This window comes from Pseudomonas gingeri (genome assembly GCF_013385425.1).
Lineage (GTDB): Bacteria > Pseudomonadota > Gammaproteobacteria > Pseudomonadales > Pseudomonadaceae > Aquipseudomonas > Aquipseudomonas gingeri_D.
The window spans coordinates 1-57671 of record NZ_JACAQA010000005.1 but is presented as its reverse complement, the minus strand read 5'-3'; the positions used below and the strand labels follow the sequence as shown (position 1 = coordinate 57671).

The following is a 57671-nucleotide window of genomic DNA, read 5'->3' as shown; positions in this document are numbered from 1 at the left end:
TGCCATGGTCAATGTGGGCGATGATGGAGAAATTGCGGATATGACTCAAATCACTCACGGATCAACACTCAAAAAGGTTGCAGGCAGACTGCCCGCCGAAAAATAGCCGGGAATTGTACCTGATGCGCGACCAAGGCGTCACGTGAACAGGCCGGGCGGCACGGACAAAAAAGCCCCGGTCACGGGACAGGGGCTTTTTCCAGGATCATTTACCGCTCAATCGCTTCATCATCCGGCCCGACGCAACAGCCAGACACCGGCCACCGCGCAGATCGCCGCCGGCACCACCACCGCCAGCAGCGGCGGGAAACCGAAGACCAGGCTCGAAGGCCCGAGCAGGTCCTGGGCGATGCGGAAGGTGAAGCCCACCAGCACGCCGGTGAACACCCGTTGCCCCAGGGTAACCGAACGCAGCGGGCCGAAGATAAAGGAAATCGCCATCAAGACCAGCGCCGCGGTCACCAGCGGTTGCAGGACCTTGACCCAGAACGCCAGCCAGTAACGACCGTTCGCCAGGCCCTGGTCCGCCAGGTAGTGGATGTAGCTCCACAGGCCACTGATCGACAGGGCCTCGGGCACCATCACCACGGTGCTCAGCAGGTTCGGGCTCAAGGCCACGTCCCAGCGCTCTTCCGGCACATTGATCACTTCGGTGCGACCGTCGCGGAAATAGGTGGTGGTGACGTCCGTCAATGTCCAGAGGTCCTTGTCGAAGTGGGCCTTCTTGGCAAAGCTCGACGACAGCATGTGGCGTTCGCTGTCGAAGTGATAACGGGTCACACCGTAAAGCAGACCATTGGGCTGCACGGCGTTGATATGAATGAATTCGTCACCCTGGCGATGCCACAGGCCGTTGCGCGAGCTCTGCGCATCCCCCGAGCCCTGGGCCAGGGCCTTGTCCGCCTGGGCCTTGCTCTCGGTGGCCGGGGCAACGTACTCGCCGACCAGCACGCCGATCAGCATCAACACCAGCATGGGCTTCATTACCGCCCAGACGATACGCCCGACGGAGACACCCGCCGCGCGCATGATGGTCAATTCGCTGTTGCTGGCCAGGCTGCCGAGGCCGATCAGGCAACCGATCAGGCCGGCCATCGGCAACATGTCATAGACCCGGCGCGGCGCCGTGAGCACCACGAAGCTCAGCACATCGCCCAGGGTGTAGGTATCGGAGATGCTGCCCATCTCGTCGATAAAGGCAAACAGCGAGGCCAGCCCGAGGATGATCCCCAGTACGGCAAGGATCGCCATGAACACACTGCTGCCAATGTAGCGATCGAGCTTAACCACGAGCCATCTCCTTCACAGTGCGACGACTCGCCAGTTTCAAACGCAGGGGTTCCCAATACAGCAGCGCCAGGCCGATGGCCAGGAACAGGCCATGCACCCACCACATGCCCAGCACCGGTGACAAGTTGCCTTTCTCCAGCGCGCCACGGGCCGAAATGAGCATGGTCAGGTAGGCCATATAAAGAAGGATCGCCGGCAGCAGCTTGAGGAAACGGCCCTGGCGCGGGTTGACCCGCGACAGTGGCACGGCCATCAACGTCACGATAAACACCAGCAGGGGCAACGAAAGCCGCCATTGCAACTCGGCGACCGCCTTCAGGTCCGGGTTGCCGAACAGGGTCGAGGTCATCATGGCATCGCGGTCGGTGACTTCTTCGCTGATCTCGGGCTTGGGCAGCATGACGCCGTAGGTCTCGTACTTGATCGCCCGGTAATCGGCCATGCCTGGACTGCCGTCATAGCGATAGCCGTTTTCCAGGATCAGGTAGCGATTGCCGTCCTTGCGCACTTCCTGACGGCCTTTTTCGGCCACCAGCACGGAAATGCCGCGGTCCTTCTTGTTCACGCCGAAGCGTTTTTCCGAAATGAACACACCGCCCAGGTTCGCCCGGTCATCGGAGAGTTGCTCGGTATAGGTAACCCGCGAGCCATCGTTGAGCTCCTGGAAGCGGCCGGGCACCAGGGTGTCGAATTCGGTCATGGCGTCCTGCTGGTTGAGCAGCAGCTGGAATTGCAGGGCGCCCTTGGGCGCCAGGCTCAGGCTGATCCAGGCCACCAGCAGGGCCACCAGCAGCGCCGGCGCCATGGTCATGCCGAGCAGGCGCTGCTGGCTCATGCCGGTGGCGGACAGCACGGTCATTTCGCTTTCGAGATAGAGCCGTCCGTAGGCCAGCAGAATCCCGAGGAACAGGCCCAGGGGCAGGATCAGCTGGAGGAAACCGGGCAGGCGAAAGCCCATGATCAGGAACAGCGAGCCCGGGTCCAGTTGACCCGAGGCGGCCTGGGCAAGGAACTTGACGAAGCGTCCGCTCATGGTGATGACCAGCAATACGGCGCTGACCGCACTCAAGGTGATCAAGACTTCGCGGGACAGATAACGAAAAACAATCAAACCAGACACTCCAGGGTTGTCAGGCTAAGGTGGCCGAACAAGCAAACATAGGCACCGACAGAGGGCTCGCCGCGGCGGGCCGTCTAAAAAGAGGCGCATTATCCTGTGATTGCTCCCGGCTGTCACTGCGCACTTGTCCACGGCGCCTACAGAGCCGCAACGGATCAGGATTGGGACTTGCCCCCGGCCAGCGGCGAGGTTCAAACTGCGGCCTTTGCCGAAGGCCACGCCATTGCGTCGCTTCGCCCCGGTGCAGAGCTGTCTCTGCGCCCTTTGACCTTAATATTCAGGGACCCGGACATGGAACTGGTTGTAAAAAGCGTCAGCCCAGAAACGTTGAAAACCGCCACCCTGGTACTCGCCGTCGGCGAAGGCCGCACACTCGGCGCGGTCGCCAGCAAAGTCGATGAACTCAGCGGCGGCGCCCTCAGCGCCATCCTCAAGCGCGGCGACCTGGCCGGCAAGGTCGGCCAGACCCTGCTGCTGCAAAGCCTGCCCAACCTCAAGGCCGAACGCGTACTGCTGGTGGGCGTGGGCAAGGACGCCGAACTCGGCGACCGTCCGTTCCGCAAAGCCGTGGCCTCGATCCTCGCCACCCTCAAGGGCCTGGGCGGCAGCGACGCCGTGCTCGCCCTCGACGAAGTCGTGGTCAAGGGCCGCGACAGCTACGGCAAGACCCGCCTGCTGGCCGAAAGCCTGCTGGACGGTGAATACAGCTTCGACCAGTTCAAGAGCCAGAAAGCCGAACCCCGCGCCCTGAAGAAAATCACCCTGGTGACCATCAAGGCCGCGCAAGCCGAAGTCGAACGTGCCGTCAGCCACGCCCGCGCCATCGCCGGCGGCATGGCCTTCACCCGCGACCTGGGCAACCTGCCACCGAACATCTGCCACCCGAGCTACCTCGCCGAGCAGGCAAAGAACCTTGGCAAGGCCAACAAAGGCCTGAAGGTCGAGATCCTTGACGAGAAGAAGATCAAGGAACTGGGCATGGGCTCGTTCTACGCCGTGGGCCAGGGCAGTGACCAGCCGCCACGCCTGATCGTCATGCAATACAACGGCGGCAAGAAATCCGAGAAACCATTTGCCCTGGTCGGCAAGGGCATCACCTTCGACACCGGCGGCATCAGCCTCAAGCCGGGCCTGGGCATGGATGAAATGAAGTACGACATGGGCGGTGCCGCCAGCGTGTTCGGCACCCTGCACGCCGTGCTTGCCCTGCAACTGCCGATCAACCTGGTGTGCATCCTGGCCTGTGCCGAGAACATGCCGAGCGGCGGCGCGACCCGTCCGGGCGACATTGTCACCACCCTCAGCGGCCAGACCGTGGAAATCCTCAACACCGACGCCGAAGGCCGCCTGGTGCTGTGCGATGCCCTGACCTACGCCGAACGCTTCAAGCCCCAGGCGGTGATCGATATCGCCACCCTGACCGGCGCCTGCGTGGTCGCCCTCGGCGCCCACACCTCCGGCCTGCTGGGCAACAACGACGAACTGATCGAGCAACTGCTCAGCGCCGGCCGTCAAGCCGATGACCGCGCCTGGCAACTGCCGCTGTTCGATGAGTACCAGGAACAGCTGGACAGCCCGTTCGCCGACATCGCCAACATCGGCGGGCCGAAAGCCGGGACCATCACCGCGGCGTGCTTCCTGTCGCGCTTCGCCAAACAGTTCAACTGGGCCCACCTGGACATCGCCGGCACCGCCTGGACCAGCGGCGGCAAGGACAAGGGCGCCACCGGCCGTCCGGTGCCCCTGCTGACCCAGTACCTGCTGGACCGCGCCAAGGCCTGAACCTGAGCCTGCCGGGCGGCGTCGGTCAATGACGTCGCCCGGCATCCGGAACCCCCTATGACCCAAGTCGACTTCTATATCCTTCCCAGCGCGGATCCTTCGGCACGCCTGGACTTTGCCTGCAAGCTGACCGAAAAGGCCTGGCGCCTGGGACACAAGGTCTACCTGCATTGCAGCGACAGCGCCCAGCGCGACGACCTGGATGCCCGCCTGTGGCAGTTCAAGGGCGAGAGTTTCGTGCCCCATGGCCCAGCGGAAAGCGAGCCGGAAGGCACCGTGGTGCTGGGGCTGGGCGAAGACCCCGGCCCCCATCAGGACCTGCTGGTGAACCTTGATATGAAGGTGCCGCCCTTTGCTTCGCGCTTTGCCCGCGTGGCGGAAGTGGTGGTGGAAGACCCGGCAATCCGTCAAGCGGCGCGGGAGAGTTTCCGCTTCTACCGCGAACAGGGCTATCCTCTGCAAGATCACCGTCTACAGCGACTTTGAGCACCCCGATGGACACTCCAAAACAACCGCAAAAAGCCGCGCCCCTGCTGGACGAGCTTGAATCGATCCGCAAGCTGTTGGGCGATGACACCCTGCAACCGCCGCTGCTGACCGAAACAGTCGCCAGCGAAGGGCAGATCCCCCTGCTGTTCGACATGGTGGGTAATAAAACCAAGGTCGAGGTTCAGCCCGAGGTTGTCGCCGCGCCTGTGGCAGAGCCGAAACCGGCACCGGTAGTCGTCGCAGCGGAACCCGCCAAACAGAAGAACCAGGACGCCTTGCTGCACCTGGACAGCGAACTGCGCGCCGCCGCGCAATTGATCATGCAGGACGTGATCGACGACTTCGCCCCACATATCGAAACCGAGATCAAGCGCCGCCTGGACGCCCGTATGGAACGCCTGCTCAGCCAGTATCCTTCCTGACCTGCACGCCCTCCGTGTAGAAGCAGGGCCTGCCCGCTGGCGCCAGCGGGCATTTTTGTGCCATCAGCGCTCACCTCGCTCTACGCCCCGCGTCATATCCCCGTTATACTTGTCGGCTTTCCTGAATTAATGCCTAAGGGTCCCGCCGCGCATGGATAAGACCTACCAGCCGCACGCCATTGAAACTTCCTGGTACCAGACTTGGGAGTCCGAGAATTACTTCGCCCCGCAAGGCACCGGCGACGCCTACACCATCATGATCCCGCCGCCGAACGTCACCGGCAGCCTGCACATGGGCCACGGTTTCAATAACGCGATCATGGACGCCCTGATCCGTTTCCGTCGCATGCAGGGTCGCAACACCCTGTGGCAGCCGGGCACCGACCACGCCGGGATCGCCACGCAAATGCTGGTGGAGCGTCAGCTCGAAGCCCAAGGGCAGAACCGTCACGACCTGGGCCGCGAGAAATTCCTGGAAAAGGTCTGGGAATGGAAGGATCAGTCCGGCGGCAATATCAGCCGGCAGATCCGCCGCCTGGGCTCGTCCGTGGACTGGAGCCGCGAGCGCTTCACCATGGACGACGGCCTCTCGGAAGCGGTGAAGGAAGCTTTTGTGCGCCTGCACGAAGATGGCCTGATCTATCGCGGCAAGCGCCTGGTCAACTGGGACACCAAGCTGCACACGGCGATCTCCGACCTCGAAGTGGAAAACCACGACGAGAAAGGCTCCCTCTGGAACCTGCGTTATCCACTGGCTGACGGCGCCAAGACCGCCGACGGCCTGGATTACCTGATCGTCGCCACTACCCGCCCGGAAACCATGCTCGGCGACTCCGCCGTGGCGGTCAACCCGGAAGACGAGCGCTACAAGGCCCTGATCGGCAAATTTATCGAGCTGCCCCTGGTCGGCCGCCGTATCCCGATCATCGCCGACGATTATTGCGACCCTGAATTCGGCACCGGCTGCGTGAAAATCACCCCGGCCCACGATTTCAACGACTATGAAGTCGGCAAGCGCCACAACCTGCCACTGCTGAATATCTTCGACAAGAACGCCGCCGTCCTGCCAGCCTGCCAGGTGTTCAACCTCGACGGCACGCTGAACGACAGCATCGACGGCAAGATCCCGGCCGAATACGCCGGCCTCGACCGTTTCGAAGCGCGCAAGCAGATCGTTGCCGCCTTCGACGCCGCCGGCCTGCTGGTCAGCGTTGACGACCACGGCCTGAAAGTGCCGAAAGGCGACCGCTCCGGGACCATCATCGAGCCGTGGCTGACCGACCAGTGGTACGTGTCGACCAAGCCCCTGGCCGAGCCGGCCATTGCCGCCGTGGAAGACGGCCGCATCGCCTTCGTGCCCAAGCAATACGAAAACATGTACTTCTCCTGGATGCGCGATATCCAGGACTGGTGCATCAGCCGCCAGCTGTGGTGGGGCCACCGGATTCCGGCCTGGTACGACGAGTCGGGCAAGGTCTATGTCGGTCGCGACGAAGCCGAAGTACGGGCCAAGCACAACCTCGGCCCGGACGTTGCGCTGCAACAGGACAACGACGTTCTCGACACCTGGTTCAGTTCGGGTCTGTGGACGTTCTCCACCCTGGGCTGGCCGGAGCAGACCGACTTCCTCAAGACCTTCCACCCCACCGACGTGCTGGTGACCGGTTTCGACATCATTTTCTTCTGGGTCGCCCGGATGATCATGCTGACCATGCACCTGGTGAAGAACGAGGACGGTACCCCGCAGGTACCGTTCAAGACCGTCTACGTCCATGGCCTGGTGCGTGATGGCCAGGGCCAGAAGATGTCCAAGTCCAAGGGCAACGTCCTCGACCCGCTGGATATCATCGACGGCATCGAACTCGAAGACCTGGTGCAGAAACGCACCACCGGCCTGATGCAGCCCAAGCTGCAGAAAGCCATCGAGAAGCAGACCCGCGCCGAATTCGCCGAAGGCATCGCCAGCTACGGCACCGACGCCCTGCGCTTCACCTTCTGCTCGCTGGCCTCCACCGGTCGTGACATCAAGTTCGACATGGGCCGCGTCGAAGGCTATCGCAACTTCTGCAACAAGATCTGGAACGCCGCGCGCTACGTGCTCGACAAGGGCGAAGACTGCGGCCAGAACGGCGAAGCCTTCGAGCTGTCCCTGGCCGATCGCTGGATCATCTCGCAGTTGCAGCGCACCGAAGCCGAAGTGACCCGCCAGCTCGACCAGTTCCGTTTCGACCTGGCCGCCCAGGCCTTGTACGAGTTCATCTGGAACCAGTATTGCGACTGGTACCTGGAACTGTCCAAGCCGGTGCTGTGGGACGAGAACGCGCCGGTCGAACGCCAGCGCGGCACCCGTCGCACCCTGGTGCGCGTGCTGGAAGTGGCGCTGCGCCTGGCGCATCCGTTCATGCCGTTCATCACCGAGGAAATCTGGCAGCGCCTGGCGCCGCTGGTCGGGGCTGAAGGCAAGACCATCATGCTGCAACCGTGGCCGGTGGCCAACGAAGCACGCATCGACGAGGCGGCCGAAAGCGATATCGAATGGCTCAAGACCCTCATGCTCGGCACGCGCAACATCCGCGCCGAGATGAACATCGGTCCGGGCAAGCCGCTGGCCGTGTTCGTGAAGAACGCCAGTAGCGAGGACCAGCGTCGCCTCACCGAGAACGACGCACTGCTCAAGAAGCTGGCGAAGCTGGAGTCGATCACTGTATTGGCCGCGGGCGCCGAAGCACCGCTGTCCGCTACTGCTCTGGTGGGCGAGATGGAAGTGCTGGTGCCGATGGCCGGGCTGATCGACAAGGGCGCCGAACTGGCGCGCCTGGACAAGGAAATCCAGCGTCTGCAAGGTGAAGTGCAGCGGGTCGGCGGCAAGCTGTCGAATGCCGCGTTCGTCGACAAGGCTCCGGCCGAAGTCATCGAGAAGGAACGCGCCAAGCTGGCCGAGGCCGAACAGGCCCTGGGCAAGCTGGCCGAGCAACATGCGCGGATCGCCAGCTTGTAAGCGTGGCGATTGACTGAACAAGGGAGGCCCTCGGGCCTCCCTTTTTCATGCCCGCCGCAGCCCCGATGAATATGGGACAATGTCCGCCATTCCAAGCCCTGCCCGAATCGACCCAGCCCATGACCGCCCCGAGCAAACCCAAAGCCCCACGCAAGAAACCCAAGCCCGCCACCCCGGCCAAGGCCGTCGAGCCGCGGGAAAAAGCCAGCCTGCACCCGCGCAACCGCCATCAGGGCCGCTACGACTTCCCGCAGCTGATCAAGAGCAGCCCCGAACTGGGCCAGTTCGTGGTCCTCAACCCTTATGGCAAGGAAAGCATCGACTTCGCCGACCCGGCCGCCGTGCGCGTGTTCAACCGTGCCCTGCTCAAGTCCTTCTACGGCATCGCCCACTGGGACATCCCGGCGGACTTCCTCTGCCCGCCGGTACCGGGTCGTGCCGACTATGTGCACTTCCTCGCCGACCTGTTGGGCGAAAACAACGAGGGCAATATCCCTCGTGGAGCGGCCATACGCGTGCTGGATATCGGCGTCGGCGCCAACTGCATCTACCCGCTGATCGGCCACAGCGACTACCGCTGGCAGTTTCTCGGTTCAGACATCGACAAGACCGCGCTGGCCGCGGCCAAGGCCATCGTCCAGTCCAACGGTCTGAACAAGGCCATCAGCCTGCGCCTGCAAGCCAATCCGAAGCACATCCTCAGCGGTCTGCTGGAAAGCACCGAACATTTTGACCTGACCATGTGCAACCCGCCGTTTCACGCCTCCCTGGACGAAGCCCAAAACGGCAGCCGGCGCAAATGGCGCGCCCTGGGCAAGGCCGATCCCAAGCGCAAACTGCCCGTGCTGAACTTCGGCGGCCAGGCGTCGGAATTGTGGTGTGAAGGGGGCGAAGCACGCTTCGTGAGCCAACTGATCGGCGAAAGCCAGCCGTTGTCGAGCCAGGTGCTGTGGTTCAGCACACTGGTATCAAAGGCCTCGAACCTGCCGGCCATCGAAGCGGCCCTGAAGAAAGCCGGCGCCCTGGAGAGCAAGGTGGTGGAGATGTCCCAGGGTCAGAAACAGAGCCGTTTCGTCGCCTGGACCTTCCAGGACAAAGCGCAACAACGCACATGGCGCCAAGAGCGCTGGATAAATCCAAGTTAGCCAAGGAAATGGGCCGTTATTAACGGCCCATCTTATTAACACTTAAAACTCAAGTCCCCTCAGCGTCCATTGCAAATGCCACCACCCGGTAACTCTAGAACAATACCAACAAGCTTTTCTGGAGAAAAATTGGGATTCCCCGCATGCTCCACCTTATAATGAGCAATAGCCGAACCATTTCTGATGGGCGCGATGACCTTATCAAAGGGCCCCACTGTAAACAAAACGGCTCTCCCAAGATCAGCAGCTGCGAGGGTGTGATGAAACTCCGCCTTGGTCTCAGGAATCGGCTCCGTGCCATTGAAACTCCGATACCCTTGCCAATCCAGAGTCACTCTATCTCCTGCCATCGCGCCGTCAATCGGCGGCACCAGCACCCTGATCCCCTCCCAAGGACGGCTTGAACAATCGATAAGACCCAGGTGATTGGCATCAAGAAAGGAGACTGGTTCCAGCTCTCTTGAAGTGATTTTTTTCGACGTAGTAGACATATCTTGGACCTCTCGGTAGTTATATTATTCGCCCAAGAAGGCAACACATAAACACAACCGGCCTCATCCAAAACCACATAAAAAATATATTTGATAGAACCGTTCAACAACGCCTTCCACCCGAATATATAAGCACGGTTGTGCCTCTTGCACACCTGTCAAATATGACAGGTGTGCAAGAGGCTGAAGTCTGATATTTTCCCGTCAGGCCGACGGCATACACGCTGGTTTGGCAAACCCGTAAATTGCGAGCAGAACTCAACAAGAACCCTGGTCATTCCAAAGAGTGATTTCCATTACAAAAATCACGGAAACCAGAATAAAAAACCGTGTCCGGATCGCCCCGAGGCTCGGTTTCAGTGCATCTTACTTGTTTACCACGTCGATCGTGCTCCGCAGTTTCGCCGACAAGCTGTCACCCGATCCGATAGACATCTGGCAAAAAGCACCAGGAAGCCGTCAATTTAGTCGGCTATTCGACCTGTAAACGATCATCGAAGCTGGCCCTGAACATAAACGTCAGGGCTGGGCGAGGGAGAAACCCTCTTCATCATGGCTGGATCAGCCAGCCTACTCTCGCAAGGCCCTGGGAATATTTCTTCTCAATTCCCCAGGAGCAGCACGCCATGTCACCCAAGCCCCCCAAGTCCTCCGGCTCGCCCTCTTCACCCGCCAGCGCTCGACCCCGTGGCGAATCGCCTTCCAGGCAGCCGAGCGACCTGCCCGGCCCCAGTACCAACCTCCGCCTCCCGAGTCACGCCCCTCCCTCCGCAGGTGGCGAAACCGCATCCGGGCCCCTTGCTCCCCGCCCCGCCACCGCCTCGGCCAGCGTGACGGATATTCCGGGGGCGACCAGCCTCGCGCCGGACATTCGGCCACATGCGCTGCAGCGCTACTCAAGAATCGCGCCCAGACAGCTGGCACCGGCCGATGCCAACGGATTGCGCCTTTACAAGCAACAGAAGTTCGTCGAGCTCGAGGGCCACACCGATTGGGTCGTGCAGGTCGAATATGACGCGAGTGTCGGCGCCTTTCGCGCAAAGCTCAGGAGCGATCTGTTGCCGTCCGGCCCCACGCTCTACCGAGTGGCGGGGAGCGCGAAATGGAGCACTGAAAGCGCTACGGCAACACTTGATCGCTATCTGATTCCCGCCATGCACAGGGGCAATATAGAGCTACTCAGAACCAGGAAGCGCGGCTTGTCACGTGGTTTCTCACATGTATGGCAAAACGATGCAGTCTTCGCCTCAAAAAGACTGTTCATAGACAGCCAGGATCTGCTTATCCGCGAAGCGACGGCATTCTTCAGCCAGGTCAGGCTGCCAGTGCGCCCCGCCCTGGACCCCGACCTGATGCTCGCCACCTCGGCCGAGCAGCTCTTCGCCCGGATTTATTCCCATCACCCAGGCCTGGTGCTGGCTGAAACCCACGCAGGGATAGGCTCCAAGCAACTGCTGATCGAGAATATGGGCTCCCTGGTTCGCCACGGCGTGAAAACCCTGTACCTGGAACACCTGAGAACCGATTTCGAACAGTTTGAACTGGATATCTATCAACGCAGCGGAACGATGCCGACATCGCTGAAACGCTACCTTGAAATCCAGGACACCGGGCACGAGACCGACCCCTCGGGCACCTATAGCTTTCTCAATCTGGTGATCACGGCACGGACCCATGGCATCAACATACGGGCCCTCGACTGTGCCGTCAGCTATGAGATGAGCACGGGCGACGGTGCACAGCATCGTATCCCGGCGATGAATTACTACGCCGATCTGGTGATAAAGGCCGACGCCCCCAACCTGGAAGGCGGCAAATGGATCGCGCTGGTTGGCGAGGCTCACATCAATGCACAGCAGGGCTTCCCTGGGCTCGTGGAGCTGGAGGGTGTGCCCGGGATCAGGATCGAGGATATCGAGGACGGCGCCTCGATCAGGGTCGCCGCTGACCCGGGAAGGAGCGGTCGATTGCTCGACAGTGAGCCATACCTTGTCCAATCCGACCTGGCGGTCTATATCGGTGTACCGCCCTACAGCCGCTTGCATAACGAAGGCGACTTCTTCGTATATACCCGCCCCGAAAGCCAGTCCCATCATCTGGTCCATCGGGAGGGCGAGAAAACGCGGCTCACCTCGATTGTCAAAACCCGGGACAATAGCTTCTATCTCGAACGCAGCCAGTGGCAAAACATACACAGGGAACGCTTTGCCAGCCTTGCTGAACTGTCGGCAGCGCTGATCAATCGGCGCGGCATGGTGGCGGTCCTGCCCCTCGACAGACCACTGGTCGGCCCCCCGCGTCACCGGGCCCCAGTGGTAGCCGGGCATTTTTTCATCGACACAACGCCGGACGGCCAACACCAACTGACCCATTGTTCCAGAACGGGCATGCTTATCGAGACGCCCATCACCCACGATGCCAAGGGTTTCACCCTGGTAAGCGATCGATGGCCAGTGATGGCAGGCCGCTCATTCGACACCCTGGACGAGTTGCGCGCGGCGCTGGTCAGCCAGGTCGGCCTCACACCCGGACCGGAGTAGCCGGGCGGCATAACCTACAGGCGAAAAAAAACCGTGCCCGGATAGACTCCGGGGCACGGTTTCAATGCATCTTACTTGTTTACAGCGTCGGTCAGAACCTTGGCCACAACCAGCTTGATCACTTTCTTGGCAGGGATTTCGATGGCAGCGCCAGTCGACGGGTTACGGCCGGTACGGGCAGGACGCTCGGTCACTTTCAGTTTGCCAACGCCTGGCAGAGTGATTTCGCCGCCGTTTTCCAATTGATCAGCAACGATCTGGGCCAGTTGGTCCAGAGCGGCACGCGCGGTGGTTTTCGGCGCGTCGATAGCTTCGGCGATATCGGCGATCAGTTGGTCTTTGGTAATAGCCATTGAGATGTTCCTTCCCTATCAAATTCATTTGGATTGCAGAGTGCAGTGTCAGCCATCGAGCCAGCCTTGTGCCCCCCGCTAGTAACCACGACGGATCGCAGATGTAGATAGCAGAATTGGGGTTTGGTTCGACGTGACACCTGCTGAATGCACGCTTTGCGCCGTTACCGAGCGCAAGACCGGGCAAAACTAGCACAGAGACGGGGAAATATCCGCCTCTACCTAGCCATTTGGTCAGCTTTTGCGCTCGTTTTCGAAAAAAAAGCTGTCTGAAACCGCTCAAACCGCCCGAACGACCGTGCAAAGGCGGATTCAACCCGCGGGTGCGGTACACTGGGCGCTTTTCCGGGGAACCCGCCTTCCCCCTGACAAATCAGCCGAGATACCTATGCCGATCCGTCATTGCATCGTCCACCTGATCGACAAAAAGCCCGACGGCAGCCCTGCGGTCCTGCATGCCCGTGACTCCGAACTGGCCGAATCCCAGGCCATCGAGCACATGCTTGCCGACCTCAACGAAAGCTACAACGCCAAGCAGGGCAAAGCCTGGGGTTTTTTCCATGCCGAGTCCGGCGCGCATCCGTTCAGCGGCTGGCTGAAGGAGTACCTGGACGGCGGCAAGGACTTCACCGCCTTCAGCCGGATTGCCGTCGAACATCTGCAAAAGCTGATGGAGGAGTCCAACCTCTCGGTGGGCGNNTACCAGCAAGGCATGACCGACTACCTGGCGATCGCCCTGCTGCACCACAGTGAAGGCGTGGCGGTGAACGCCGAGCTGGACGTGACCCCGTCGCGCCACCTGGACCTGGGCCAGTTGCATCTGGCGGCGCGGATCAACGTCTCCGAGTGGCAGAACAACAAGCAGTCCAAACAGTACATATCCTTTATCAAAGGCAAGAACGGGAAAAAGGTTTCGGAGTATTTCCGCGACTTTATCGGCTGCCAGGAAGGCGTCGACGGCCCGGGCGAGACCCGCACCCTGCTCAAGGCCTTCAGCGACTTCGTCGAAAGCGAAGACCTGCCCGAGGACGACGCTCGGGAAAAAACCAAGACCCTGGTGGATTACGCCAGCAGCCAGGCCAAAATGGGCGAGCCGATGGGCCTGGAAGAGCTTTCCGGGCTGATTGACGAGGACCGTCCACGGGCGTTCTACGAACATATCCGCAACAAGGACTACGGCCTGTCGCCGGAGATCCCGGCCGACAAACGCACCCTGAACCAGTTCCGCCGCTTCACCGGTCGCGCCGAAGGCCTGTCCATCAGCTTCGAGGCGCACTTGCTGGGCTCGAAGATCGAGTATGACGAAGAGGCCGGGACCCTGATCATCAAGGGGCTGCCGACTCAACTGACCGATCAGCTCAAGCGACGCAAGGACTGAGCCGTGCTCACAGGCATGCTGAAGAAGGTCCTGCTGATCCTGCTGGTGGTGGTGGTCTATCAGAACTGGGGCAAGATCGAGCGGGTGTTCAATCCGGGGCAGATGGTCTCGGAACAGACCCGGGCCAAAGCCCGGGTGGTGCTCTACGCCACCGACTGGTGCGGCTACTGCAAGCAGACCCGGCGTTTCCTCGACCAGAAAGGCATTCCCTACCAGGAATTCGATATCGAGAAAAACGCCGAGGCACGCAAGGCCTACCAGGCCCTGGGCGGCGGCGGGATTCCAATGCTGGACGTAAATGGCACCTTGATCCGTGGGTATGAGCCAGAGGCTATTCTGGCCGCGCTTCGATCCTGAAGCCGAGCCGTGGGAAGTGCACATGCACCCGCCCACCGCGCTCATCTTCACGGCTCACGATCAACTCTTCGCGACCGGCAAACACCAACTCGCCCGCTACCGGATCAACGCCATAATCGGTCGCCGCGACGATCACCGACTGACCGGAGACAAAACCGTTCGGGTCAGTGAACGCCTCATCAGGCAGCGCGGCCGGCGTCGACTCGCGTGCCACCTGCAAGGCCTCCTCCGCCGTCATCTCACTCGGAGCACCATGCCCGAACGCCATGACCCGGGCAAACCAGACGGCCACCGCCGGATAGGCATCCACCAGCGGCGCGGTCACCGGCGTCGCCTTGAGGAACCACAGCGGATGGGCCATGGCGATATCGGCAATCGATGGCTCACCGAACAGGAAGTCGCCCTCCTCGTGCTGCAGTTGCTGCTCCAGCCGCGCCATAAATACCGGCCACTGGTGCTTGGCGATTTCCAACGGAACCTTCGAGGCCGAGCCGCCGCTGAACAGGCCGGCGCGGTCGATCATGAAGCCCTTGATCTGCTCCGGGGACAAACGGGCAAAGCGCACCGCCACCGACTCGGGCTGGAATACCAGACTGACCGCATGACTGAACACCACTGAGTCGGCCCAGGCGGCAAAGGTCGCAGCCACCAGCTCCCGGCCCTCGGGGAACAGCCGTGGCGTGGCCTTTTCCTGTTCCAGGCGGCGGGCGATCAAGGCGGTGTCACAGTAGATATCGGCACCGATCTGCAGCACCGGGGTTTTCCGGTAGCCACCGGTCAACGCGGTCAGATCGGGCTTGGGCATCACCGGCGAGATATGTACCGAACGCCAGGATAGGCCCTTGAAGCCCAGCAGCAAGCGGGCCTTTTCGGCAAAGGGAGAGGTCGCATAATGGTGGAGAATCAACTCAGACATGCTGGAGTCCGCCGGGCAAATAAGAACCCGAAGCTTAGCCTGCAAATCGTGAGCAGCCTACCCAGCCAGCCTGATGCCCTCTCATCAACGGTATCAATTGCCAGGGAGTCGAAGGCCACCGTGGCAGGGTAAGCTGGCGGCTTGACCGGAATGGAGGCCGAAACGCATCCGGCTGGAGAGCCGGTCATTCCTGACGGTAAGCGGCAACGGACATTCTGCCCCATTCGATATCGGCTATCTCAGAACCTACCACGAAGGAAAAGGCGGCGGTCCAAACCTGAAAGGATCAATGGCCTTTGCACTACTGTGCGGTAAGGTCTACTTGCGTCAACAAACCGCAACCAAACGTTAGAGGGAGAAACGAAAAAAGACGCCATGAGCGTCTTTTTCGTATTCGATAAAACAGATCCGGACACCACTTTCGAACCGCCTTGCGCGATTACGGCTTTCACCGCTGGGAAGCGCTCAATCTCATCCGGTCAGTCGCTTCGATGGACCAATCATATTCGAGCATGACAGTGTCGTCAATTGCAGCCACGGTCAGGCGCAGCCTGCGATGAGACGCGGAAAAACGCCCCAGCTCATTTCCGCCCGGCAGCAAAGGCTTCCAGACTGAACCCCGCCGCCAGGGTTTCCTTGGCACTCTTGCGCAATTTCTTGATCAGCCGCTCCTGGCGCAGGGCCTCGCCCTTGTCGCGGCAGGCCTCCACATACACCAGCGCGACCGCCGGGCTGGAATAGAAGAAGCGCGCGCCCTTGCCACTTTGATGGGAGGCAAAACGCCGCTGCGGGTCATCGCTGATCCCGCAATACAGCGAGCCATTGGCGGCCCGCACCAGATAGACAAACCAGGGTTTGACCGCAGGCTCGGTCTCGGCACTGAGCGTTTCGCTGATGTTCACGTGACAAAGGGCTTGATCGCTATTGAGGCCGCGATCTTAGCAGAACCTAGCGGCTCGCCTGGAAGGCCTTCAAGCCTTTCAGGGCCTGGGCACGCACGGCGTTCCTGACCAGCGGCGTCCAACCCAGCAACAAGCCCTTGGTCCCCAATGCCTGACGCGACCAGCGCCACAGGTCGAAGTGGTCATGGTGCTCGCAGATCTTGCCGTCGCGGAACACAAAGCGCGCATGGATATCGTTGACCACGGTATTGCCGGTCTGGCTGAACAGGTAGGTCGCGACCCAATGCGCGCCGCCGCTGCGCTCGTCGGCACGGACATTGTCGAAGGTCAGGGAGAAGTCCTTGGCCCGGCTGGCCAGCATGCGCCACATATCGCCGGCATCACGGCCACGCAACTCACCGAACGCCGGATCACTGAACACCACATCCTCGGTGTAGCAGGCACTCATGGCCTCGGCATCCAGCCGTTGGAAGGCTTTATAGAACTCAGTAATCAACGCGCTGTGGGCATCACTCATGAACGGGCTCCGTGCAGGTAAAAGGATCGCCTGCACGATAGTCTGCAAATGCCCGGCTGACTATCGGCATTCGCGATCCGAATACCGGGAGTGTGGGGTGATTCAGAGTTTTTTGCAGGTGACCTGGACATAACGCGCCCGACCGGCACCGAGCCCGAAGACGATGGCGCCCAGGCCGATCACGCCGAAGATCCAGCCCAGTGCCTCCCAGCCCCCGGTGAGGTCATGCACCAACCCCACCGCGAACGGCCCCATGGACGCCAGGGTGTAACCGATGCCCTGGGCCATGCCCGAGAGGTTCGCCGCCACATGGGCATCGCGCGAGCGCAATACAATCAGGGTCAGCGCCAGGCTGAAGGTCCCGCCCTGCCCCAAACCGAGCAGGATCGCCCAGCCCCAGAGCCCTTCGAGCGGCGCATACAGGCAACCGAACAGACCGCCCAACGTCAGCACCATGACCACGACAATCGCCAGCCGCTGATCCTTGCCCCGCGTCGCCAGCCAGGGCGTCGCCAATGAACTGATCAGTTGGATCAGAATCGAGCCGGACAGCACGATCCCCGCCTGGGTGGCGCTCAGGCCACGTCCGATCAGTACCGAAGGCAACCAGCCGAAGACGATATAGGCCAGGGACGATTGCAACCCCATATACAGGGTGACCTGCCAGGCCAGCGGATCGCGCAGTAAACCGCGCACACGGTAGGCCACGTGATGGGCACCGTGTTTCTGCCCCACCTGCGGCAACCAGAAAATCGCCGCGACCAATGCGGGCACGACCCAGAACCCCAGGCCGATCGACCAGCTTTCGGCAAAGTACTGGCTCAGCGGCACCGTGGCCCCCGCCGCCAACGCTGCGCCCAGGCACAGGGCCATGGTGTAGACACCGGTCATGGTCCCGGCCTGCTTCGCGAAGTCGCGTTTGACGATACCGGGCAACAGCACACCGATCACCCCGATGCTCGCACCGGCCAGCACACTGCCGGCAAACAGACCGAACTCGCCCAGGGAACTGCGCAGGATGATCCCGCCGGCCAGGGTCAGCAAAATTCCCAGCACCACCCGCTCGCTGCCGAAACGCCGGGCCAGCAACGGTGCCAGAGGTGCAGCCAAACCGAGGCAAAGCACCGGCAAGGTGGTCAACAGACCGGCCTTGGCCGCCGACAAGCCCAGGCTGCGGGAGACATCGCCGAGCAACGGCGCCATGCTCGACAACGCCGGGCGCAGATTCAGGGCCACCAGCACCAGGCCCAGCAGCAACAGCCAGGGCCGGCACAGCACGGGTTGTTGTTGCTGAACCAGATCGTCATCGGCTTCGGCGTCAATCAGCAGTCGATCAAGCTCTACAGGCCGCGAGTCGGCACCGGGTTCTACAGGAGCACGGGACAGGGGGCTCTCGTTTTCAAGGTTCATTGATCAAGCTCCGGCACAAGGCCTTGGCGCGCTCGGGGTCCTGTTGCTCCACCGCTTCGAGCATGGCCACATGCAGGTCGAACACCGATTGGCGACGGGGGGAGATATCCAGGGTCTGGCGCAGGGCGCCGGCGATCACGCTGGAAAAGTAGCGATACAACTCGCTGAGCATCGGGTTGTGCGCGGCGTCGATCAGGCGCTGGTGAAACACCAGGTCACAGCTGATGTAGCTGTCGAGATCGCCGTGATAGTGGTCGCCGCAGACATGCAGGGCCTCGCGCAGCCCTTTGAGGTCGTCCTCGGTCCGCCGCAGCGCCGCCAGGCCGACGGCCTCGACCTCAAAGCTGTGCCGGGTCTCGCGGGCCTGGTCGAGGGAACAGCGCGACAACGCCTGCATGGTCGCCAGCGGATCGATGGTCGCCCGCAGGTAGCTGCCGTCGCCCTGGCGGATCTCGATCAATCCGGAAAACGCCAGTACCCGCAGGGCTTCACGCATGGTGTTGCGGCTGATGCCCAGCTCCGCGGCCAATTCCGGTTCAGTGGGCAACCGCTCACCCACGGCCCAGGTGCCACGGCTAATGCGTTCGCGCAATTGCTCCAGGGCCTGGTCGACCAGGGAGCGCTTGATAAGAGGAATGCTTTGAGACATGGAAACTCGCCCTAACATCCAGTCATAGGATGAATTAGCCAAAAGGTTACTCCAAACCTGACTGCGAGTTCAAGAACCAACGTTTCCTACAGGAGATGGAGAATCCACCGCCTATCTAAAAATTACCCTTTAAGGGTAATTTTAAGCTCTACTACATCAAAGGTGTCTTATGGAAAAGAAAACACCTCATTACGATCTGGCGGCGATCAAGACGGACGTGACAAGACTTGGCGCCACAGCATTTACGCTAAGTGCCAGGGATGGCGGCAGAAAAATGGGGTTCACCCTCGCCGATATGCTGCAAATCATTAAATCGTTGGAAAGAAGGATGCTTTATAAATCAATGACCACCTACGCCGATCACAGAATCTGGCAGGACGTTTACCACTATCCGCTCCCAGGCAAATTGATTTATATAAAAGTGAGCTACCGCCCTGCTGGCGGACCTCCGGTGATCTCCTTCAAGGAGAGTGAGTCATGAAACGACAGGACTGCGTCAGCTGTGGCATGCACAACGCCATGCATTGGTTTGAAGATCGGAACTTCGAGGTCGACTTCAAAGCGTTGAAAAAATCGGTTCCCCGGCTGTCCGGCTGGCAGTGCGAGGCCTGCTCGGAGATCGAGCTTGATCCTGAAAGCGCCCAGCGTTATTCAGACGCAAGCGACGAGCTTGTCTATCAGTCGAGGCGAGAAGTCGCCAACGAGATGAAGCGAATCCGCCGCAAACTTCACTTCACTCAACGCGCGGCAGTGGAGCTGCTATCAGGTGGTGGGCACAATGCGTTCTCACGCTATGAAAGGGCAGAAATCGATCCACCAAAGCCTCTATTCGTACTGATGCATCTCCTGGACCGACACCCTGAACTGGTCGAAGACATCAAGAGCATCAGCGAAGGCAAGGCGCCTTGGCATCCACCCAGCCCCAGAGAAGGGAAACATTCACTCACCTGATCAACAAAACCCAGGCAAAAAAAAACCCGGACCAGGTCCGGGTTTTTCATTCAACGTCAGCCGATCAATGCAGGATCTGGCTCAGGAACAGCTTGGTCCGATCGTTCTGCGGGTTGTCGAAGAAGTCGTTCGGCGCAGCCTGTTCGACGATTTCGCCCTTGTCCATGAAGATCACGCGGTTCGCCACGGTACGGGCGAAGCCCATTTCGTGGGTAACGCAGAGCATGGTCATGCCGTCTTCGGCCAGGCCGATCATGGTGTCCAGAACCTCTTTCACCATTTCCGGGTCGAGTGCCGAAGTCGGTTCGTCGAACAGCATGATTTTCGGCTTCATGCACAAGGCACGGGCAATCGCCACACGCTGCTGCTGACCACCGGACAACTGGCCCGGGAACTTGTGGGCCTGCTCCGGGATACGCACGCGCTCCAGGTAATGCATGGCGATTTCTTCCGCCTGGCGCTTGGGCATCTTGCGCACCCACATCGGTGCCAGGGTGCAGTTCTGCAGGATGGTCAGGTGCGGGAACAGGTTGAAGTGCTGGAACACCATGCCGACTTCACGACGGATCGCTTCGATCTGCTTGAGGTCGTTGGTCAGTTCCACGCCATCGACCACGATGCGACCCTGCTGGTGCTCTTCCAGACGGTTGAGGCAGCGGATGGTGGTCGACTTGCCCGAGCCCGACGGGCCGCAGAGGACGATACGCTCGCCCTGCTTGACGTTCAGGTTGATGTCTTTCAACACGTGGAACTGGCCGTACCACTTGTTCACGCCCTGCATCTGAATAATGCCTTCAGGACCCACAGGCTGTTTGATCGCTTCACTCATGACAAAACTCCTAACGCTTGTGGCCTGTGTCCAGCTTGCGTTCCAAATGCATGGAATAGCGGGACATACCAAAACAGAAAATCCAGAACACCAGGGCGGCGAACACGTAGCCTTCGGTGGCCATGCCCAGCCATTTCGGGTCGGCAGCGGCTTGCTTGACGCTGTTGAGCAGGTCGAACAGGCCGATGATGATCACCAGGCTGGTGTCCTTGAACAGCGCAATCAAGGTGTTGACGATCCCCGGGATCACCAGCTTCAAGGCTTGCGGCAGAATCACCAGGCCCATCGCGCGCCAGTAACCCAGGCCCATGGCGGCAGCGGCTTCGTACTGGCCCTTGGGAATGGCTTGCAGGCCACCGCGAACCACTTCGGCGACATAGGCCGACTGGAACAGGATCACGCCGATCAGCGCCCGCAGCAGTTTGTCGAAGTTCATGCCTTCAGGCAGGAACAGCGGCAGCATCACCGAGGACATGAACAGTACGGTGATCAACGGCACGCCACGCCAGAACTCGATGAAGGTCACGCAGACCACCTTCACCGCCGGCATGTTCGAACGCCGTCCCAACGCCAGCATGATCCCCAGCGGCAAGGCCCCGGCGATACCGACGGTGGCGATGACCAGGGTCAGCATCAGGCCGCCCCACTCGGTGGTGGCAACGCTGGGCAGGCCCAGGTAACCGCCGCGCAGCAGGGTGAAGGCGATGATCGGGTACAGCACCAGGAAACTCAGGCCGTAGATCGCCTTGCGCGGGAAGCGCGGGATGAACAACGGCGCCACGCCGATGATCGCCAGCAACACGGTCAGGTCCACGCGCCAGCGCATCACGGGCGGGTAGTAGCCATACATGAACTGGCCGAAACGCTGCTCGATAAACACCCAGCAGGCGCCGCTCTTGGTGCAGTCGGCGCGGGTGGTGCCGACCCAGTTGGCGTCCAGGATGGCCCAGTGCAGCAGCGGCGGGATGATCAGGTAGATCAGGTAGAAGGCGAACAGGGTCAGCAGCGTGTTGAGCCAGCTGGAGAACATGTTTGCCCGCATCCACGCCACCACGCCGATACTGTTGCTCGGCGGTGGCATGTCGGGTTTGAAAGTATGCGAACTCATGGGCGTTTCCTCACCGCTCGATCAGCGCAATGCGCTTGTTGTACCAGTTCATCAGCAGGGAAATGCTGATACTGATCGCCAGGTACACGCTCATGGTGATGGCAATGACTTCGATGGCCTGCCCGGTCTGGTTCAGCACCGTACCGGCAAACAGCGAAACCATTTCCGGGTAACCGATACCGGCGGCCAGGGACGAGTTCTTCGCCAGGTTCAGGTATTGGCTGGTCAGCGGTGGAATGATCACGCGCAGGGCTTGCGGGATGATCACCTTGCGCAGGGTCGGACCGTTACGCAGGCCCAGGGAGCGCGCCGCCTCGGTCTGGCCGTGGCTGACCGACTTGATGCCCGAGCGTACGATCTCGGCGATAAACGCCGCGGTGTACACCGTCAGGGCCAGGGTCAAGGCCAGCAACTCCGGGATCAATACCCAACCGCCGACAAAGTTGAACCCTTGCAGCTGGGGCATCTCCCAATGCACGGGGGCACCGAAGACCAGGGCACACAATGCCGGGATCACCAGGAACAAGGCCAGGCCGGCCCAGAACTTGTGGAACGGCACGCCGGTTTCTTCGAAGCGCTTGGTCGCCCAGCGGCTCATCAGCACGATGGCCACGATGGCCAACACGACGCTGATCACGAACGGCCAGAACCCCGCGGAAGCAATAGCCGCTGGCATATTCAGGCCACGGCTGCTGACGAAGAACATATCCCCGAAGTTATGGCTGTTGCGCGGTCCCGGCATGGTCAGGAATACCGCGAAGTACCAGAACAGGATCTGCAGCAACGGCGGGATGTTACGGAACACCTCGATATAGACGGTGGCCAGCTTGTTGATCACCCAGTTCGACGACAGTCGCGAGACGCCGATGATGAACCCCAGCAGGGTCGCCAGGATAACGCCGATCACGGTCACCAGCAGGGTGTTGAGCAGGCCGATGACAAACACCCGGGCATAGCTGTCCGATTCGGTGTAGTCGATCAGGTGCTGAGCGATGCCGAAACCGGCACTGCGCTCAAGAAAGCCGAACCCCGAGGTAATGCCTCGGTGTTGCAGGTTGGTCTGGGTATTGTGAAACAGGTACCAGCCCAACGAGACCACCGCGACAATCGTGATGATCTGAAATAGCCACGCACGCACTTTGGGGTCGCTGAGACTGAGTCTCTGCTTGGGTGCGCCGATTTTATTTTGCATGAAGTGCCCCAGGAAAAACGGAACAAGAACATCGCCCGGCAGTTGGCCTGCCGGGCGATAGGTCAATCAGCGCACAGGTGGTGCGTATTGAATGCCGCCCTTGGTCCACAGAGCGTTCAGGCCACGGTCGATTTCCAGAGGAGTGCTCTTGCCGAGGTTTTTCTCGAAGATCTCGCCGTAGTTACCGACCTGGGAAACGATCTTGACGACCCAATCCTTCGGCAGCTTCAGGTCCTTGCCGTATTCGCCGTCGCCACCCAGCAGACGAGCAACGTCCGGGTTCTTGGTCGACTTGGCTTCTTCCAGGACGTTTTTCGAAGTGATACCGGCTTCTTCGGTGTTGAGCAGCGCATAGCCGACCCAACGCACGATGGCCAGCCACTCGTCGTCGCCGTTACGTACCACTGGGCCCAGAGGCTCCTTGGAGATGGTTTCCGGCAGTACCACGTAGTCCTTCGGCGAAGCCAGCTTGCTGCGCTGGGCGAACAGCTGGGATTTGTCCGAGGTCAGTACGTCGCAACGACCGGATTCCAGCGACTTGGCGCTTTCGTCGGAGGTGTCGAAGGTGATCGGGGTGTACTTCAGGCCATTGGCGCGGAAGTAGTCGGACACGTTCAGCTCGGTGGTGGTACCGGCCTGGATGCAGATGGTCGCGCCATCCAGTTCCTTGGCACTTTTCACGCCCAGTTTGGTGTTGGCCAGGAAGCCGACGCCATCGTAGTAGGTGATGAAGCCCGGGAATTTCAGGCCCATGCCGGCGTCGCGGGAGCTGGTCATGGTGGTGTTACGCGACAGGATGTCGATTTCGCCGGATTGCAGCGCGGTGAAGCGCTCCTTGGCGTTCAACTGGCTGAACTTGACCTTGGTCGCGTCGCCGAAAACGGCAGCGGCCACGGCACGACAGACGTCAGCGTCGATACCGACGATCTTGCCGGAAGCATCAGGCACCGAGAAGCCCGGCAAGCCGTCACTCACGCCACATTGAACAAAACCCTTCTTCTGTACGGCATCCAGGGTAGCGCCCGCTTGCGCGAAACCGCTGACGCCCAGTACGACGGCTGCAGTCACGACTGCCAGGGTGGATTTCAACATCTTCATTCAAACCTCCAGTTGCTCTTGTTGTGTCGGAGCTAGAGTCTAGCCGCACCCTTATGAGGCGTTGTTAACCCGTGCTGGCTTTTTTTTGGGTCAAGCGGCTAAAGACTTGAGCTATGAGTTTAGTAGGAGAAAGTCTCCCGTCTGTAAAACTCACCGCCCACCAAATTGGCCGAACGGGCCTCAGCCCTTTCCAGATTCGCTAAAGCCCTGCCGGCCCTCGGCGAACGTGAATCTGAACCCGCCGAGACGGATTCATTTGCTATCCCACGGCCAGCGGTAGACTGATAGTGTTACCGCCAGGGGTGAATGCATTCACTCGGTTCTCCCATAGCAAAGCCCGTACCATAGTGGCGGCTAAAGCGATTCAGCCACAGGTCAATAGAAAAACGTTCAACAACGCGACATTTTATTAACAAATCCACTCTTTACGCACCATCACCGCGCACACATCTGGAGCGCACGCACACTAATGGAGCACACATGACTGAGCCGCTGATCATTCACCCCGCCAAGACCGCAGACGCCTGTGTTATCTGGCTTCACGGCCTGGGGGCCGACCGTTACGACTTCCTGCCGGTGGCCGAGACGCTGCAGGAGAGCCTGACGAGCACGCGCTTCGTCCTGCCCCAGGCGCCGACCCGCGCCGTGACCATCAATGGCGGCTACGCCATGCCCAGCTGGTATGACATCAAGGCCATGAGCCCGGCGCGTTCGATCAGTTTTGAAGAGCTTGAAGAATCCGCAGCGACCGTCATCGAATTGCTGGAAGCCCAGCGGGCTGCGGGTATCGACCCTTCGCGGATCTTCCTCGCGGGCTTTTCCCAGGGTGGAGCCGTGGTGCTGCACACCGCCTACCTGAGGTGGCAAGGCGCCCTCGGCGGCGTGCTGGCGCTCTCGACCTACGCCCCGACCTTCAGCGATTCCCTGCAGCTTTCCGCCAGCCAACAGCGAATTCCGGCCCTCTGCCTGCATGGCCACTATGACGAGGTGGTCCAGAACGCCATGGGTCGAACCGCCTATGAGCACCTGAAACGCCTTGATGTCACCGTGACATGGCAGGAATACCCAATGGGCCACGAAGTGTTACCCGAGGAAATCCGGGACATCGGTACCTGGCTGGCCGCTCGTTTGCGCTGATATCGGTAACGCACTACGCCGCGCCCGATTCTTGCATTACACTGGCCGGCGTACATTCCTTAACCAAATTAACGAGATGACCGTGCTCAAAGCACTCAAAAAAATATTCGGTAAAAGCGAGGCTGAGCAGCTCGCACCAGGCTCCAGCGCCCCTACTTCCAGCTCCGATAGCCGCCACCACGGCCAACCTGCGGAGCGCGCCGAGCCTGTCGCCAAACCGAAAGCCCCGGCCGCCATCCCGGAACAGCCCGCTGCGGCGGTTGAGGCGCCACGCGTCGAACAGCCGAAAGCCGAGCAACCGCGCCGTGAACGAGCGCCGAAGCCTCCCGTCAAACCCTGGAAACTCGAGGACTTCGTCGTCGAGCCCCAGGAAGGCAAGACCCGCTTCCACGATTTCAAGCTGGCACCCGAGTTGATGCACGCCATCCAGGACCTCGGTTTCCCTTATTGCACGCCGATCCAGGCGCAGGTCCTGGGCTTTACCCTGGCCGGCAAGGACGCCATCGGTCGCGCCCAGACCGGTACCGGCAAGACCGCCGCGTTCCTGATCTCGATCATCACCCAGCTGTTGCAGACCCCACCGCCGAAAGAACGCTACATGGGTGAGCCGCGGGCGCTGATCATCGCGCCGACCCGCGAGCTGGTGGTGCAGATCGCCAAGGACGCCGCCGACCTGACCAAATACACCGGCCTCAACGTCATGCAGTTCGTCGGTGGCATGGACTTCGACAAACAGCTCAAGCTGCTCGAAGCCCGTCACTGCGACATCCTGGTCGCCACCCCTGGCCGCCTGCTGGACTTCAACCAGCGCGGCGAAGTGCACCTGGACATGGTCGAAGTCATGGTCCTGGACGAAGCCGACCGCATGCTCGACATGGGCTTTATCCCCCAGGTCCGGCAGATCATCCGCCAGACCCCGCCGAAGAACGAACGCCAGACCCTGCTGTTCTCGGCCACCTTCACCGAAGACGTGATGAACCTGGCCAAGCAATGGACCACCGACCCGTCCATTGTCGAGATCGAAGCGCTGAGCCCGGCCAACGCCAACGTCGAACAGCACGTCTATGCCGTGGCCGGTGCCGACAAGTACAAGCTGCTCTACAACCTGGTCACCGACAATGGTTGGGAGCGGGTGATGGTCTTCGCCAACCGCAAGGACGAAGTGCGGCGGATCGAGGAACGCCTGGTACGCGACGGCGTCAATGCCGCGCAATTGTCCGGCGACGTGCCGCAGCACAAGCGCATCAAGACCCTGGAAGGTTTCCGCGAAGGCAAGATCCGCGTGCTGGTGGCCACCGACGTGGCCGGGCGCGGGATTCATATCGACGGCATCAGCCACGTGATCAACTTCACCCTGCCGGAAGTGCCGGACGACTACGTCCACCGCATCGGCCGGACCGGACGAGCGGGCGCCGACGGCGTGTCCATCAGCTTCGCCGGTGAAGACGACTCCTACCAGTTGCCGGCGATCGAGGCCTTGCTGGGGCACAAGATCAGCTGTGAAATGCCACCCACCGAGCTGTTGCGGCCAGTGGTGCGCCAGCGTCCGGCCTGATCGCCCAGGCCGAAAGGCACGCTGCACGACAAAACGTCGCCCGATACCCGGCGGCGTTTTTTTTCGTCCGGAGATTGCCGAATTAAACTAAAAGTCCATAATGGACAAATTAGTTTATAAAAATCATTCGGGAGCACCCCATGTCCGGCCACACCCCCTACGTGATCGACAGCCAGCAGGCCCATCGACTCCTGCAGCAGATCGACGTGCCGCAGATCCTGCGCAAACTGTTTCGCGACCTGGCGGCCGGGCAGGCGGTGCAACCGGCGCAGCAGCTGGTGGAGTTCCCACAGGGTGCCGGCGACTTTATCAACTACCTCGGTGTGCTGGCCGACGACCAGGTCTATGGCGTCAAGACCTCGCCCTATATCGTCCGCGAGCAAGGTCCGCTGGTGACCGCCTGGACCCTGCTGATGTCCATGCAGACCGGCCAGCCGCTGCTGCTCTGCGATGCCGGCGAACTGACCACCGCGCGCACTGCGGCGACCACCGCCGTGGCCGTGGACACCCTGGCTCCGCTGGACGCCAAACGCCTGGCCATCGTCGGCAGCGGTCCGGTGGCCCAGGCCCATCTGCACTACGCCAAGGGGCTGCGCGATTGGCAGGACATCAGCCTCTACTCGCCTAATGTGAATGCCGACAAGCGCGCACGCCTGAACGACATCGAGCCCCGTCTGCGGATCGTCGAACACCTGGAGCAAGCCCTGGACGACGCCGACGTCATCCTGCTCTGCACCTCCTCGGCGACCCCGGTGATCGACCCGAGCCAACTGCGCAAACCGGCGCTGATCACCTCCATCAGTACCAATGCCGTGCGCGCCCACGAGGTGCCGCCGCAGGCCCTGAGCGACATGCAGGTCTACTGCGACTATCGCAAGACCACACCGGGTTCGGCTGGAGAAATGTTGATTGCCGCCAGCCAGCACGGCTGGGACGCCGGGCAGATCCATGGCGACCTGGCCGAATTGCTGAGCGAGCAGACACCCCGGCCGACGTACGAACGCCATGTGTTCTTCCGCTCCATCGGCCTGGGCCTGGAAGACATCGCCCTGGCCAATGCGCTTTATCATCTGCATCACAAGGCAAGCTGAACACCAGCTCCCACAGGTTACGCATACAGCCTTTAGACCCCAGCAGGAGGCCTTGAATGAACCAGGCAGACTTCATCATCATCGGCGGCGGCATTGCCGGCGCCTCCACCGGTTTCTGGCTGGCCCGGCATGGCCGGGTGATCGTGCTCGAACGGGAATCGCACCCGGGCTATCACTCCACCGGACGTTCCGCCGCCCTCTACACAGCTGCCTACGGCACACCCCAGGTGCGCGCCCTGACCCTCGCCAGCCGGGCTTTCTTCGACGCCCCGCCGCCCGGCTTCGCCGAACACCCGTTGCTCACCCCACGGGGCGAAATGACCGTGGACTTCAGCGGCGACCCGGACGAACTGCAACAGCAATACCTCAGCGCCAAGGCCAGCGTGCCCGAGATGCAGCTGCTCAGCGCCGACGAGGCCTGTGCCCGCCTGCCGATCCTGCGCCGGGAAAAAGTCCACGGGGCGATCTACGACCCCAGCGCCAGCGACATCGACACCGACGCCCTGCACCAGGGCTATCTGCGTGGTATCCGCCGCCAGCAGGGGGAGATTCACACCGACTGTGAAGTCCTTGGCCTTGAGCGCGATGCCGACGGTCTGTGGCAGGTCCGGACCGCCGGGCAAACCTTCAGCGCCAAGGTGCTGATCAACGCCGCCGGCGCCTGGGCCGACCAGATCGGTGAACTGGCCGGTGCCCGCCCCCTGGGCTTGCAGCCCAAGCGCCGCGCGGCCTTTATCTTCGCGCCGCCCGAAGGCCTGGACAACCACGACTGGCCGATGCTGGTCAGCCTCGACGAGTCCTTCTATATGAAGCCGGATGCCGGCATGTTCCTCGGCTCGCCGGCCAACGCCGACCCGGTCGAGCCCCACGACGTGCAGCCCGAAGAACTGGATATCGCCACGGGCATCTACCAGATCGAGGAAGCCACCACCCTGACCATCCGCCGCCCGACCCGCACCTGGGCCGGCCTGCGCAGTTTTGTCAGCGACGGCAACCTGGTTTCCGGTTTCGATCCCCTGGTCCCCGGCCTGTTCTGGGTCGCGGCCCAGGGCGGCTACGGCATCCAGACTTCACCAGCGATGGGCCAGGCCAGCGCGGCGCTGGTGCGTGGCGAAGCCTTGCCCGAGCAGCTCGCGCAGTTCGGACTCGACGCCGCGATGCTTTCCCCTGCCCGTCTCGGATGACGACTGGCGCTGATTGCGGCACACTCGTTAGTACGCCCGTACCCGGGGCGCTACCCTTTCGCCGCTCGGTGATCAGGCCAACCTCCTGCGAGGCGACCGGATCACCGCACCAGCTGTTTTCCTTCGGCTCCCCCCCAAGGATGCTGAAGTTGCCTGGAGAATCACCATGACAGCCAAACAGGCTCCCGCCCTGGATAACTTCCGGGCGATCGCCGATGCCATCGCCACGTTATTCTTCCCCCATGCCGAAGTGGTGCTGCACGACTTGCACACGCAACGGATCGACTACATCGCCAACAACATCTCCAAACGCGAGATCGGCGATGACGCGGCGCTGGAAGACATGCTTGAGGAAGGCATCAACGAGCGCAATATCGGTCCTTACGAGAAACTCAACTGGGACGGCCAGAAGATTCGCAGCGTCAGCACCCTACTGCACGACGCCCAGGGTACGCCGTTGGCGGTGCTGTGCATCAACCTGAATATTTCCCTGTTCGAAAGCGCCAGGGCGGCGCTGGATCTGTTCCTCTCACCGAACAAACTGATCCCGCAGCCCGATGCGCTGTTTCGCGATGACTGGCAGGAGCGGATCAATACCTTCCTGCACAGCTGGCTGCGTCAGCGGCAGTTGGGACTGAACCTGCTGACCCGCGACCACAAGCGCGAACTGGTGCTGGCGTTGCACGCCGAGGGCGCGTTCAAGGGCAAGAGCGCGGCCAACTATGTGGCCAATGTGCTGAATATGGGGCGGGCGACGGTGTACAAACACCTGAAGGCGTTGAAGGCGGAGGTTTGAGGGTTCCCCATCGTCAATGTGATGTGAATAGCCGATATGGATGCCAACACCGAACCTTTTAGGAGCAGGGCTTGCCCGCGAAGTTTTTGGCGGCCTCAAGGGCCCCTTCGCGGGCAAGCCGGGACGCCGGACCGCCTGCTCCTACAGGACCGTATTCAGCCTTAAGTAACGGATATTGAAATTACGCCACGGTGCTACCCATCAGTCGCCGTAGATATCCGTCTTGAAGTACTTGCCCTCGATCTTCTGGTACTCGCCACTGGTGCGCAGCCCGTCGATGGCCTTGTTCAGTTTGCCTACCAGCTCGGTGTTACCTTTGCGCACCGCGATCCCGGCACCCTCGCCCACATACTTCGGATCTTTCAGCTCCGGCCCGACAAAGGCGTAACCGGCGCCGCGCGGCATCGAGAGGAAATCGTCCAGCGGAATGGTGTCGGCAAAGATCGCGTCCAGACGCCCGGACGCCAGGTCCATGTAGATTTCTTCGTTGTTGCTGTAGCGCATCACCTTGATGCCCAACGGCTCGAAGACTTCCGTGGCGTAACGGTCGGTGGTGGTGGAACGCTGCACACCGACGGTCTTGCCCTTCAGGCTGGCGTACTTGTCATCCACCACCGCGCCCTTCTTCATCACCAGGCGCGAGGACGTGAAATAGTACTTGTGGGTGAAATCCACCGACTTCTTGCGCTCATCGGTGATGGTCATGGACGACAGCGCCGCGTCGATCTTCTTGACCTTCAAGGCCGGGATCAGGCCGTCGAACTCGCCTTCGATCCACTCGCACTTGACCTTCATCTGCGCGCACAGGGCATTGCCGATGTCGTAGTCGAAACCGACGATGGTGCCTTCGGCGGTCTTCGAAGCAAAGGGCGGGTAGGCCGCCTCGATACCGATACGCAAGGTCGGCTCGGCGGCAAACGCCGTGCTGCTGGCCAGCAGGCCCAATGCCAGGCCGCCGATCAGGGTGAACTTCTTCATGCTGGAACTCCCGCTCTTTATTTGAGGTGTTGTGGCAAGACAGTAGAAGGAAGACGATAACGCTATTTTGTACTTATAAATCCATCGTGGACTTATTAGTACAAATCGTCAACGAACAAATGCGTGCACTCTGTCAGAAAGCCATGCACGGATGAATGTTTGAGGGTGCCCGAATGGGCGGCGTAAGGTTCGAGGGCCTCTTCGCGGGCAAGCCCTGCTCCTACAAAGTGAGGTCGTTCACCGGCTTTGTGTACGACACCGCACTGTAGGAGCAGGGCTTGCCCGCGAAGAGGCCGGTTCAAACAATGCAAGACTCGGGAGCACCACATTGGCCTGCGCCGATCTCATAGACGCAAACCACTACTTCCAGCGCTCTGCCGCTGCCTGGTCGCTGACGCGCCCCTCGACCCAGCGCGGGCCGTCGGCGGTGTTTTCCTTTTTCCAGAATGGCGCCTGGGTTTTCAGGTAGTCCATGACGAAATTGCAGGCATCGAACGCGGCCTGACGATGGGCACTGGTGACCCCGACAAACACGATCGGCTCACCCGGCTCCAGGGCGCCGACCCGGTGCAGCACTTCCAGCCCGAGCAATGGCCAGCGCTCACGGGCTTGCGTGACGATCTTGCCCAGGGCCTTTTCGGTCATCCCCGGATAATGCTCGAGGAACATCCCCGCCACTTCACGCCCGTCGTTGAAATCGCGCACGTAGCCGACAAAACTCACCACCGCGCCGATCCCCAGGTTGGCGGCATGCAGGGCATTGACCTCAGCCCCCGGATCGAACGCCTGCGCCTGCACACGAATCGCCATTTCAGCCTCCGGTAACCGTGGGAAAAAACGCCACTTCGTCGCCATCGGCCAACGGCTCGGCGAGGGAGCACAGGTCCTCGTTGCGCGCGCACATCAGGTTCTGTTCGCCAAGGACCTGTGTGTCCTCTCGTAACAGCAGGAACCGGCGGACATCATCGACGCAGGTGAAGTCCCCCTCCACCGCCAACTCATCCATCCCGAGCACTTCACGATAACGGGCAAAGAACTTCACCACGATCTTCATGGCGCATCCGCCAGGTAGTGCCCGCTCTTGCCGCCGAGCTTTTCCAGCAGGCAGACGTTTTCGATAATCATGCCGCGGTCCACCGCCTTGCACATGTCATAGATCGTCAGCGCCGCGACACTGGCCGCCGTCAGCGCTTCCATCTCCACGCCGGTCTGCCCGGACAGCTTGCAGCGCGCGACGATGCGCACGGCATCCTCGCCGTCGGCACTCAGCTCGACCTTGACGCTGGTGAGCATCAGCGGATGACAGAGGGGAATCAGCTCGGAGGTTTTCTTCGCCGCCTGGATACCGGCGATCCGCGCCACGGCGAACACATCGCCCTTGGGGTGGCCGCCGCTGACGATCATTTGCAGGGTCTCGGGCAACATGCGCACACGGGCCTGGGCCACCGCCTCGCGGAAGGTCACGGCCTTGTCGGTGACGTCGACCATATTGGCGCGACCTTGGGAATCGAGATGAGTCAGCACAGCGATACTCCTGATCAGGAGCGTCGATTGTAAACCTGCGGGTCAGCTTTGCGCGACAGGGCTAATAAAAAGGGCGGCCGCTTGGCCGCCCCTGGGTGTGGATGGGATTACAGGTGGGATTCGGCGTATTCGGCCAGGATCGAACGCGGCACGCCCTGCAGGGTGATGTGCACGCCGTTCGGGAAGTCCTTGAAGCGTTCGGTCAGGTAGGTCAGCCCGGAGCTGGTCGCGGACAGGTAAGGGGTGTCGATCTGTGCCAGGTTGCCCAGGCACACCACTTTGGAACCGGCGCCGGCACGGGTGATGATGGTTTTCATCTGGTGCGGCGTGAGGTTCTGGCACTCATCGATCAGGATCAGGCTCTGCTGGAAGCTGCGACCGCGGATGTAGTTCAGGGATTTGAACTGCAGCGGCACCTTGCTGAGGATGTAGTCGACGCTGCCATGGGTGCTTTCGTCATCCATATGCAAGGCTTCGAGGTTGTCGGTGATCGCCCCCAGCCAAGGTTCCATCTTCTCGGCCTCGGTGCCGGGTAGAAAGCCGATTTCCTGGTCCAGGCCCTGCACGCTACGGGTCGCGATAATGCGCCGATAGCGCTTGCTGACCATGGTCTGCTCGATGGCGGCGGCCAGGGCCAGGATGGTTTTCCCGGAACCGGCGGCACCCGTCAGGTTGACCAGGTGGATGTCCGGATCGAGCAAGGCGAACAGCGCCAGGCTCTGGTAGATGTCACGCGGTTTCAGGCCCCAGGCTTCCTGGTGCAACAGGGGTTCCTGATGCAGATCGAGAATCACCAGCACATCGGCGCGGATCTCCTTGACCCAACCGACAAAGCCTTGTTCGTCGATGATGAATTCGTTGACGTGCACCGCCGGCAGGTTGTCGGTCAGTTGCACCTGGTGCCAGGTGCGGCCATGGTCCTGGCGGGTCTCGACCTTGCTGACGCGGTCCCAGAACGAGCCTTTGACGTCGTGATAACCGTTGGGCAGCAAGGACACGTCATCGACCAACTGGTCGGTGCTGTAGTCCTCGGCCGCGATCCCGCAGGCGCGCGCCTTGAGGCGCATGTTGATGTCCTTGGTCACCAGGACCAGGCGCAGGTCCTTGTCCCGCGCATGCAGATCGATCAACTGATTGATGATGATGTTGTCGTTCAGGTGCTCCGGCAGCACCAGGTTCGGTTCGCTGCGCTTGCTCATCAGGATCGACAGCAGGCCCTTGGGACCGCTCTTGCCACGCTGGATCGGGACGCCCAGCTCGACATCCTCGGGGCTGGCGTCGCCCAGGGTCTTGTCGATGAGGCGGATCGCCTGCCGGCATTCGGCGGCGACGCTGTGATGCCCGCCCTTGAGCTTGTCGAGCTCCTCGAGCACGGTCATCGGGATGGCGACATGGTGTTCTTCGAAATTGAGCAGGGCGTTTGGATCGTGGATCAGTACGTTGGTATCGAGCACGTAAAGGATAGGCTGGTTGGAAGAAGGAGTGCGTCCGTGATCATCCATACTCGGTCACCTTTGTGGGAGCCAGTCGACGCAATACCTTGACGGTGATGCGCCTCGAAGTGACCGCCGAATTCGCCTGTGAAGGGGCAGGCGTTCTGTGCACAAGTAGGGTCTTGTAAGACGCCACCTGTGTCGCAGGTTTCGGCGGTCTGACTCCGTAATACCGCAAAAGACATGACAGGAAAAAGCACTTTGACGTTTTTTTGAAGTTTATTTTTCAAGCTGACGAATAGCCCTTGGCGAGGGGCCCGCACACCGTTAAAGTCGGAAGTCCGCCTGCACTGAAATCATCGCCTGTTTTTTCCCCGGCCCAACAAATACGGGCACTTGGGTTTTCCCTCTCTAACGAAACGCCTCCTTGCACTCCTGCCAGCCGATCCCGCTTTCGGCGGTCTGCTTGAGCAGCCAGGGCAACGCCGTGCGCGCTTTGTCCTGGGTGTCATGGAAGACGATGACGCCACGGCGCCAGAGCAGCATCAAGGTCATCACCCGCTGGGCGGACTGCTCGGCGCTGAGTTTGCCGGTGGCATCCGCCGAATCGATGTCCCACAAGGCGACCTGCAAGTGCTGGGCCTTGAAAAACGCCGCGCCGTCGGCCCGCCGCTGCCCGTAAGGCGGGCGGAACAGCGCGGCATAGTTGTTCGGCAAGGCGCTCTGCACCAACGAGATGCTGCGCAGGATCGAATCCTCCCAGTCCTGCCATTGACTGTGGGAACGGTACTGCCAGCCTTCCACACCCACGCATTGCTGGCGGTAAAGCTCGCGCACCGCCGGCATCGAGGTCTTGTCCAGGCGGGCCTGCAAGGCATTGCCGAGGACAAAGAACAGGCCGCTCATCTTCTGTTTGCGCAGGTAGTCGGCCAATTCATCGGTATTGCCCTGGGCTATGGTCGGTCCACCGTCGAAGGTCAGCAGGAACAGGCGGTCGTTGAAGCCCTCGCCATTGCGCTCGTGGTCGCCCATCAACTGGATTTCGCTGCTGGTCTGCGGCAACAGCGCGGCCAGGCGCAGTTGCTCGTCCAGGTAACGCTCATTGAATGCCCGGGCCGGGTCGGCCCAGCGGACATAAAAGGAGTCATCGGCGACCCGGAACTTGCCGGCGGCTTTTTGCAGGCTGTCCATGTCCACGACATAGAAACAGAAGGACGCATCCTCGTCGCAGCTCTGCTGGGCGGCGTTGTAGCTGGTCAGCAGGCGCTGCCACATGCGCTGGCGCACCGCGTCGATGGCGGTCATGTTGATCTGCTTGAGGCCCAGGCGCTTTTTCAGGGCCGGCTCGTCGAGCAGTTCGCTGACCAGCAGCAGATGGGCGAACATCAGGATTTGCGCGCGCGAGGCGACATCGAACAGCGCCGGGCTGCTCAGTTGCTCGGGCCAGGTGCTGCGATCCAGGGTCGCGGGGTCGTTCGGCGCGGCAACGGCGGCGAAGCAGGCCAGCAGGGCCGAGAAGAAAAGAACGATACGCAAAAGGGTGCCTCCATTTCAGAACCCGCCGCGCACTATAGCCGATCCTGTGTCGCCCCTATCGCCATCATAGGTGGAGTCAAACCGCCCAACCCCCTAGAATCCTCCGACGATTAAAGGAGACGACTTCATGCTGATGGTGATTTCCCCCGCCAAGACCCTCGATTTCGAAACACCGGCGGTGACCCAGCGCTTCACCCAACCGCAGTACCTGGACCACTCCCAGGAGTTGATCGAGCAACTGCGCACCCTCAGCCCGGCGCAGATCAGCGAGCTGATGCACGTCTCCGACAAGATCGGCGGCCTCAATGCCGCGCGTTTCGGCAGCTGGAACCCGGCCTTTACCCCGGACAACGCCAAACAGGCGCTGCTGGCGTTCAAGGGTGACGTCTACACCGGCCTCCACGCCGAAGACTTCAGCGACGCCGACTTCGACTACGCCCAGACCCACCTGCGCATGCTCTCCGGCCTCTACGGCCTGTTGCGCCCGCTGGACCTGATGCAGCCCTATCGCCTGGAAATGGGCACCAAATTCGCCAATGCCCGGGGCAAGGACCTCTATGCCTTCTGGGGCACGCGCATCAGCGAATGGCTCAATGATGCCCTGGCCGCACAAGGGGACGAGGTGCTGCTGAACCTGGCGTCGAACGAGTACTTCTCGGCGGTCAAACGCTCAGCCCTGAACGCGCGGATCATCAACACCGAGTTCCGCGACCAGAAGAACGGCCAGTACAAGATCATCAGTTTCTACGCGAAGAAGGCCCGGGGGATGATGGCGCGGTTTGTGATCCGGGAACGTATCCAGAACCCTGAGCAATTGAAGGCGTTCGACGAACAGGGCTACCGGTTCAGCGCGGAACTGTCCAAGGTGGACAATCTGGTGTTTTTGCGCGATCGGGCGCCGGAGTAACGCAGTTCGTCGTAGTACCGCGTTACCGTTCTTCGCGGGCAAGCCCTGCTCCTACAAGTTTATGTCGCACACAAAATTTATGGACGACTGATAACTGTAGGAGCAGGGCTTGTCGGGACGCCGCACCGCCGCGAAGAGGCCAGCACAAACACCACAATCCCCCCAGACCAACACATCTGATGCCCTGCCCCACTCGGCGCACTACACGCAACGTGTAACCCCGACGATTCATCTCCACATCTTTCCTGCAATACCCCCAAAACCCAATTTATTGACGCCAATAAATCGACCGTTACAACAATGAAAATTCTTTCACTCGACATTTAAAATTTTTTTGAGTAGTGGCACCAAATTTTTTCTCCATAGTGGCAAACCACCATCTCGGCATTTTCAATCCCCATAACTAAAGGGCGAAACGGAAAGTGCTATCAATATGAAGCCGTGCCATCTTTCATCCTGTTTCCAGGTTTCTCAGGAAACAGGATGAGCGGACTGGAACTTATGTTCCGAAACATTGCTCATACCACCCGTAACGATTCTCACAGAGCTTGTAAGAGAAGACTTACATGGAGGCGAGATGAAATGTTTAAGTTGCCAACAGCGACTTACAACCGCGCCCCACACTTTCAACCGACAGTAAAGGACAGGAGATACGCACCCATGATATCCCCTACAAAGGCCAAGGCAGGCCCTCAGACAAAGCCGTTGCGCGGCGGCCACAACCTGTTGATCCACAATAATTTTTCCGTGGATACAAGCAGGCACTAGGCACGCTGGCAAAGGCCTTCCCGTGGAAGGCCGGCCGTATTCAAGGGCATGCCCCTAATAACAAGGCCACGCTGCGCACAACTTGAGTGCAATTATTTAGCCACTCGACACTTATATGCCTGCATTCGCAGCTGCGACCTCTTTGGGCCGCCCTGCGAGTGCGCCACGCTGACTAACTAACATCAACTTCGGCCATTTAATGGCGTGATCAAGATAGAGGTAAATACAATGCGCATCAGCATATTCGGTTTGGGTTACGTCGGTGCAGTCTGCGCCGGTTGCCTGTCTGCACGGGGCCATGATGTGGTTGGCGTCGATATCTCCCAGGACAAGATCGACCTGATCAATAACGGCAAATCGCCGATTGTCGAACCCGGCCTGGAAGCCCTGTTGGCCCAGGGTATTGCCACCGGCCGACTGCGCGGCACCACCGACTTCGCCGAAGCGATTCGCGCCACCGACCTGTCGATGCTCTGCGTCGGCACGCCGAGCAAGAAGAACGGCGACCTGGAACTCAACTACATCGAATCGGTGTGCCGCGAAATCGGTTTTGTCCTGCGGGACAAGACCAGCCGCCACACCATCGTGGTCCGCAGCACCGTGCTGCCGGGCACCGTGAAAAACGTGGTGATCCCGATCCTCGAAGACTGCTCGGGGAAAAAGGCCGGGGTCGACTTCGGTATCGCGGTCAACCCCGAGTTCCTGCGCGAAAGCACCGCGATCAAGGACTACGATTTCCCCCCGATGACCGTGATCGGCGAATTCGACAGTGCCTCCGGTGACGTCCTGCAAGCCCTCTACGAAGAACTCGACGCGCCGATCATCCGCAAGGACATCGAAGTCGCCGAGATGATCAAGTACAGCTGCAACGTCTGGCACGCCACCAAAGTGACCTTCGCCAACGAGATCGGCAATATCGCCAAGGCGGTCGGGGTCGACGGTCGCGAAGTGATGGACGTGGTCTGCCAGGACAAGACCCTCAACCTGTCCCAGTACTACATGCGCCCCGGCTTTGCCTTCGGCGGCTCCTGCCTGCCCAAGGATGTGCGCGCCCTGACCTACCGCGCCGGGTCCCTGGACGTCGACTCGCCGCTGCTCAACTCGCTGATGCGCAGCAACGAAAGCCAGGTGCAGAACGCCTTCGACCTCGTCGCCAGCCATGACAAACGGCGCATCGCCCTGCTCGGCCTGAGCTTCAAGGCCGGCACCGACGACCTGCGCGAAAGCCCGCTGGTGCAGTTGGCGGAAATGCTTATCGGCAAGGGTTTCGACCTGAGCATCTACGACAAGAACGTCGAGTACGCCCGTGTCCACGGAGCGAACAAGGACTACATCGAATCGAAGATTCCCCATGTGTCGTCCCTGCTCAACGCCGACTTCGACGAGGTGATCGACAACAGCGACGTGATCATCCTCGGCAACCGTGACGAGCGTTTCCGCGCCCTGGCCGAGAACGCCCCCCACGGCAAACAGGTCATCGACCTGGTGGGCTTCATGTCCAAGGCCACCAGCGCGAGTGGCCGGACCGAAGGTATCTGTTGGTAAACCAACCCAACCGCTGCGCGGTTGATCGCCGGCAAGCCGGCTCCTACAGGACGGGGCCGAACACAGGCGTTACGTACGACTCCGCACTGTAGGAGCCGGCTTGCCGGCGATGGCGTCCGAAAGGGCGCCTCGCCTGCCTTAACCCCATCGAGCCCGCCGACAGGCTCGCCCGAGACAGAGACGGATGCAGATTATGCACAGGCTAAAACACGGCCTCCTCCAGGCCGCCGGTTGGCTGTTCTACTTGAGTTTGCTGATGGGCCTGGCCTTGTTGCTGCCCACCTCGACCTTCGACGCCGACTCCAAGGACTTTATCTTCCTGATCGGCGCCGTGGGCATCTGGCGCTACTCCATGGGCGCCACCCATTTCGTGCGCGGGATGATTTTCCTCTACATCGTCTACCCGCACCTGCGCCGCAAAGTGCGCAAGCTGGGCAAGGCCGCGGACCCGTCCCAGGTGTTCCTGATGGTCACCAGCTTTCGCATCGACGCCCTGACCACCGCCCAGGTCTACAGCTCGGTGATCCGCGAAGCCATCGACTGCGGCTTCCCCACCACCGTGGTCTGCTCCCTGGTGGAAATGTCCGATGAGCTGCTGGTCAAGAGCCTCTGGGCGAAGATGAATCCGCCGGAACGGGTCAAGCTCGACTTCGTGCGTATCGCCGGTACCGGCAAGCGCGACGGCCTGGCCTTCGGTTTTCGCGCCATTTCCCGCCACCTGCCGGACGACCGCGCGGTAGTGGCGGTGATCGATGGCGACACCGTGCTCAGTGAAGGCGTGGTGCGCAAGACCGTGCCCTGGTTCCAGCTGTTCGGCAATGTCGGCGGCCTGACCACCAACGAGTTCTGCGAAGTGCGCGGCGGCTACATCATGAGCGAATGGCACAAGCTGCGCTTCGCCCAACGCCATATCAACATGTGCTCCATGGCCCTGTCCAAGCGCGTGCTGACCATGACCGGGCGTATGTCGGTGTTCCGCGCCAGCGTGGTCACCGACCCCGGCTTTATCGCCGACGTCGAAAGCGACTCGCTGCAACACTGGCGCCTGGGCCGTTTCAAGTTCCTCACCGGCGACGACAAATCCAGCTGGTTCAGCCTGATGCGCCTGGGCTACGACACCTTCTACGTGCCCGACGCGGCGATCCACACCGTGGAACACCCGCCGGAAAAGAGCTTTATCAAATCCAGCCGCAAGCTGATGTACCGCTGGTACGGCAACAACCTGCGGCAGAACTCCCGGGCCCTGGGCCTGGGCCTGCGCCGCCTCGGCCTGTTCACCAGCGTGGTGCTGTTCGACCAGCGCGTGTCGATGTGGACCTCGCTGCTGGGGCTGACCGTGGCGCTGATCGCCAGCTTCAAGTACGGCATCGCCTTCATCCTCGCCTACCTGCTGTGGATCGGCCTGACCCGGTTGATCCTGACCCTGCTGCTGGCCTGTTCCGGGCACGGCATCGGCCCGGCCTACCCGGTGATTCTCTATTACAACCAGATCGTCGGCGCCCTGATGAAGATCTACGTGTTCTTCCGCCTCGACCGTCAATCCTGGACCCGCCAGGACACCAAACTGAGCCGCGACCTCGCCAGCTTCCAAGGCTGGTTCAACACCTGGTCGTCCCGAACCATGACCTTCTCCGCCGGCAGCATTTTCGTCGCCGTGCTGATGACCATGGTTTGAACCGACCCGCCAGAACTCGCTAATGGAGCTATACCCATGAATTCCCAAGTCAATGCCAACGTCGTCCACGAATCCGAAGCCCAGCGCCAGCATGCGCGGGTGAAAATCCCGGCCAGGCTGCGCTTCCTCGGCAGCGAGAGCCAGCCCCTGGAAGTCCGGGTCCATGACCTGTCCGCCGGCGGCCTGAGCTTCAATGTCCCGCCGCAACAGGCCCTGAGCCTGAAGCTCGGCGAGGTGTACAAGGGCCGCCTGCAATTTGTCATCGACAACCTCGGCCTGGCCATGGACGTCGAGCTGCAGGTGCGCTCCTACGACCGCCAGAGCGGCCGGGTCGGTTGCCAGTTCCAGAACCTGGAGCAGCAGGACATCGGCACCCTGCGCCACCTGATCACCTCGCACCTGTCCGGTGACATCGTCAACATCGGCGACGTGCTCGCCACCCTGCAGCGCGACAACTTCACCAAGGCCCGCAAGAAAAAGGACGACGGCAGCGGCATGAGCCCGTTCGGTCGCCTGCGCGCCGTGACCTTCAGCCTCGGGGTCTTCGTCGTCGGCCTCGCGGCTTTCGGTTTTGTCCTGAAATCGGTGTATGGCCTGTACTTCGTCAGCCATGCCCAGGCCGGCCTGGTCAGCGTGCCGGGCATGAGCATCACCATGCCCCGCGACGGCACCGTGCAAAGCCTGATCCAGGAAGACGGCGTCGCCGCCAAGGGCGCGCCGCTGGCGACCTTCAGCACCAGCATGCTCGACGTGCTCAAGGGCCATCTCGACGACAACCAGCTGGAGCCGGCCAAGGTCGAGGAGCTATTCGGCAAACAGATGACCGGCACCCTGACCTCGCCCTGCGATTGCACGGTGGCGCAGCAACTGGTCGCCAATGGCCAATACGCCAGCAAGGGCGATGTGATCTTTCAACTGGTGCCGAAAGGGAGCGAGGCGAATGTCGAGGCACGCTTCTCCTATCGCCAGTTCGGCGACGTGCGTCCAGGGACCCGGGTGAACTTCCAGATCGCCGGCGAAGAGCAGGTGCGCCAGGGCAAGATCGTCAGCAGCACCAGCCTGAAAAGCACCGACCTGTCCTCCGATATCCGCGTTTTGATCAAGCCTGACGAACGCCTCGACAGCACCCTCGCCGGGCGTCCGGTGGAAGTCAGCAGCGACCGCGGGCCGAGCATGAACTGGCTGATCGACAAAGCCATGGCCGCTGGTCTGTAAGCGGAGGACATGCCTGTGAACCATCGCCCCCCTTACGAGTGCCCTGCACTCGGTCGCGAGCAATGCTCCTACGATGAGCCGGTTGTCCGTGCTCCTGGCTGCGCCACGATCGCCTGTAGGAGCAAGCTTGCTCGCGATCGATCTCACGGCCAGCGCCGTCTCGCCCTGGGCACCCTGACCCTGGCCATCGCCCTGGCCGGTTGCGCCGGCCTGCCGGACCAGCGCCTGGCCAATGAAGCGCTCAAGCGCGGCGACACCGCCCTGGCCGAGCAGAATTACCGCCAGCTGGCGGACCTGGGCTACAGCGACGCACAGGTTGGCCTGGCCGATATCCAGGTGGAAAGCCGCGATCCGGCCCAGCTCAAACTGGCGGAAGCGACCTACCGCGCCGCCGCCGACACTTCGTCCCGGGCCCAGGCCCGCCTGGGCCGCCTGCTGGTGGCCAAGCCCGGCGCCAGTGCAGCCGAACACCGCGAAGCCGAAGGCCTGTTGAAAAAGGCCTTCGCCAATGGTGAAGGCAACACCCTGATCGCCCTGGCGATGCTCTACCTGCAATTCCCCCAGAGCTTCCCCGAGGTCAACGCCCAGCAACAGATCAGCCAATGGCGCAACGCCGGCTACCCGGAAGCGGGCCTGGCGCAAGTGCTGCTCTACCGCACCCAGGACAGCTACGACCAGCATCTGGACGAGGTGGAAAAGATCTGCAAGAGCGCGCTCAACAGCAGCGACATCTGCTACGTCGAGCTGGCCACCGTGTACCAGAAACGCGCCCAGCCAGACCAGCAGGCCGCCCTGCTCAAGCAACTGCAAACCGCCTACAGCCGTGGCGCGGTCGGTGCCCAACGGGTCGACAGCGTGGCCCGGGTGCTCGGCGATGCGAGCCTCGGCCAGCCGGATGAAAAGACCGCGCAAGCGCTGCTCGAGCAGATCGCCCCCGGCTACCCGGCGTCCTGGGTCAGCCTGGCGCAATTGCTCTACGACTTCCCCGCCCTGGGCGACGTCAAGCAGATGATGGAATACCTGGACAACGGCCGCGCCGCCGACCAGCCCCGCGCCGAACTGCTGCTGGGCAAGCTCTACTACGAAGGCAAATGGGTGCCGGCCGATGCCAAACAGGCCGAAGCGCACTTCCAGAAAGCCGTCGGCAAGGAAGTCGCCGCCGATTACTACCTGGGGCAGATCTATCGCCGGGGCTACCTCGGCCAGGTCTACTCGCAAAAGGCCCTCGACCACCTGCTCAAGGCCGCCCGCAACGGCCAGAACAGCGCCGACTTCGCCATCGCCCAACTGTTTTCCCAGGGCCGTGGGACCAAGCCCGACCCGCTCAATGCCTACGTGTTCAGTCAACTGGCCAAAGCCCAGGACACCCCACTGGTCAATGAGCTGGCCCAACAACTCGACGCACAGCTGCCGCCTGCCCAACGCCCCGATGCCCAGCGCCTGTTGCAACAGGAACAGCGCCTGCGCGGGACCCTGAGCCGCAACCCGCTGGACCTGCAACAAGTCCTGCAGGAAGGCGACCGCGAGGAAAAAACCTTATGACTCTCAATCCTTTCGTCAAGGCCGGTATCGGCCTGAGCTTTGCCCTGCTCTGGTCCTGCCCGAGCCTGGCGGCGATCACCGAGACCAAGAACTTCGGCCTCGAAGTGAAAATCACCGGTCAATCCGAAGACGACCGCGACCTCGGCACCCTCAAGGGTGGCGACGTCAACGGCATCGGCCTGGACCTGCGGCCGTGGGTCTACGGCGAGCGCGGCAACTGGAGCGCCTACGCCATGGGCCAGGCCGTGACCGCCAGCGACATCATTGAAACCGACACCCTGCAACAGGCCGATGCCAGCCAGGAAACCTCGAGCAACGACGCCCGCAAGCCGGACAAAAGCTACCTGGCCCTGCGGGAATTCTGGGTCGGCTACAAGGGCCTGACCCCTTATCCGGGCGAGATGCTGAAACTCGGTCGCCAGCGCCTGCGCAATGACGACGGGCAATGGCGCGACACCAATATCGAGGCGCTGAACTGGAGCTTCGACACCACCCTGCTGCGGGCCAACCTGGGCGCCGCCGAGCGCTTCAGCGAATACCGCACCGACCTCACCGAACTCGCGCCCCAGGACAAGGACCGCCTGCATGTCTACGGCGACGTCGCCTACCAGTGGACACCCGGCCAGTGGCTCGGCGTACGCGCCCACCACACCCATGACGACGGCAAGCTCGACTACCCGACACCCGGCGTCGTCGCCGACCCGCTGGACAAAAAGGCCAACGGCGACCTGACCTGGCTCGGCCTGGAAGCCGACAGCGATGCCTACAATTTCAAAAACACCAACACCGTCAACTACTGGGCCAGCCTGACCGGCATGAGCGGTAACCGCGACAGCGTCAACCCGCTCAACGCCGACGGCAGCCGCCCCGTGGATGCCAGCCAGGGCAGCCATATCAACGGCTGGGCCACCGACCTCGGCGTGCGTCTGCGCCTCGACCCGAACTGGCAGGTCGGCGCCGCCTATGCCCGTGCCAGCGGCGACTACGAACAGAACGGCCTGGAAAGCAATCGCTCGAACTTCACCGGCACCCGTTCGCGGACCCACCGTTTCGGCGAAGCCTTCCGTGGCGAAATGAACAACCTGCAGACCGCCACCCTGTTCGGTTCCTGGCAACTGCGCGAGGACTATGACGCGAGCCTGATCTACCACAAGTTCTGGCGCGTCGACGGGCAAAAGGACGTCGGCAGCAACGGCATCAACGCCGTGCAGAACAACTACGACGACGCCACCGGCGCCCTGCTCTCCAGCGCTTCGCTGCCGTTGCAGAACGGCAAGAAAGACCTCGGCCAGGAAGTCGACCTGGTGCTGACCAGGTACTTCAAGCAAGGCCTGCTGCCGACCGCCCTGAGCCAGTCCATCGACGAACCTTCGGCGCTGGTGCGCTTTCGCGGCGGCGTGTTCAAGCCCGGCGATGCCTACGGCAAGAACGTCGATTCCTATATGCACCGCGCGTTTGTCGACGTGATCTGGCGCTTCTGATGCAGACCGCCAAGGGAGTGACCGAGATGAACCACAGCGCCCTGCAAGGCTCGCTCAGCGTATTGGCCGGCGCCCTGCTGCTGGTCAGTAGCGCGGCCTTGGCCAGCGTCGATGCGCCGCCGGTTAAAACCGAGCACGCACCGATCCTGGCCAAGGAACTGCAACAGGCCAAGACCTACACCGTCAGCAGCGCGCCGACCGCGCCGCTGCACCTGGAAAAACCCAAGCTGCCGGACCTGCGCGGCTACACCGCCGAGGCCGTCGCGGCAAAGATCGTGCGCAGCCAACCGGGTAAGATCAGCGTACGCCGGATGATGCAGGAAGATGCCCTCAAGGACTTTATCGGCGGCGACAACAAGATGGCCGAATGGGTGGTCCGTCAGCATGGCATTCCCCAGGCGATCTTTATCGACGACGGCTATATCAACCTCAAGGAGCTGAGCAAAAAGCTGCCCAAGCAATACATCAGCGAAACCTCGCCGGGGGTGTTCCTGGCCAGATTGCCGATCGTGGTCGGGCGCAAGGGCATCCTTGAAATCGACAAGCAGACCCAGGAACTGCGCCTGTCCCAGGAAGGCGGCGCGTTCCTGATCAACGACGGCCAACTGTTTATCCGCGACACCAGGATCACCGGCTGGCGCGAAGCCGACAACAGCCCGGCGACCTTCCGTTCGCCCCAGGAGTTCCGCCCGTTCCTGCTGGCCTGGGGCGGCACCGAGACCTATATCGTCAACAGCAAGATGGCCAGCTTCGGCTACGCCAACAGCAAGTCCTACGGCGTGAGTATTTCCCAGTACACGCCGAACATGGCCCAGGTGCTCAAGCGGTCCGAGCCGACCGGCTGGATCATCGGTTCCGAGTTCTCGGACATGTGGTACGGCTTCTACTGCTACGAGACCCGTGACTTCGTGCTCAAGGGCAACACCTACCGCGACAACATCGTCTACGGCATCGACCCCCACGACCGATCCCACGGGCTGATCATCGCCGACAACAGCGTCCACGGAACCAAGAAGAAACACGGCATCATCATTTCCCGGGAAGTGAACGACAGCTTCATCTTCAACAACCGTAGCTATGACAACCACCTCTCCGGCCTGGTGATCGACCGTAACAGCGTCAACAACCTGATCGCCTACAACCAGATCTACACGAACCACACCGACGGCATCACCCTCTACGAGAGTGCCGACAACCTGATCTACGCCAACAAGGTCATCGGCAACAAGCGCCACGGCATCCGCATTCGCAACAGCGTGAATATCCGCCTGTACGAGAACGTCGCCATGGCCAACGGCCTGACCGGGGTCTACGGCCACATCAAGGACCTGAGCGACACCGACCGCGACATCAAGCTCGACCCGTTCGATGCCGAGGTTTCACTGATCGTGGTCGGTGGCGAACTGGCCGGCAACGGCAGCGGCCCGCTGTCCATCGACTCGCCATTGAGTGTCGAGTTGTACCGGGTCTCCATGCTCGCCCCGACAAAAAACAGTGGCATCAGCTTCAGCGGGATTCTCGGCGAGCGCCAGGATGAAATTCTCGACCTGCTGGTGCGCCAGCAGAAAGCCGTGCTGATCGACCCCGTCGAACGCCAGACACCGTTGCCGGATTGAGGACGACCTTTATGAACCCACACCTGATCAAACTGCTCGGCCTGTCGGGCCTGGCCGCGGCGATCTTCGCCGCCAGCGGCAGCCTCAAGGCCGAGGAAGTCCAGGCGCCGAGCTTCAGCGCCGAGCCCTGCTGCAGCCTATGCCCGGCGGCCCATGACGCGAAGAACTACGTCAGCCGCTACCAGCAGAACTTCACCACCCTGGTCCAGGCCCAGGGCGACTGGCTGTTCCGCACCCAGGAAGACCTGCGCACCGAGTTCGACACCAGCCCCGCCGGCTACCGGCGCCTGCAACAACTGCACGATGCCTTCAAGAGCAAGGGCGTGGAGTTGGTGGTGGTCTACCAGCCGACCCGTGGCCTGGTGGATCGCAACAAACTGTTCCCGGCCGAGCGTGCCAAGTTCGACTATGAAAAAGCCCTGGGCAACTACCAGGCGATGCTCGGGCGCTTCGCCAAGATGGGCTACCACGTGCCGGACCTGTCGCCGCTGACCAACGAACAGCAGGCCCACGATTTCTACTTCCGTGGCGACCAGCACTGGACCCCGTACGGCGCCGAGCGCACCGCGAAGATCGTCGCCGAGACGGTGAAAAAAATGCCGGGCTTTGCCGACATTCCCCACCGTGAATTCGAGACCACGGTCTCCGGGCGCATGGGCAAGACCGGCACCCTGCACAACATGGCCGGCCAGCTCTGCGGCACCAGCTACGCGATCCAGTACATGGAACAGTTCAGCACCGAGCCCAAGGGCGAAGCCGCGGACAGCGACCTGTTCGGCGATGCCGGCAACCCGCGGATCACCCTGGTGGGCACCAGCCACAGCGGCAAGAACTACAACTTCGCCGGCTTCCTGCAGCAGTACATCGGCGCCGATATCCTCAACGTCGCCTTCCCCGGCGGCGGCCTGGAAGGCTCGATGCTGCAGTACCTGGGCAGCGAGGCGTTCCAGAAGACCCCGCCGAAAGTGCTGATCTGGGAATTCTCGCCGCTGTATCGCCTCGACCAGGAAACCATCTACCGGCAGATGATGGCCCTGCTCGACAACGGCTGTGAAGGCAAGACCGCCGAGATGAGCGCCAGCAGCACGCTCAAGACGGGCAAGAACGAACTGCTGGTCAACAGCAACAACCGCGACCTGCGCAACAGCGGGCACCAGGTCGATATCCGCTTCGCCGACACCTCGGTGAAAACCCTGCACGCCACCCTCTGGTACATGAACGGTCGCCACGAGGACATCAAGATCGAGAAACCGCAAACCTCCGACACCGACGGACGTTTCGCCTTTGAACTGCGCACCGACGAAGACTGGGCCAACCAGAACCTACTGGCCGTCGAAGTCCAGGGCCCGGAAGCGGGCACCGCGCCGCAGCAAGTCGAGGCGAAGATCTGCAAACGCAACGTATTCCCCAGCGCCGAGCCCCATGTGGCACAGGCCGGGTTATGAGGAGCCTACCGATGAAACTGCGCACACTGCTTGCCCCTTCGCTGCTCGGCCTGGCGATCATCGCCAGTTCGGCCCAGGCCGCCGCGCCACTGCGTCCACCCCAGGGCTACCTGGCCGCCATCGACAAGATCAAGACCGGCGACAACAGCGACGGCTGCGACAGCATGCCCCCGCCCTACACCGGTTCGTTGCAGTTCCGCAGCAAATACGAGGGTTCCGACAAGGCCCGCTCGACACTGAATGTGCAGTCGGAAAAAGCCTTTCGCGACACCACCTCCGACATCACCAGGATGGAACGCGGCACCAGCAAGCGGGTGATGCAGTTCATGCGCGACGGTCGCCCGGAACAGTTGAGCTGCACCCTGAACTGGCTGACCGCCTGGGCCCAGGCCGATGCGCTGATGTCCAAGGACTTCAACCACACCGGCAAGTCCATGCGCAAATGGGCCCTGGGCAGCATGGCCTCGGCCTATATCCGCCTGAAGTTCTCCGACTCCCGTCCGCTGGCGACCCACCAGAAGGAAGCGCAACTGATCGAGGCCTGGTTCAGCAAGATGGCCGACCAAGTGATCAGCGACTGGGACAACCTGCCGCTGGAAAAAACCAACAACCACTCGTACTGGGCGGCCTGGTCGGTGATGGCGACAGCAATCGCCACCGACCGTCGCGACCTGTTCGACTGGTCGGTGAAGGAATACAAGATCGGCGCCAACCAGGTCGATGCACAGGGGTTCCTGCCCAATGAGCTCAAGCGTCAACAGCGGGCCTTGGCTTATCACAACTATGCGTTGCCGCCGTTGGCGATGATTGCCAGTTTTGCCTTGGCCAATGGTGTGGATCTGCGTCAGGAAAACAATGGTGCTCTGAAGCGCCTGGGTGATCGGGTGCTGGCCGGCGTGAAGGATCCCGAGGAGTTCCAGGCCAGGAACGGCAAGGAACAGGACATGACCGACCTCAAGGTCGACTCGAAATTTGCCTGGCTGGAACCCTACTGCAGCCTCTACACATGCGCGCCGGAGGTGCTTGAACACAAACATGCGATGCAACCGTTCAAGACCTTCCGCCTGGGCGGCGACCTGACCAAGGTCTACGACCCTACCCATGAGAAGGGCAACAAAAGCCCGTAACACCAGCCCTCCCACTCTCCTGTGGGAACGCAGCTTATGTGGGAGCGGAGCTTGCCCGCGAAGGGGCCCTCAAGAACGCCAAAAGCTTCGCGGGCAAGCTCCGCTCCCACAGGGGCATGGGTTTCCACAGTGAAAGGGGGGAGGCTGGGACTGATTCAAATGTTGTAGAGCCTCCTGGATTTCATGGGGGGTTTGGGGGGGCTTCGGCCCTTGACCGTTGACGAAACAAGGAGAGCTCGGGATGGTCTTTTCATCCAACGTATTCCTGTTCCTGTTCCTGCCGATCTTTCTCGGCCTGTACTACTTGAGCGGGCAACGCTATCGCAACCTGCTGTTGCTGATCGCCAGCTACGTGTTCTACGCCTGGTGGCGGGTCGACTTCCTGGCGCTGTTCGCCGGCGTCACCCTGTGGAACTACTGGATCGGCCTCAAGGTCGGTGCCGCCGGCGTGCGCAGCAAACCGGCACAACGCTGGCTGCTGCTGGGCGTGGCCGTCGACCTGGGCATCCTCGGCTACTTCAAGTACGCCAACTTCGGCGTCGACAGCCTCAACGCGATCATGACCTCGTTCGGTCTCGAACCCTTTATCCTGACCCACGTGCTGCTGCCGATCGGCATCTCGTTCTACATCTTCGAGTCCATCAGCTACATCATCGACGTCTACCGCGGCGACACCCCGGCGACCCGCAACCTGATCGACTTCGCGGCCTTCGTGGCGATCTTCCCGCACCTGATCGCCGGCCCCGTGCTGCGTTTCCGCGACCTCGCCGAGCAGTTCAACAACCGCACCCACACCCTCGACAAATTCTCCGAGGGCGCCACGCGGTTCATGCAGGGCTTTATCAAGAAAGTCTTTATCGCCGACACCCTGGCGGTGGTCGCCGATCATTGCTTCGCCCTGCAACACCCGACCACCGGTGATGCCTGGCTCGGCGCCCTGGCCTACACCGCGCAGTTGTACTTCGACTTCTCCGGCTACAGCGACATGGCCATCGGTCTGGGCCTGATGATGGGCTTCCGCTTCATGGAGAACTTCAAGCAGCCCTACATCAGCCAGTCGATCACCGAGTTCTGGCGGCGCTGGCATATCAGCCTGTCGACCTGGCTGCGGGACTACCTCTACATCACCCTCGGCGGCAACCGCAAAGGCACGCTGACCACCTACCGCAACCTGTTCCTGACCATGCTGCTCGGCGGCCTGTGGCACGGCGCCAACCTCACCTACATCGTCTGGGGTGCCTGGCACGGCCTGTGGCTGGCGATTGAAAAAGCCCTGGGCATCGACACCTCGCCACGGCGTTTCAACCCGATCCGCTGGGCCCTGACCTTCCTGCTGGTAATCATGGGCTGGGTGATCTTCCGTTCGGAAAACCTCCATGTCGCCGCGCGCATGTACGGTGCCATGTTCAGCTTCGGCGAGTGGTCGCTGTCGGAACTCAACCGCGCCAGCCTTACCGGCCTGCAAGTGGCGACCCTGGTGCTGGCCTACGCGACCCTGGCGTTCTTCGGCCTGCGGGACTTCTACAGCAACCCGCCCGCCACGAAAGCCAAACCCGCAGACGGCCCGGCCACCGCGCAACCCGCTCTGATCAAGGCCGTCCCCGGCGAAGCGGCCGGCAGCATTCATGAACCCGGCTACAGCGTCGGCACAGAGGCCCAGGTGCAACCGGCCTACTGGGTCGCCGACTGGCCGCGCTACCTGATGCGCACCCTGGTGCTGCTGCTGTTTATCGCCTCGATTCTCAAACTCTCGGCGCAAAGCTTCTCGCCGTTCCTTTACTTCCAGTTCTGAGGGAGCCGACCATGACCCGCTCATTACGCATCCTCTACATCGCCCTGTTCCTCGCCACCTTGCTGGCGCTGGGGCTGTGGTCGCTGCGCAGTTTTATCGGCTTCAGCACCAACGCCGACGCCACGCTCCTTAACGGGCGCTGGAGCAAGGCCGTGGAAACCCGCTACGACGGCGAATTCCCGATCAAGCGCCTGGGCACCAACCTCTGGGCCGCGCTGGACTTCAAGCTGTTCAACGAAGGCCGTCCCGGCGTGGTGCTAGGCCGCGACCAGTGGCTCTACAGCGACGAGGAATTCAACCCCATCGCCGGCGAGCAGCAGAACCTGCAAGGCAACTACGCGCTGGTCGAAGGCGTGCGCCAGACCCTCAAGGCCAAGGGCGTGAAGCTGGTGATGGCGATCGTTCCGGCCAAGGTCCGCCTGTACCCGGAACACCTGGGCGATGTCCGTCCGGCGAGCATTCACGCCAACCTCTACCAGGACTTCCACGCCCGGGTCGCCGCCGACCGGATCCTCGCCCCCGACCTGCTCGGTCCGTTGCAACAGGCCAAGGACCAAGGCCGGCAAGTGTTCCTGCGCACCGACACCCACTGGACCCCGGACGGCGCGCAAATCGCCGCGACCCAACTGGCCGACGCCATCAGCCAGCACGCCCCGCTCAGTGGCGAGCCGCAGCGCTTTGTCACCGAAGCCGAGAAGACCGAACAGCACAAGGGCGACCTGACCCTGTTCCTGCCGCTGGACCCGCTGTTCAGCAACCTGATGCCGCCCCAGGAGCCCCTGGAAAAACGCACCACCCGCGCGGTTGACGATCAGCCAGCCGGCGAAGACGCATTGTTCGCCAACACCGAAGTCCCGGTGGCGCTGATCGGCACCAGCTACAGCGCCAACCCGAACTGGAACTTCGTCGGCGCGCTGAAACAGGCCCTGCACCGCGACGTGGTGAATTACGCCGAAGACGGCCACGGCCCGATCCTGCCGATGCTCGCCTACCTGGAAAGCGACGCCTTCAAGAACAGCCCGCCGCAGTTGCTGATCTGGGAATTCCCGGAGCGCTACCTGCCGGTCAACAACGAAATCGGCGATGCCGACCCGCAGTGGGTCGCGCAATTGAAAGCCGCTGGAATCCGTCAACAGAACCTGGTCCAGAACACATCTAAATCCGAGTCGCCTATACGGGCGCAAAACTGAAAGAGGTACTTACCATGACCTTCAACATCACTCGTAAAAACACTCAACCGCGCATGGTCAAAACCCTGGCCCTGACTGCCGGCCTGAGCCTGCTGTCCCTGCCGGTCTGGGCGGGTGGAGATGCCGCGCTGTACGGCCCGGTCGCGCCGAAAGGCTCGAGCTTTGTGCGTATCTACAACGCCAGCAACCAGGAAGTCAGCGCCACCATCGGCGCCACCGCGATCAATGACGTCGCCCCGCTGGCCAGCAGTGATTTCAGCTTTATGCCCGGCGGCGACTACAGCGCCAAGGTCGGTAGCCAGGCCCTGCCGCTGAAACTGGCCGCCGACCACTATTACACCCTGGTCAACAACGCTGGCGGCCAGCCGCAACTGATCGAAGAGCCGCCGTTCAAGAACAAGCAGAAGTCCTTGGTGCGAGTGCAGAACCTGAGTGACAAGGCCCTGACCCTGAAGACCGCCGACGGCAAGACCGACGTGGTCCAGGCTGTGGCGGCCAAGGGCCGTGGCGAGCGCGAGATCAACCCGGTGAAAGTCAGCTTTGCGCTGTACGACGGCGGCACCAAGGTCAGCGACCTCAAGCCGGTGGCCCTGGAGCGCGGCGAAGCGGCGGTGCTCTACGTCACGGGAAACGGCAGCAACCTGTCGCCGGTGTGGGTCAAGCGCCCGGTTTCGACCCGCTAATGAATTCGCCGGACGAAAACAGGCCCCACGAACACCGCCGACCTGTAGGAGCAGGGCTTGCCCGCGAAGGCGTCCTTGAGGGCGCCAAAAGCTTCGCGGGCAAGCCCTGCTCCTACAGATACGGGTGTTCTCAGGATCAGTGACCGTCCGGCCCGAAACAACAACAAGAGTGAAACGACAGAACGCAGTAGCTCTAACCCATAGATCGCTTAAAGGAGTAACACCATGATTCCAGTAATCCTCTCAGGTGGTAGCGGCTCACGTCTTTGGCCGCTTTCGCGCAAGCAGTTTCCCAAGCAATTCCTCGCCCTTACCGGCAAGGAAACGCTGTTCCAGCAAACCCTCGAACGCCTGGTATTCGACGGCATGGAAAGCCCCATCGTGGTCTGCAACCTGGACCACCGTTTTATCGTCAACGAACAACTGAGCAGCCGTCAGCTCACCACCCAGCGCATCCTGATGGAGCCCTTCGGCCGCAACACCGCCCCGGCCGTGGCCCTGACCGCCATGCTGCTGGTCAACGAGGGCCGCGACGAACTGATGCTCGTCCTCCCCGCCGACCACGTGCTCGAAGACCAGAAAGCCCTGCAACGCGCCCTGGCCCTGGCCACGGTAGCCGCCGAGCGCGGTGAAATGGTGCTGTTCGGTGTCCCGGCAACCAAACCGGAAACCGGCTACGGCTACATCAAGTCGAGCAACGACGCGCTACTGCCGGAAGGCGTCAGCCGAGTCTCGCAATTCGTCGAAAAGCCCGATGAAAAACGCGCCATCGAGTTCGTCGAAGCCGGCGGTTACTTCTGGAACAGCGGCATGTTCCTGTTCCGCGCCAGCCGCTTCCTCGAAGAGCTGAAAAAGCACGACCCGGACATCTACGACACCTGCCTGCTGACCCTGGAGCGCAGCACCCGGGACGGCGACGGCGTGATCCTCGACGAAGCCACCTTCGCCCAGTGCCCGGACAACTCCATCGACTACGCGGTGATGGAAAAAACCCAGCGTGCCTGCGTGGTGCCATTGAGCGCCGGCTGGAGTGACGTGGGTTGCTGGTCATCGTTGTGGGACGTGCATGAAAAGGACGAAAACGGCAACGTCAGCAAGGGCGACGTGGTGATCCAGGACAGCCGCAACTGCATGATCCACGGCAACGGCAAGCTGGTCTCGGTGATCGGCCTGGAAGACATAGTCGTGGTCGAAACCAAGGACGCCATGATGATCGCCCACAAGGACAAGGTTCAGGGCGTGAAACAGATGGTCAACACCCTCAACGAACAGGGCCGCAGCGAAACCCAGAACCACTGCGAGGTCTACCGGCCCTGGGGTTCCTATGACTCGGTGGACATGGGCGGGCGTTTCCAGGTCAAGCACATCTCGGTCAAGCCGGGGGCCTGCCTGTCGTTGCAGATGCACCACCACCGCGCCGAACACTGGATCGTGGTCAGCGGCACGGCCGAGGTGACCTGCGACGAGAAGGTGTTTCTGCTGTGCGAGAACCAGTCGACGTACATCCCGATTGCTTCGGTGCACCGCCTGCGTAATCCGGGGAAGATTCCGCTGGAGATTATCGAGGTGCAGTCCGGTAGCTACCTGGGTGAGGACGATATCGAGCGGTTTGAGGATGTGTATGGGCGTTCGACGGCGCCGGAGCAGGAGGTGAAAACCATCGCCCAGTAACCTACAGTGTTCCACTCACCCCCGTCTCGCTGGCTGCGTTCCCCCTATCCGCAGTGGGTGGGTGCGGGGGTGTTTTTTGCCGACCTTGGCGTTAGCCACGGAACCAGTTACGGGGATTCATTCTGCTCCTGGAACGAGGCGTATCAGTCACCGTCTTTGGCACCTCATATCTAAGTTCGTAGCTATAATTACGTGGTTCATTACGTAATGCCTCATGGCTCAGGCGCCCGTCAAGAACACCAATCCTTGATTCACCTACGGCGGACAAATGGATACCTTCCACAATTTCATCTGTCTCCGAATCCGCCACCTTATAACCCGTTCTTGAGCGCACCGTTATTGTCTCGTCAGAATGCAAGACTATGTCATGACCGACGAGACCTCCGGCAGCCAGAAAATACCTGTTCATCTCTGAATGCTCCAGAGCCACCCTGGCTGTTGGTACCAAGTTTACTTGACTTGCAACCTCAGATAGACGAGCACGATCATAAGGATCAACAATTTTTTCCGAAAGTCGCTCCAATGTACCTTCGAGAAACTCGAACTCTGAAACACCGGCAGGTATTTGATAATCGCTGGAATGCAGAAAAATCTTATACTCCGACCCCGTGCCACTTCCACCGGACAAGGTATAATCGACCCTTATCAAATCCTTCAGAAAGCCCCTGGCGTAGTCGCCATGTTCCTCCATTGAAGATTGCTCGGACGCACTTGGAAAAAAACTCTCCTCCTGGGCGCTCCATCTAAACAAAACCCCTTCCCGATCACCGTGATCATAATAGGACTCGCTATAAGCAACATCTGCTTTTCGCACAACATAACGATCGAGCTCGACGGCTAAATCATGAGGTCTGTTAAAATCATCTCCGCCTGTCCCAAAAAGATCAGCAAAACCAAAAAGCCCTGATTCATCCTTATAGGCCATTGGATTATTTCTGACCATTCGATAGCGGTTGCTTCCATCCAGACTCCCTGCCGGATCCGGATTAATCCAGCGTTGCAACCACGCCGCGTAATACCTGAAGCCATAGTAATAAAGCCCTGTAGCATCTCGTTCCTTGCCCGAATAACGCACCGTCTTGTAACTCGCCTCCACCTCGCTACGTCCGGCAAACCAGGCCGTACTGCCGTAGGGGTGATAGGCTTCTTGGCTGATCACCTCGGCCTCGCTATCCAGCTCCAAGCTGCTGGAGCCCAGGTGGTCGGTCAGGTTGTAGCGATACTGATCGTTGGCGATGCCGGACGGAGGAGCGGTTTCCCAGTGCAGTACCTGCATGGCGCTGCGTCCGGCCTGCACGCAGATCACCTGCAACACTTCGCCCGTGCCTTCACGGGTGCGGATTTCCAGGCCCGGCAAGTAGCGGACTTCCGATATCAGTGAGCGACCCTTGGTCTGGGTAGAACGGACCTTGCGCCGCCGCATCCCATCACCGCCGTACAGGTACAGCTCGCGATCATCGTCAGCACTTTCACGCGCAACCGGTCGTACCTCGCGCAACTGATTGCGTAGGTCCCAACTCATCGCCTGTCCCGGTTGCAGCTCCAGCAGATTGCCGTTGCCATCAAAAGCGGCAGCGATCTCCTCTTCGGTGGGAGGCCGGTCATTCTGCTCAGGCAGGCAACGATTGCTGTAGCGCGCCGCCGTCAGCTTGCGGCTGTGACTTTGCGGACCGACATGAACCAACTCCAGTAAGTTGCCACCGGCGTCATAGCGATAAGTTTGGTGGTAGTTGGCAACTGCACCCGGATCGTCGAAGCGATTGAAACCCGGTCCTCGACTGGCGGCGCCCGCCTCCCAACCGGTCGCTTCGATCAGTTGGTAAAGGCTGTCATAGTCATAGTGTTTGACCGGCTCAACCCGCTGATTGGCGAAATAACGAATCGGCAAAGCCCCGTCTTCAATGCTCAGCACATTGCCCACCGGATCGTAGTCGTAACGCAGATCTTGCAGCACTTCACTTCCACGTCGAGCCTGAAGCCGGGTCAGACGACCATCTTCAGGGCGATAGGTCAGCGTACTGACCACACCGTTACCGGCGGTTTCCTGCTCAACCTGGCCGTAGGCGTTGTAGGCAATGGCGCTGACCAGGGTTTGAGGTGTGTCCTGACCGCTCAGTTGCAGATGGCTCGCCAATAACTGGCCATCCATGGTGTAGTCGAACAGTTGCCGATTGCCCTTGGCGTCGGTCTGTTCCAGCACATCGCCCAGCGGGTTGAAATACGTCGCGGTGGTTGCCGCTTGCTCCACGGGCTCCAGCAGCGCATCCCGCTCCGGCAGCCCTGGCGGCCAATCCGGTGATTCCAGCGCACTCAGAAAGCGCTGGGTCTGCTCAAGCACTCCGCCCGTCAAGGCGTAGTCATCCAACATCAAAGTACCCGCAGGATCATCGTGTCGGATCAACTGCCCGCATTGGTTGTGAGGGGCGAATTCGGCGCTGCCATCGGCGTATTCATAACGCTCGGTAAAACGCGGTGTCTCGCCTTCGCCCTGCTCGGAAATGGCCAGTGGTCGCAGTAAATTATCGTACTCAATCCGCCGCTCACTACCCCGGCTATCCCACGTTTGCACAAGCTGATCCCCATCGCCGAACAAGCTGACCCGCTTACCCGCATCGACGCTGATCGAACTCAGTACCTTCCCGAACAGTGAGTAACGATTGACCAGGTTGGCTGGAGCTTCGTGATCCTCCGCACGGAGCGCCCACAGCCGCGAGTCCCATTGCTCGGTCAGGCGCCCCATCGCGTCATAGGCACTGCGGTTGATCCGCTCTTCAGGCCCCGCTGTCTCGACGGAACGACAATAAGTAACCACCCGCACCGCCAGACCACGGGGATCAACCACCGCCAGCGTCGGTGTGTGAGTGTGAATACCGCTCGTCAGTCTCGACATGGCTCAGGCTCTTCGTAGGGTGCGTCAATCCAGTAACTACCTGATCCACGTTGCCGACTACTGTCAGAAATGACAGAACCGATAAATGGTATTGACCTACTTACAGCCCAATGCCCGAACACGGCCCGACTCATCAGAGACCCAACTGCTTGTTCCAAACAGCTGAGTGACCGAACGCAAACACCAACAACACCAGGGTGTCCGCATTATTCAATAGCGCCTGACTCCTTAACGCCGGGTTATCCTGCAAAGCCTGCTGAATACCCGCACTCTCTTTGCTATCAAAAATCCGCTTCAATACATCCGCCGGAACACGTTTACTGGCGGTATCAGCCAACTGCACATCGGCTTCACCTTTCGCCACCCTGTCAGCTTCACCTCGCTCACTGCTTTTAGGGTTGATCCGGTGCCCTCTCTCATAATAAACAATGTCATGAGTATCCAGTTTCAGGTGCGATAACTCATGCCCCAACGTCATCCCAATCACTATGGGTGACTGCTGAAGGCCGAACTCCGTCATGAAAACCCTTTTATTCGGGTCTGATTTATTCGTAAAGGCAAGCTCTCCCTGCTCTTTGGATCTGACCACAGCAAACTGCTCTTTATTTTCCCCTTCCCGATACTCACGAGCAGCCACTCTGAGCCCCTCAAAACGTTCAAGCAACACGGGCTTCAGCTCCTGCCAGGACTCTGTGCTTCCCAAGATCCTGCGCGGTAGCGCCGTATACTCATGTGAAAGATTATCGCTCGATACCTTATTAACGGCTTCATCCAGCGCCACTCTCAGGAACTCATGGCCGAGATCAAAATTTGACGCCTGCTCCGGATAGGACTTCCGAAGTTCTGTAACCCCTCGGGCCATCACCTTTCCTCGTGACACCCTTACTGCCATTTCAGAAAGGTCATACTTCCCTTTATATTTATTAAGGCCTGTGTGGTGGTTTAATTTCCCC

At 61.1% G+C, this 57671-nt stretch carries 49 protein-coding genes and 1 pseudogene (1 of these 50 running past the window's edge); 28 read left to right on the top strand and 22 right to left on the bottom strand.

The features are described from left to right. The 3 genes from lepA to lptF form a co-directional block, all read right to left on the bottom strand. Nucleotides 1–58: the 5' portion of a translation elongation factor 4 gene (gene lepA / locus HX830_RS07975; RefSeq protein WP_177099692.1), read on the bottom strand. Its footprint begins 1742 nt before the window's first position; only the first 58 of its 1800 coding nucleotides appear in the window; its start codon is at nucleotides 56–58; the stop codon falls past the left edge of the window. Nucleotides 59–228: 170 nt separating this feature from the next. Further along, entirely contained in the window at nucleotides 229–1290 is a 1062-nt protein-coding gene (gene lptG, locus HX830_RS07970) for an LPS export ABC transporter permease LptG (RefSeq protein WP_177099690.1), read from the bottom strand. Further along, complete coding sequence (gene lptF / locus HX830_RS07965; RefSeq protein WP_152740166.1) at nucleotides 1283–2401, bottom strand: LPS export ABC transporter permease LptF; 1119 nt, start codon at nucleotides 2399–2401, stop codon at nucleotides 1283–1285. Before lptF ends, lptG begins: the two co-directional genes overlap by 8 nt. Before the next feature lie 300 nt (nucleotides 2402–2701). Here lptF and HX830_RS07960 point away from each other — a divergent pair, with 300 nt between their 5' ends. From HX830_RS07960 to rlmF, 5 genes are all read left to right on the top strand, one after another. Next, on the top strand, nucleotides 2702–4192 hold the full coding sequence (locus tag HX830_RS07960) for a leucyl aminopeptidase (RefSeq protein WP_103497037.1): 1491 nt from the start codon (nucleotides 2702–2704) through the stop codon (nucleotides 4190–4192). Nucleotides 4193–4249: 57 nt separating this feature from the next. Beyond that, on the top strand, nucleotides 4250–4678 hold the full coding sequence (locus HX830_RS07955; RefSeq protein ID WP_103497038.1) for a DNA polymerase III subunit chi: 429 nt from the start codon (nucleotides 4250–4252) through the stop codon (nucleotides 4676–4678). A gap of 8 nt (nucleotides 4679–4686) precedes the next feature. Continuing rightward, entirely contained in the window at nucleotides 4687–5103 is a 417-nt protein-coding gene (locus tag HX830_RS07950; protein ID WP_152740165.1) for a DNA polymerase III subunit chi, read from the top strand. 151 nt (nucleotides 5104–5254) lie between these two features. Then, a complete protein-coding gene (locus HX830_RS07945; protein WP_177099688.1) occupies nucleotides 5255–8101 on the top strand; it encodes a valine--tRNA ligase in 2847 nt (948 codons plus the stop codon). A gap of 119 nt (nucleotides 8102–8220) precedes the next feature. Further along, nucleotides 8221–9246, top strand: coding sequence for a 23S rRNA (adenine(1618)-N(6))-methyltransferase RlmF (gene rlmF, locus HX830_RS07940; RefSeq protein ID WP_152740162.1), 1026 nt, complete (start codon nucleotides 8221–8223; stop codon nucleotides 9244–9246). 59 nt (nucleotides 9247–9305) lie between these two features. On the opposite strand, the gene HX830_RS07935 is transcribed toward rlmF, so the two are convergent. Beyond that, nucleotides 9306–9737, bottom strand: a complete 432-nt coding sequence (locus tag HX830_RS07935; RefSeq protein ID WP_152740161.1) for a hypothetical protein — start codon at nucleotides 9735–9737, stop codon at nucleotides 9306–9308. 626 nt (nucleotides 9738–10363) lie between these two features. On the opposite strand from HX830_RS07935, the gene HX830_RS07930 reads away from it, so the two are divergent. Further along, nucleotides 10364–12277, top strand: coding sequence for a membrane-targeted effector domain-containing toxin (locus tag HX830_RS07930; RefSeq protein WP_177099679.1), 1914 nt, complete (start codon nucleotides 10364–10366; stop codon nucleotides 12275–12277). A 71-nt stretch (nucleotides 12278–12348) separates the two neighbouring features. On the opposite strand, the gene HX830_RS07925 is transcribed toward HX830_RS07930, so the two are convergent. After that, nucleotides 12349–12630, bottom strand: a complete 282-nt coding sequence (locus tag HX830_RS07925) for an HU family DNA-binding protein (RefSeq protein WP_040064476.1) — start codon at nucleotides 12628–12630, stop codon at nucleotides 12349–12351. 388 nt (nucleotides 12631–13018) lie between these two features. Here HX830_RS07925 and yejK point away from each other — a divergent pair, with 388 nt between their 5' ends. Further along, entirely contained in the window at nucleotides 13019–14008 is a 990-nt protein-coding gene (yejK, locus tag HX830_RS07920; protein ID WP_177099676.1) for a nucleoid-associated protein YejK, read from the top strand. Between the two features lie 3 nt (nucleotides 14009–14011). After that, nucleotides 14012–14365, top strand: coding sequence for a glutaredoxin family protein (locus HX830_RS07915; protein WP_103497044.1), 354 nt, complete (start codon nucleotides 14012–14014; stop codon nucleotides 14363–14365). Here HX830_RS07915 and HX830_RS07910 read toward each other — a convergent pair. The 5 genes from HX830_RS07910 to HX830_RS07890 form a co-directional block, all read right to left on the bottom strand. Next, on the bottom strand, nucleotides 14340–15281 hold the full coding sequence (locus HX830_RS07910; RefSeq protein WP_177099674.1) for a glutathione S-transferase family protein: 942 nt from the start codon (nucleotides 15279–15281) through the stop codon (nucleotides 14340–14342). The genes HX830_RS07915 and HX830_RS07910 overlap by 26 nt on opposite strands. A 581-nt stretch (nucleotides 15282–15862) precedes the next feature. Further along, nucleotides 15863–16183, bottom strand: coding sequence for a GIY-YIG nuclease family protein (locus HX830_RS07905; protein ID WP_371317482.1), 321 nt, complete (start codon nucleotides 16181–16183; stop codon nucleotides 15863–15865). 46 nt (nucleotides 16184–16229) lie between these two features. Then, on the bottom strand, nucleotides 16230–16700 hold the full coding sequence (locus tag HX830_RS07900) for a nuclear transport factor 2 family protein (RefSeq protein ID WP_152740158.1): 471 nt from the start codon (nucleotides 16698–16700) through the stop codon (nucleotides 16230–16232). A 102-nt stretch (nucleotides 16701–16802) separates the two neighbouring features. After that, nucleotides 16803–18110, bottom strand: coding sequence for a CynX/NimT family MFS transporter (locus HX830_RS07895; protein ID WP_177099672.1), 1308 nt, complete (start codon nucleotides 18108–18110; stop codon nucleotides 16803–16805). Next, complete coding sequence (locus HX830_RS07890) at nucleotides 18100–18759, bottom strand: FadR/GntR family transcriptional regulator (protein ID WP_152740156.1); 660 nt, start codon at nucleotides 18757–18759, stop codon at nucleotides 18100–18102. The genes HX830_RS07895 and HX830_RS07890 overlap by 11 nt, the downstream gene beginning before the upstream one ends. Before the next feature lie 169 nt (nucleotides 18760–18928). Between HX830_RS07890 and HX830_RS07885 the strand changes: the two genes are divergently transcribed. Together HX830_RS07885 and HX830_RS07880 are read left to right on the top strand one after the other, a co-directional pair. Next, a complete protein-coding gene (locus HX830_RS07885) occupies nucleotides 18929–19240 on the top strand; it encodes a type II toxin-antitoxin system MqsR family toxin (protein WP_121136935.1) in 312 nt (103 codons plus the stop codon). Continuing rightward, nucleotides 19237–19710 (top strand): type II toxin-antitoxin system MqsA family antitoxin, encoded by a 474-nt coding sequence (locus tag HX830_RS07880; protein WP_152740155.1) that lies wholly within the window; start codon nucleotides 19237–19239, stop codon nucleotides 19708–19710. Before HX830_RS07885 ends, HX830_RS07880 begins: the two co-directional genes overlap by 4 nt. A 64-nt stretch (nucleotides 19711–19774) precedes the next feature. Here HX830_RS07880 and HX830_RS07875 read toward each other — a convergent pair whose 3' ends face one another. From HX830_RS07875 to HX830_RS07860, 4 genes are all read right to left on the bottom strand, one after another. Then, complete coding sequence (locus HX830_RS07875) at nucleotides 19775–20539, bottom strand: amino acid ABC transporter ATP-binding protein (protein WP_103499298.1); 765 nt, start codon at nucleotides 20537–20539, stop codon at nucleotides 19775–19777. A 10-nt stretch (nucleotides 20540–20549) separates the two neighbouring features. Next, on the bottom strand, nucleotides 20550–21647 hold the full coding sequence (locus tag HX830_RS07870) for an amino acid ABC transporter permease (protein ID WP_103499297.1): 1098 nt from the start codon (nucleotides 21645–21647) through the stop codon (nucleotides 20550–20552). Between the two features lie 10 nt (nucleotides 21648–21657). Continuing rightward, nucleotides 21658–22839 (bottom strand): amino acid ABC transporter permease, encoded by a 1182-nt coding sequence (locus tag HX830_RS07865; RefSeq protein ID WP_177099670.1) that lies wholly within the window; start codon nucleotides 22837–22839, stop codon nucleotides 21658–21660. A 66-nt stretch (nucleotides 22840–22905) separates the two neighbouring features. Beyond that, complete coding sequence (locus HX830_RS07860; RefSeq protein WP_177099668.1) at nucleotides 22906–23937, bottom strand: amino acid ABC transporter substrate-binding protein; 1032 nt, start codon at nucleotides 23935–23937, stop codon at nucleotides 22906–22908. A gap of 480 nt (nucleotides 23938–24417) precedes the next feature. Here HX830_RS07860 and HX830_RS07855 point away from each other — a divergent pair, with 480 nt between their 5' ends. The 5 genes from HX830_RS07855 to HX830_RS07835 all read left to right on the top strand — a co-directional run bounded on the left by HX830_RS07855 (nucleotide 24418) and on the right by HX830_RS07835 (nucleotide 29700). Continuing rightward, the gene (locus tag HX830_RS07855) at nucleotides 24418–25074 is read left to right on the top strand and encodes an alpha/beta hydrolase (RefSeq protein ID WP_152740153.1); all 657 of its coding nucleotides are present in this window, start codon (nucleotides 24418–24420) and stop codon (nucleotides 25072–25074) included. Between the two features lie 76 nt (nucleotides 25075–25150). Beyond that, entirely contained in the window at nucleotides 25151–26629 is a 1479-nt protein-coding gene (gene rhlB / locus HX830_RS07850; RefSeq protein ID WP_177099666.1) for an ATP-dependent RNA helicase RhlB, read from the top strand. Nucleotides 26630–26769: 140 nt separating this feature from the next. Then, entirely contained in the window at nucleotides 26770–27720 is a 951-nt protein-coding gene (locus HX830_RS07845; protein WP_177099664.1) for an ornithine cyclodeaminase family protein, read from the top strand. 56 nt (nucleotides 27721–27776) lie between these two features. Then, entirely contained in the window at nucleotides 27777–28904 is a 1128-nt protein-coding gene (locus HX830_RS07840; protein ID WP_177099662.1) for an NAD(P)/FAD-dependent oxidoreductase, read from the top strand. A 166-nt stretch (nucleotides 28905–29070) separates the two neighbouring features. Further along, the gene (locus HX830_RS07835; RefSeq protein WP_177099660.1) at nucleotides 29071–29700 is read left to right on the top strand and encodes a helix-turn-helix transcriptional regulator; all 630 of its coding nucleotides are present in this window, start codon (nucleotides 29071–29073) and stop codon (nucleotides 29698–29700) included. A 201-nt stretch (nucleotides 29701–29901) separates the two neighbouring features. On the opposite strand, the gene HX830_RS07830 is transcribed toward HX830_RS07835, so the two are convergent. The 6 genes from HX830_RS07830 to HX830_RS07805 all read right to left on the bottom strand — a co-directional run bounded on the left by HX830_RS07830 (nucleotide 29902) and on the right by HX830_RS07805 (nucleotide 35171). Further along, nucleotides 29902–30678 (bottom strand): ABC transporter substrate-binding protein, encoded by a 777-nt coding sequence (locus HX830_RS07830; RefSeq protein WP_177099658.1) that lies wholly within the window; start codon nucleotides 30676–30678, stop codon nucleotides 29902–29904. Between the two features lie 360 nt (nucleotides 30679–31038). Then, the gene (moaE, locus tag HX830_RS07825; RefSeq protein ID WP_177099656.1) at nucleotides 31039–31488 is read right to left on the bottom strand and encodes a molybdopterin synthase catalytic subunit MoaE; all 450 of its coding nucleotides are present in this window, start codon (nucleotides 31486–31488) and stop codon (nucleotides 31039–31041) included. 1 nt (nucleotide 31489) lies between these two features. After that, nucleotides 31490–31732: a MoaD/ThiS family protein gene (locus HX830_RS07820; RefSeq protein ID WP_177099654.1), complete on the bottom strand. Its 243-nt coding sequence runs from the start codon at nucleotides 31730–31732 to the stop codon at nucleotides 31490–31492. Then, entirely contained in the window at nucleotides 31729–32202 is a 474-nt protein-coding gene (gene moaC, locus HX830_RS07815) for a cyclic pyranopterin monophosphate synthase MoaC (protein ID WP_100941813.1), read from the bottom strand. Before moaC ends, HX830_RS07820 begins: the two co-directional genes overlap by 4 nt. Before the next feature lie 107 nt (nucleotides 32203–32309). Then, nucleotides 32310–33704, bottom strand: coding sequence for a PhoH family protein (locus HX830_RS07810; RefSeq protein WP_177099653.1), 1395 nt, complete (start codon nucleotides 33702–33704; stop codon nucleotides 32310–32312). 342 nt (nucleotides 33705–34046) lie between these two features. Continuing rightward, nucleotides 34047–35171, bottom strand: coding sequence for a polysaccharide deacetylase family protein (locus HX830_RS07805; protein WP_152740147.1), 1125 nt, complete (start codon nucleotides 35169–35171; stop codon nucleotides 34047–34049). A 127-nt stretch (nucleotides 35172–35298) separates the two neighbouring features. On the opposite strand from HX830_RS07805, the gene yaaA reads away from it, so the two are divergent. The 13 genes from yaaA to HX830_RS07740 all read left to right on the top strand — a co-directional run bounded on the left by yaaA (nucleotide 35299) and on the right by HX830_RS07740 (nucleotide 53828). Further along, nucleotides 35299–36078: a peroxide stress protein YaaA gene (gene yaaA / locus HX830_RS07800; RefSeq protein WP_177099651.1), complete on the top strand. Its 780-nt coding sequence runs from the start codon at nucleotides 35299–35301 to the stop codon at nucleotides 36076–36078. A 996-nt stretch (nucleotides 36079–37074) separates the two neighbouring features. Further along, on the top strand, nucleotides 37075–38391 hold the full coding sequence (locus HX830_RS07795; RefSeq protein ID WP_177099649.1) for a nucleotide sugar dehydrogenase: 1317 nt from the start codon (nucleotides 37075–37077) through the stop codon (nucleotides 38389–38391). A 193-nt stretch (nucleotides 38392–38584) separates the two neighbouring features. Then, nucleotides 38585–40066, top strand: a complete 1482-nt coding sequence (gene alg8, locus HX830_RS07790) for a mannuronan synthase (RefSeq protein ID WP_371317481.1) — start codon at nucleotides 38585–38587, stop codon at nucleotides 40064–40066. 36 nt (nucleotides 40067–40102) lie between these two features. After that, complete coding sequence (locus tag HX830_RS07785) at nucleotides 40103–41281, top strand: alginate biosynthesis protein Alg44 (protein WP_103499059.1); 1179 nt, start codon at nucleotides 40103–40105, stop codon at nucleotides 41279–41281. A 165-nt stretch (nucleotides 41282–41446) separates the two neighbouring features. Then, nucleotides 41447–42823 carry an alginate biosynthesis TPR repeat lipoprotein AlgK gene (gene algK / locus HX830_RS07780; protein WP_177100197.1) on the top strand — a complete coding sequence of 459 codons (1377 nt, stop codon included), beginning with the start codon at nucleotides 41447–41449 and terminating at the stop codon, nucleotides 42821–42823. Then, nucleotides 42820–44304, top strand: coding sequence for an alginate export family protein (locus HX830_RS07775; protein WP_177099647.1), 1485 nt, complete (start codon nucleotides 42820–42822; stop codon nucleotides 44302–44304). The genes algK and HX830_RS07775 overlap by 4 nt, the downstream gene beginning before the upstream one ends. Continuing rightward, nucleotides 44304–45920, top strand: a complete 1617-nt coding sequence (algG, locus tag HX830_RS07770) for a mannuronan 5-epimerase AlgG (protein WP_256350434.1) — start codon at nucleotides 44304–44306, stop codon at nucleotides 45918–45920. The genes HX830_RS07775 and algG overlap by 1 nt, the downstream gene beginning before the upstream one ends. 11 nt (nucleotides 45921–45931) lie before the next feature. Next, nucleotides 45932–47365: an alginate O-acetyltransferase gene (locus HX830_RS07765; RefSeq protein ID WP_177099645.1), complete on the top strand. Its 1434-nt coding sequence runs from the start codon at nucleotides 45932–45934 to the stop codon at nucleotides 47363–47365. Nucleotides 47366–47376: 11 nt separating this feature from the next. After that, a complete protein-coding gene (locus HX830_RS07760; protein WP_371317480.1) occupies nucleotides 47377–48492 on the top strand; it encodes a mannuronate-specific alginate lyase in 1116 nt (371 codons plus the stop codon). 241 nt (nucleotides 48493–48733) lie between these two features. Next, nucleotides 48734–50284 carry an MBOAT family O-acyltransferase gene (locus HX830_RS07755; protein ID WP_177099641.1) on the top strand — a complete coding sequence of 517 codons (1551 nt, stop codon included), beginning with the start codon at nucleotides 48734–48736 and terminating at the stop codon, nucleotides 50282–50284. Between the two features lie 11 nt (nucleotides 50285–50295). Continuing rightward, nucleotides 50296–51474 (top strand): alginate O-acetyltransferase, encoded by a 1179-nt coding sequence (locus HX830_RS07750; protein WP_177099639.1) that lies wholly within the window; start codon nucleotides 50296–50298, stop codon nucleotides 51472–51474. A 14-nt stretch (nucleotides 51475–51488) separates the two neighbouring features. Continuing rightward, nucleotides 51489–52157: an alginate O-acetyltransferase AlgF gene (locus tag HX830_RS07745; protein WP_103499684.1), complete on the top strand. Its 669-nt coding sequence runs from the start codon at nucleotides 51489–51491 to the stop codon at nucleotides 52155–52157. Between the two features lie 225 nt (nucleotides 52158–52382). Continuing rightward, the gene (locus HX830_RS07740) at nucleotides 52383–53828 is read left to right on the top strand and encodes a mannose-1-phosphate guanylyltransferase/mannose-6-phosphate isomerase (protein ID WP_177099637.1); all 1446 of its coding nucleotides are present in this window, start codon (nucleotides 52383–52385) and stop codon (nucleotides 53826–53828) included. Nucleotides 53829–53919: 91 nt separating this feature from the next. Here the strand turns inward: HX830_RS07740 and HX830_RS07735 are convergent, their stop codons facing one another. Then, nucleotides 53920–56718, bottom strand: a complete 2799-nt coding sequence (locus tag HX830_RS07735; RefSeq protein ID WP_256350433.1) for an RHS repeat domain-containing protein — start codon at nucleotides 56716–56718, stop codon at nucleotides 53920–53922. 133 nt (nucleotides 56719–56851) lie between these two features. Next, a pseudogene (locus HX830_RS07730) lies at nucleotides 56852–57671 on the bottom strand (RHS repeat protein); the annotation flags it as partial.

What these genes read in the sequence shown, in the direction of transcription:
- HX830_RS07960 (WP_103497037.1), top strand. Translation starts at nt 2,702, where the DNA reads ATGGAACTGGTTGTAAAAAGCGTCAGCCCAGAAACGTTGAAAACCGCC.
- HX830_RS07955 (WP_103497038.1), top strand. Translation starts at nt 4,250, where the DNA reads ATGACCCAAGTCGACTTCTATATCCTTCCCAGCGCGGATCCTTCGGCA.
- HX830_RS07950 (WP_152740165.1), top strand. Translation starts at nt 4,687, where the DNA reads ATGGACACTCCAAAACAACCGCAAAAAGCCGCGCCCCTGCTGGACGAG.
- HX830_RS07945 (WP_177099688.1), top strand. Translation starts at nt 5,255, where the DNA reads ATGGATAAGACCTACCAGCCGCACGCCATTGAAACTTCCTGGTACCAG.
- rlmF (WP_152740162.1), top strand. Translation starts at nt 8,221, where the DNA reads ATGACCGCCCCGAGCAAACCCAAAGCCCCACGCAAGAAACCCAAGCCC.
- HX830_RS07935 (WP_152740161.1), bottom strand. Translation starts at nt 9,737, where the DNA reads ATGTCTACTACGTCGAAAAAAATCACTTCAAGAGAGCTGGAACCAGTC.
- HX830_RS07930 (WP_177099679.1), top strand. Translation starts at nt 10,364, where the DNA reads ATGTCACCCAAGCCCCCCAAGTCCTCCGGCTCGCCCTCTTCACCCGCC.
- HX830_RS07925 (WP_040064476.1), bottom strand. Translation starts at nt 12,630, where the DNA reads ATGGCTATTACCAAAGACCAACTGATCGCCGATATCGCCGAAGCTATC.
- HX830_RS07910 (WP_177099674.1), bottom strand. Translation starts at nt 15,281, where the DNA reads ATGTCTGAGTTGATTCTCCACCATTATGCGACCTCTCCCTTTGCCGAA.
- HX830_RS07900 (WP_152740158.1), bottom strand. Translation starts at nt 16,700, where the DNA reads ATGAGTGATGCCCACAGCGCGTTGATTACTGAGTTCTATAAAGCCTTC.
- HX830_RS07895 (WP_177099672.1), bottom strand. Translation starts at nt 18,110, where the DNA reads ATGAACCTTGAAAACGAGAGCCCCCTGTCCCGTGCTCCTGTAGAACCC.
- HX830_RS07890 (WP_152740156.1), bottom strand. Translation starts at nt 18,759, where the DNA reads ATGTCTCAAAGCATTCCTCTTATCAAGCGCTCCCTGGTCGACCAGGCC.
- HX830_RS07885 (WP_121136935.1), top strand. Translation starts at nt 18,929, where the DNA reads ATGGAAAAGAAAACACCTCATTACGATCTGGCGGCGATCAAGACGGAC.
- HX830_RS07880 (WP_152740155.1), top strand. Translation starts at nt 19,237, where the DNA reads ATGAAACGACAGGACTGCGTCAGCTGTGGCATGCACAACGCCATGCAT.
- HX830_RS07875 (WP_103499298.1), bottom strand. Translation starts at nt 20,539, where the DNA reads ATGAGTGAAGCGATCAAACAGCCTGTGGGTCCTGAAGGCATTATTCAG.
- HX830_RS07870 (WP_103499297.1), bottom strand. Translation starts at nt 21,647, where the DNA reads ATGAGTTCGCATACTTTCAAACCCGACATGCCACCGCCGAGCAACAGT.
- HX830_RS07865 (WP_177099670.1), bottom strand. Translation starts at nt 22,839, where the DNA reads ATGCAAAATAAAATCGGCGCACCCAAGCAGAGACTCAGTCTCAGCGAC.
- HX830_RS07860 (WP_177099668.1), bottom strand. Translation starts at nt 23,937, where the DNA reads ATGAAGATGTTGAAATCCACCCTGGCAGTCGTGACTGCAGCCGTCGTA.
- HX830_RS07855 (WP_152740153.1), top strand. Translation starts at nt 24,418, where the DNA reads ATGACTGAGCCGCTGATCATTCACCCCGCCAAGACCGCAGACGCCTGT.
- rhlB (WP_177099666.1), top strand. Translation starts at nt 25,151, where the DNA reads ATGACCGTGCTCAAAGCACTCAAAAAAATATTCGGTAAAAGCGAGGCT.
- HX830_RS07845 (WP_177099664.1), top strand. Translation starts at nt 26,770, where the DNA reads ATGTCCGGCCACACCCCCTACGTGATCGACAGCCAGCAGGCCCATCGA.
- HX830_RS07840 (WP_177099662.1), top strand. Translation starts at nt 27,777, where the DNA reads ATGAACCAGGCAGACTTCATCATCATCGGCGGCGGCATTGCCGGCGCC.
- HX830_RS07835 (WP_177099660.1), top strand. Translation starts at nt 29,071, where the DNA reads ATGACAGCCAAACAGGCTCCCGCCCTGGATAACTTCCGGGCGATCGCC.
- HX830_RS07830 (WP_177099658.1), bottom strand. Translation starts at nt 30,678, where the DNA reads ATGAAGAAGTTCACCCTGATCGGCGGCCTGGCATTGGGCCTGCTGGCC.
- moaE (WP_177099656.1), bottom strand. Translation starts at nt 31,488, where the DNA reads ATGGCGATTCGTGTGCAGGCGCAGGCGTTCGATCCGGGGGCTGAGGTC.
- HX830_RS07820 (WP_177099654.1), bottom strand. Translation starts at nt 31,732, where the DNA reads ATGAAGATCGTGGTGAAGTTCTTTGCCCGTTATCGTGAAGTGCTCGGG.
- HX830_RS07810 (WP_177099653.1), bottom strand. Translation starts at nt 33,704, where the DNA reads ATGGATGATCACGGACGCACTCCTTCTTCCAACCAGCCTATCCTTTAC.
- yaaA (WP_177099651.1), top strand. Translation starts at nt 35,299, where the DNA reads ATGCTGATGGTGATTTCCCCCGCCAAGACCCTCGATTTCGAAACACCG.
- HX830_RS07795 (WP_177099649.1), top strand. Translation starts at nt 37,075, where the DNA reads ATGCGCATCAGCATATTCGGTTTGGGTTACGTCGGTGCAGTCTGCGCC.
- alg8 (WP_371317481.1), top strand. Translation starts at nt 38,585, where the DNA reads ATGCACAGGCTAAAACACGGCCTCCTCCAGGCCGCCGGTTGGCTGTTC.
- HX830_RS07785 (WP_103499059.1), top strand. Translation starts at nt 40,103, where the DNA reads ATGAATTCCCAAGTCAATGCCAACGTCGTCCACGAATCCGAAGCCCAG.
- HX830_RS07775 (WP_177099647.1), top strand. Translation starts at nt 42,820, where the DNA reads ATGACTCTCAATCCTTTCGTCAAGGCCGGTATCGGCCTGAGCTTTGCC.
- algG (WP_256350434.1), top strand. Translation starts at nt 44,304, where the DNA reads ATGCAGACCGCCAAGGGAGTGACCGAGATGAACCACAGCGCCCTGCAA.
- HX830_RS07765 (WP_177099645.1), top strand. Translation starts at nt 45,932, where the DNA reads ATGAACCCACACCTGATCAAACTGCTCGGCCTGTCGGGCCTGGCCGCG.
- HX830_RS07760 (WP_371317480.1), top strand. Translation starts at nt 47,377, where the DNA reads ATGAAACTGCGCACACTGCTTGCCCCTTCGCTGCTCGGCCTGGCGATC.
- HX830_RS07755 (WP_177099641.1), top strand. Translation starts at nt 48,734, where the DNA reads ATGGTCTTTTCATCCAACGTATTCCTGTTCCTGTTCCTGCCGATCTTT.
- HX830_RS07750 (WP_177099639.1), top strand. Translation starts at nt 50,296, where the DNA reads ATGACCCGCTCATTACGCATCCTCTACATCGCCCTGTTCCTCGCCACC.
- HX830_RS07745 (WP_103499684.1), top strand. Translation starts at nt 51,489, where the DNA reads ATGACCTTCAACATCACTCGTAAAAACACTCAACCGCGCATGGTCAAA.
- HX830_RS07740 (WP_177099637.1), top strand. Translation starts at nt 52,383, where the DNA reads ATGATTCCAGTAATCCTCTCAGGTGGTAGCGGCTCACGTCTTTGGCCG.
- HX830_RS07735 (WP_256350433.1), bottom strand. Translation starts at nt 56,718, where the DNA reads ATGTCGAGACTGACGAGCGGTATTCACACTCACACACCGACGCTGGCG.